Source organism: Streptomyces sp. NPDC038280, assembly GCF_055600045.1.
Window position 1 is genome coordinate 1 of sequence record NZ_JBVJYZ010000021.1, and the last position, 57,671, is coordinate 57,671.

Annotated in this window: 44 protein-coding genes; 13 read left to right on the forward strand and 31 right to left on the reverse strand. The window is 72.2% G+C overall.

Translation table 11 applies throughout. The annotated features are described in order from the left end of the window. Positions 1 to 581: 581 nt before the first annotated feature. Both ACZ7J0_RS29750 and ACZ7J0_RS29755 read right to left on the reverse strand, forming a co-directional pair. Positions 582 to 1,436 carry an SAM-dependent methyltransferase gene (locus ACZ7J0_RS29750; protein ID WP_470892508.1) on the reverse strand — a complete coding sequence of 285 codons (855 nt, stop codon included), beginning with the start codon at positions 1,434 to 1,436 and terminating at the stop codon, positions 582 to 584. Positions 1,437 to 1,497: 61 nt separating this feature from the next. Continuing rightward, complete coding sequence (locus ACZ7J0_RS29755; protein ID WP_470892510.1) at positions 1,498 to 2,409, reverse strand: helix-turn-helix domain-containing protein; 912 nt, start codon at positions 2,407 to 2,409, stop codon at positions 1,498 to 1,500. 76 nt (positions 2,410 to 2,485) lie between these two features. Between ACZ7J0_RS29755 and ACZ7J0_RS29760 the strand changes: the two genes are divergently transcribed. After that, complete coding sequence (locus ACZ7J0_RS29760) at positions 2,486 to 2,620, forward strand: hypothetical protein (RefSeq protein WP_470892512.1); 135 nt, start codon at positions 2,486 to 2,488, stop codon at positions 2,618 to 2,620. A 3-nt stretch (positions 2,621 to 2,623) separates the two neighbouring features. On the opposite strand, the gene ACZ7J0_RS29765 is transcribed toward ACZ7J0_RS29760, so the two are convergent. Then, the gene (locus ACZ7J0_RS29765) at positions 2,624 to 4,021 is read right to left on the reverse strand and encodes a cytochrome P450 (RefSeq protein WP_470892514.1); all 1,398 of its coding nucleotides are present in this window, start codon (positions 4,019 to 4,021) and stop codon (positions 2,624 to 2,626) included. A gap of 283 nt (positions 4,022 to 4,304) precedes the next feature. Between ACZ7J0_RS29765 and ACZ7J0_RS29770 the strand changes: the two genes are divergently transcribed. Then, positions 4,305 to 5,663 (forward strand): cytochrome P450, encoded by a 1,359-nt coding sequence (locus ACZ7J0_RS29770; protein ID WP_470892516.1) that lies wholly within the window; start codon positions 4,305 to 4,307, stop codon positions 5,661 to 5,663. A 199-nt stretch (positions 5,664 to 5,862) separates the two neighbouring features. Here ACZ7J0_RS29770 and ACZ7J0_RS29775 read toward each other — a convergent pair whose 3' ends face one another. The 7 genes from ACZ7J0_RS29775 to ACZ7J0_RS29805 form a co-directional block, all read right to left on the reverse strand. Beyond that, entirely contained in the window at positions 5,863 to 6,981 is a 1,119-nt protein-coding gene (locus tag ACZ7J0_RS29775) for a selina-4(15),7(11)-diene synthase (RefSeq protein WP_470892518.1), read from the reverse strand. Positions 6,982 to 7,292: 311 nt separating this feature from the next. Continuing rightward, positions 7,293 to 8,174 carry an aldo/keto reductase gene (locus ACZ7J0_RS29780; protein ID WP_470892520.1) on the reverse strand — a complete coding sequence of 294 codons (882 nt, stop codon included), beginning with the start codon at positions 8,172 to 8,174 and terminating at the stop codon, positions 7,293 to 7,295. Between the two features lie 199 nt (positions 8,175 to 8,373). Further along, positions 8,374 to 9,963, reverse strand: coding sequence for a hypothetical protein (locus ACZ7J0_RS29785; protein WP_470892522.1), 1,590 nt, complete (start codon positions 9,961 to 9,963; stop codon positions 8,374 to 8,376). 31 nt (positions 9,964 to 9,994) lie between these two features. Continuing rightward, complete coding sequence (locus ACZ7J0_RS29790) at positions 9,995 to 10,579, reverse strand: hypothetical protein (RefSeq protein ID WP_470892524.1); 585 nt, start codon at positions 10,577 to 10,579, stop codon at positions 9,995 to 9,997. Beyond that, positions 10,576 to 12,933, reverse strand: coding sequence for a hypothetical protein (locus ACZ7J0_RS29795; RefSeq protein ID WP_470892526.1), 2,358 nt, complete (start codon positions 12,931 to 12,933; stop codon positions 10,576 to 10,578). Before ACZ7J0_RS29795 ends, ACZ7J0_RS29790 begins: the two co-directional genes overlap by 4 nt. Positions 12,934 to 13,119: 186 nt before the next feature. Further along, positions 13,120 to 14,238, reverse strand: coding sequence for an alkene reductase (locus tag ACZ7J0_RS29800; protein WP_470892528.1), 1,119 nt, complete (start codon positions 14,236 to 14,238; stop codon positions 13,120 to 13,122). Positions 14,239 to 14,383: 145 nt separating this feature from the next. Further along, complete coding sequence (locus tag ACZ7J0_RS29805; protein ID WP_470892530.1) at positions 14,384 to 15,259, reverse strand: alpha/beta fold hydrolase; 876 nt, start codon at positions 15,257 to 15,259, stop codon at positions 14,384 to 14,386. A gap of 50 nt (positions 15,260 to 15,309) precedes the next feature. Between ACZ7J0_RS29805 and ACZ7J0_RS29810 the strand changes: the two genes are divergently transcribed. After that, on the forward strand, positions 15,310 to 15,924 hold the full coding sequence (locus ACZ7J0_RS29810) for a TetR/AcrR family transcriptional regulator (protein WP_470892532.1): 615 nt from the start codon (positions 15,310 to 15,312) through the stop codon (positions 15,922 to 15,924). A gap of 1 nt (position 15,925) precedes the next feature. Here ACZ7J0_RS29810 and ACZ7J0_RS29815 read toward each other — a convergent pair whose 3' ends face one another. Next, the gene (locus tag ACZ7J0_RS29815; protein ID WP_470892534.1) at positions 15,926 to 16,243 is read right to left on the reverse strand and encodes an ArsR/SmtB family transcription factor; all 318 of its coding nucleotides are present in this window, start codon (positions 16,241 to 16,243) and stop codon (positions 15,926 to 15,928) included. Between the two features lie 93 nt (positions 16,244 to 16,336). On the opposite strand from ACZ7J0_RS29815, the gene ACZ7J0_RS29820 reads away from it, so the two are divergent. The 5 genes from ACZ7J0_RS29820 (at position 16,337) to ACZ7J0_RS29840 (ending at position 22,752) form a co-directional block, all read left to right on the forward strand. Then, on the forward strand, positions 16,337 to 17,335 hold the full coding sequence (locus ACZ7J0_RS29820) for a zinc-dependent alcohol dehydrogenase family protein (RefSeq protein WP_470892536.1): 999 nt from the start codon (positions 16,337 to 16,339) through the stop codon (positions 17,333 to 17,335). A gap of 293 nt (positions 17,336 to 17,628) precedes the next feature. After that, complete coding sequence (locus ACZ7J0_RS29825) at positions 17,629 to 19,392, forward strand: S8 family peptidase (RefSeq protein ID WP_470892538.1); 1,764 nt, start codon at positions 17,629 to 17,631, stop codon at positions 19,390 to 19,392. Between the two features lie 252 nt (positions 19,393 to 19,644). Further along, a complete protein-coding gene (locus tag ACZ7J0_RS29830) occupies positions 19,645 to 21,009 on the forward strand; it encodes a cytochrome P450 (protein ID WP_470892684.1) in 1,365 nt (454 codons plus the stop codon). 153 nt (positions 21,010 to 21,162) lie between these two features. Further along, positions 21,163 to 21,648 carry a carboxymuconolactone decarboxylase family protein gene (locus ACZ7J0_RS29835; protein WP_470892540.1) on the forward strand — a complete coding sequence of 162 codons (486 nt, stop codon included), beginning with the start codon at positions 21,163 to 21,165 and terminating at the stop codon, positions 21,646 to 21,648. Positions 21,649 to 21,828: 180 nt separating this feature from the next. After that, positions 21,829 to 22,752 carry an RNA polymerase sigma-70 factor gene (locus tag ACZ7J0_RS29840; RefSeq protein ID WP_470892542.1) on the forward strand — a complete coding sequence of 308 codons (924 nt, stop codon included), beginning with the start codon at positions 21,829 to 21,831 and terminating at the stop codon, positions 22,750 to 22,752. Positions 22,753 to 22,924: 172 nt separating this feature from the next. On the opposite strand, the gene ACZ7J0_RS29845 is transcribed toward ACZ7J0_RS29840, so the two are convergent. The 3 genes from ACZ7J0_RS29845 to ACZ7J0_RS29855 all read right to left on the reverse strand — a co-directional run bounded on the left by ACZ7J0_RS29845 (position 22,925) and on the right by ACZ7J0_RS29855 (position 24,794). Continuing rightward, a complete protein-coding gene (locus tag ACZ7J0_RS29845; protein ID WP_470892544.1) occupies positions 22,925 to 23,857 on the reverse strand; it encodes a DUF6895 family protein in 933 nt (310 codons plus the stop codon). After that, a complete protein-coding gene (locus ACZ7J0_RS29850; RefSeq protein WP_470892546.1) occupies positions 23,854 to 24,090 on the reverse strand; it encodes a hypothetical protein in 237 nt (78 codons plus the stop codon). The genes ACZ7J0_RS29845 and ACZ7J0_RS29850 overlap by 4 nt, the downstream gene beginning before the upstream one ends. Positions 24,091 to 24,494: 404 nt before the next feature. Then, positions 24,495 to 24,794, reverse strand: a complete 300-nt coding sequence (locus tag ACZ7J0_RS29855) for a hypothetical protein (protein ID WP_470892548.1) — start codon at positions 24,792 to 24,794, stop codon at positions 24,495 to 24,497. Between the two features lie 348 nt (positions 24,795 to 25,142). On the opposite strand from ACZ7J0_RS29855, the gene ACZ7J0_RS29860 reads away from it, so the two are divergent. Then, positions 25,143 to 25,607 (forward strand): hypothetical protein, encoded by a 465-nt coding sequence (locus ACZ7J0_RS29860; protein ID WP_470892550.1) that lies wholly within the window; start codon positions 25,143 to 25,145, stop codon positions 25,605 to 25,607. A gap of 173 nt (positions 25,608 to 25,780) precedes the next feature. On the opposite strand, the gene ACZ7J0_RS29865 is transcribed toward ACZ7J0_RS29860, so the two are convergent. From ACZ7J0_RS29865 to ACZ7J0_RS29885, 5 genes are all read right to left on the reverse strand, one after another. Further along, on the reverse strand, positions 25,781 to 26,386 hold the full coding sequence (locus ACZ7J0_RS29865) for a GNAT family N-acetyltransferase (RefSeq protein ID WP_470892552.1): 606 nt from the start codon (positions 26,384 to 26,386) through the stop codon (positions 25,781 to 25,783). A 192-nt stretch (positions 26,387 to 26,578) separates the two neighbouring features. Continuing rightward, positions 26,579 to 26,974 carry a TOBE domain-containing protein gene (locus tag ACZ7J0_RS29870; protein ID WP_470892554.1) on the reverse strand — a complete coding sequence of 132 codons (396 nt, stop codon included), beginning with the start codon at positions 26,972 to 26,974 and terminating at the stop codon, positions 26,579 to 26,581. A gap of 23 nt (positions 26,975 to 26,997) precedes the next feature. After that, positions 26,998 to 27,768 (reverse strand): maleate cis-trans isomerase family protein, encoded by a 771-nt coding sequence (locus tag ACZ7J0_RS29875; RefSeq protein WP_470892556.1) that lies wholly within the window; start codon positions 27,766 to 27,768, stop codon positions 26,998 to 27,000. Between the two features lie 141 nt (positions 27,769 to 27,909). Beyond that, entirely contained in the window at positions 27,910 to 29,598 is a 1,689-nt protein-coding gene (locus tag ACZ7J0_RS29880; RefSeq protein ID WP_470892558.1) for a hypothetical protein, read from the reverse strand. 251 nt (positions 29,599 to 29,849) lie between these two features. Beyond that, the gene (locus tag ACZ7J0_RS29885; RefSeq protein WP_470892560.1) at positions 29,850 to 30,041 is read right to left on the reverse strand and encodes a hypothetical protein; all 192 of its coding nucleotides are present in this window, start codon (positions 30,039 to 30,041) and stop codon (positions 29,850 to 29,852) included. 308 nt (positions 30,042 to 30,349) lie between these two features. On the opposite strand from ACZ7J0_RS29885, the gene ACZ7J0_RS29890 reads away from it, so the two are divergent. Next, positions 30,350 to 31,429: an NAD(P)H-dependent amine dehydrogenase family protein gene (locus ACZ7J0_RS29890; RefSeq protein WP_470892562.1), complete on the forward strand. Its 1,080-nt coding sequence runs from the start codon at positions 30,350 to 30,352 to the stop codon at positions 31,427 to 31,429. Then, positions 31,426 to 31,905, forward strand: coding sequence for a carboxymuconolactone decarboxylase family protein (locus ACZ7J0_RS29895; RefSeq protein WP_470892564.1), 480 nt, complete (start codon positions 31,426 to 31,428; stop codon positions 31,903 to 31,905). The genes ACZ7J0_RS29890 and ACZ7J0_RS29895 overlap by 4 nt, the downstream gene beginning before the upstream one ends. A gap of 108 nt (positions 31,906 to 32,013) precedes the next feature. On the opposite strand, the gene ACZ7J0_RS29900 is transcribed toward ACZ7J0_RS29895, so the two are convergent. The 12 genes from ACZ7J0_RS29900 to ACZ7J0_RS29955 all read right to left on the reverse strand — a co-directional run bounded on the left by ACZ7J0_RS29900 (position 32,014) and on the right by ACZ7J0_RS29955 (position 55,105). Then, positions 32,014 to 33,657: a GMC oxidoreductase gene (locus tag ACZ7J0_RS29900; RefSeq protein WP_470892566.1), complete on the reverse strand. Its 1,644-nt coding sequence runs from the start codon at positions 33,655 to 33,657 to the stop codon at positions 32,014 to 32,016. Between the two features lie 72 nt (positions 33,658 to 33,729). After that, positions 33,730 to 34,095 carry a deoxyxylulose-5-phosphate synthase gene (locus tag ACZ7J0_RS29905; RefSeq protein ID WP_470892568.1) on the reverse strand — a complete coding sequence of 122 codons (366 nt, stop codon included), beginning with the start codon at positions 34,093 to 34,095 and terminating at the stop codon, positions 33,730 to 33,732. 142 nt (positions 34,096 to 34,237) lie between these two features. Beyond that, on the reverse strand, positions 34,238 to 35,281 hold the full coding sequence (locus tag ACZ7J0_RS29910) for a TolB family protein (RefSeq protein WP_470892570.1): 1,044 nt from the start codon (positions 35,279 to 35,281) through the stop codon (positions 34,238 to 34,240). After that, complete coding sequence (locus ACZ7J0_RS29915; protein ID WP_470892572.1) at positions 35,278 to 36,555, reverse strand: MFS transporter; 1,278 nt, start codon at positions 36,553 to 36,555, stop codon at positions 35,278 to 35,280. Before ACZ7J0_RS29915 ends, ACZ7J0_RS29910 begins: the two co-directional genes overlap by 4 nt. A gap of 33 nt (positions 36,556 to 36,588) precedes the next feature. After that, positions 36,589 to 37,722, reverse strand: a complete 1,134-nt coding sequence (locus ACZ7J0_RS29920; RefSeq protein ID WP_470892574.1) for an alkaline phosphatase family protein — start codon at positions 37,720 to 37,722, stop codon at positions 36,589 to 36,591. Positions 37,723 to 37,874: 152 nt separating this feature from the next. Further along, positions 37,875 to 38,780 carry a galactokinase gene (locus ACZ7J0_RS29925; RefSeq protein WP_470892576.1) on the reverse strand — a complete coding sequence of 302 codons (906 nt, stop codon included), beginning with the start codon at positions 38,778 to 38,780 and terminating at the stop codon, positions 37,875 to 37,877. A 4-nt stretch (positions 38,781 to 38,784) separates the two neighbouring features. Further along, a complete protein-coding gene (locus ACZ7J0_RS29930; RefSeq protein ID WP_470892578.1) occupies positions 38,785 to 40,656 on the reverse strand; it encodes a methyltransferase domain-containing protein in 1,872 nt (623 codons plus the stop codon). Further along, the gene (locus ACZ7J0_RS29935) at positions 40,653 to 41,831 is read right to left on the reverse strand and encodes a glycosyltransferase (RefSeq protein ID WP_470892580.1); all 1,179 of its coding nucleotides are present in this window, start codon (positions 41,829 to 41,831) and stop codon (positions 40,653 to 40,655) included. Before ACZ7J0_RS29935 ends, ACZ7J0_RS29930 begins: the two co-directional genes overlap by 4 nt. Next, positions 41,828 to 42,643, reverse strand: a complete 816-nt coding sequence (locus tag ACZ7J0_RS29940) for an alpha/beta fold hydrolase (protein ID WP_470892582.1) — start codon at positions 42,641 to 42,643, stop codon at positions 41,828 to 41,830. Before ACZ7J0_RS29940 ends, ACZ7J0_RS29935 begins: the two co-directional genes overlap by 4 nt. A gap of 7 nt (positions 42,644 to 42,650) precedes the next feature. Continuing rightward, positions 42,651 to 42,989, reverse strand: a complete 339-nt coding sequence (locus tag ACZ7J0_RS29945; RefSeq protein WP_470892584.1) for an acyl carrier protein — start codon at positions 42,987 to 42,989, stop codon at positions 42,651 to 42,653. Continuing rightward, positions 42,979 to 48,096 carry a beta-ketoacyl synthase N-terminal-like domain-containing protein gene (locus ACZ7J0_RS29950; protein ID WP_470892586.1) on the reverse strand — a complete coding sequence of 1,706 codons (5,118 nt, stop codon included), beginning with the start codon at positions 48,094 to 48,096 and terminating at the stop codon, positions 42,979 to 42,981. Before ACZ7J0_RS29950 ends, ACZ7J0_RS29945 begins: the two co-directional genes overlap by 11 nt. Continuing rightward, positions 48,089 to 55,105, reverse strand: coding sequence for an SDR family NAD(P)-dependent oxidoreductase (locus ACZ7J0_RS29955; RefSeq protein WP_470892588.1), 7,017 nt, complete (start codon positions 55,103 to 55,105; stop codon positions 48,089 to 48,091). Before ACZ7J0_RS29955 ends, ACZ7J0_RS29950 begins: the two co-directional genes overlap by 8 nt. 341 nt (positions 55,106 to 55,446) lie before the next feature. On the opposite strand from ACZ7J0_RS29955, the gene ACZ7J0_RS29960 reads away from it, so the two are divergent. Beyond that, a complete protein-coding gene (locus ACZ7J0_RS29960; protein ID WP_470892590.1) occupies positions 55,447 to 56,340 on the forward strand; it encodes a LysR family transcriptional regulator in 894 nt (297 codons plus the stop codon). A 97-nt stretch (positions 56,341 to 56,437) separates the two neighbouring features. After that, positions 56,438 to 57,646 (forward strand): putative Ig domain-containing protein, encoded by a 1,209-nt coding sequence (locus ACZ7J0_RS29965; protein ID WP_470892592.1) that lies wholly within the window; start codon positions 56,438 to 56,440, stop codon positions 57,644 to 57,646. Positions 57,647 to 57,671: the final 25 nt, after the last annotated feature.

A 57,671-nucleotide genomic window follows, 5' to 3' on the forward strand; every position in this document is an offset into this window, starting at 1 on the left:
CCGCGCCAAGGCGCGGGCAGGTACTGCGAACCACGACAGCTGGCAGCGACGCTACACGGAGAAACGGTCCACCACCAGAGAGCAATAAGCCCTGAACAGGGGGGCGATGTCTACTCTGACCACCATGAAGCAGACCAACATACGCGCCGGCGGTGCCATGAGCGGGTGGGAGGCCCTGGAGCGGCTGGTGGTGCCGCCGGCCGTGCCCGTGGACGCCCGCGGGGACTGGGCCGCCGCGGAAACCGCGCTCGGCACGGAGCTGCCCGACCTCCGCCGGAGCGGAGCTGCCGGCCTGGGAAGCGGCCATGGACGAGGACGAGTAGGCACCCGGCGGGCCGGGGCTGAGAGATTCGGGGGTGCCTCCGAGGGAGGAGGCACCCCCCGGACCGAGAGCTCGCCCCACGGAGGGCGAGACGAGCTGCCGCCGGGGGGGGGCGCGCCCCCGGGGCAAGGGGTGCTGTCCGGCGGACGCGTCGGTCCGCGACCGGTTGAACCGGGATGACAGAACGGTTCGACCGGAAGTCGTGCGGTCGGCCGCCTCGGGCCGGCGGCGGTCGGAGTTCGGCGGACGGATCGTGCACCTAGCGTTTGACGGCCACGCCGGCGTACTTCGAGTCCTCCAGATCGGTGATTCCACTGGAATCGCAGTACGGCATGGTCATCGCGCCGAACCTGCGGACGACGATGTCGGGCCGCCAGCGGTGGCACGTCGTCAGTCCGGGCTCGACGAGGTCGAGGCCGGTGAAGAAGCGCTCGATCTCGGCGCGGCCGCGCAGCCTCAGGGGCCCGGTTTCGTTCGGGGAGTTGTAGGCGACGACGACGTTGCTCATGTCGCGGAAGTCCGCTGTCGGGTGCGATATCGAGACGTGACTCCCCGGCGCGAGCGCGTCGACGAAGGTGGCCACGGCGTCATGGGGACGCGACGCGTCGTCGATGAAGCACAGCACGTTGTTCAGGGCCAGTCCGACCGGTCGCGTCATGTCGAGCGTCTCCGTCACCTCCGGGGAGGCCAGGACCGAGGACGGGTCGGTGAGATCCGCCTGGAGGAAGACGGTGCGTCCCCCTGGCGCCCCCTTCATCAGGGCCTCGGCGCGCCGCGCGACGATGGTGTCGGAGTCGACGCACACGACCCGCGCCTCCGGCACGATGCGCTGGACGATCTGCGGCAGGTCGGGATCGATGGACGCGCCGCAACCAAGGTCCAGGAACTGGGTGATGCCGCGCTGGGCCATGAAGGTGGCGCTGCGTTCCATGAAGTGGCGGGCCGCCCATGTGGAAGCGGTCGCGTTGGGATGGTTCCGCCGGATGTTCTCGGCGACCGCCTCGTCGACCGGGTAGTGGTCCTTGCCGCCGAGCAGCGCGTTGTAGACCCGTCCGGGGTGCGGACGGGTGGTGTCGATGTGGACGGGAGTGAAGGTGCCGTGCTCCCCGGTCATGTCCCGCTCTCCCTCGTGCTCTCTGTCATCTCGCGCGAGCTCCCCGCGGCCGCGTGTCCCATTACTCACTGATCCATAGTTCTTGCTCGATACCGCGCAGAATGGCCGGCGTCTCCCGTAGAGGGGCGGCGTAGCCCGCGCACATCGTGTCGAAGCCCTCCAGGTAGGCGCCCGTTCCCTTCTCCACGTACTGGCCGCCGTCCAGGCTGGTGCGGTAGACGATGTCGGGCAGCTCGGGGGCGGTGAAGCGGAAGAGGTGGAACGGTCCGCCCTCCATCCCCGGGTAGACGCCGTGGCGGTGGGGCACGATCTGGAGCTTGATCCGGGGCCTGCGCGCCATGGAGACGAGGTACTCGATCTGACGCCTCATCACCCCGGGTCCGCCCACACATCGGCGCACCGCCGTCTCGTCGAGAACCACCCACAGGGTCGGTCCACCGCTCTCGTCGGCGTCCGGCCCCGAGCGGCGACCGAACCCCTCGCCGAGACACTGCCTTTGCCGCTCGCCGACCAGTTCGAGGTGACGCTCGAGGAGACTCGCCCCGGCGCCGGGGAACTGGGCCCGCAACAGTGCGCGGGCGTATTCCTCCGTGCGCAGCAGCGTCGGCACGCTGTGCGGCTCGTAGGCCCGGATGAGACTCGCCTCGCTCTCCAGGCTGAGGAAGCGGTGCAGTACCCGGGGCAGCACGTCGACCGGATAGGCCGTCCACCACTGGCGTCGCTTCGCCTGTTCGGTGTCGGCGAGAAAGGCTGTGATCTCGGGGGCTGTTGCTCCGTACAGGCTCAGCAGTTTCTCGACCGTCGGAAGGCTCGGTTTGGCCTCGCCGAGCTCCCAGCGCCGCACGGAGTGGGGATGGACTCCCACGACACGAGCGGCTTCCACCCGGCTTCTTCCCGCTTGTTCTCGCAAGTCGGCGAGGCGCTTCGCCAGGACGGACTGGGCCGCCGTCGTCGTGGTGCGCGGTGTTGCCACGGTCTCCCCTTTCGTCGCGTCAAGAGCCTGCCGGGGCCGCCTTGTTGATCCCCAGGTGTAATTTACACATCGCTCGTTGCATCTCGCATCCCGCGCCTCGGATGGTGGGCACGCGACGCCCGGCGGACGGGACTTCATACGTGCGCTCCAGGTCGCGACCGCGGCGACCTGGGGCGTGCTGTCCGTGCTGTCCGTGCTGTCCGTGCTGTGACGGCTACCGGCGGCGCAGCCACCTCGGGAGCCACCCCGCGGGCTGGGCGGCCGGCGCGGGGGCGGCGGCGATGACCGGAGGGGTCGTGGGCCGGGCCGGAACGGCGGGGGCTCCGGCAGCCGCACGTACCCCGTCCTGGCTCTGAGGGGTGAAGCGTACGTGCAGGCTCGTCAGCCGACGTGACATCCATGAGCCCACCACGCGCAGGTCGGTCTCGTGGACGGCGAGCTCCAGGTCGGGGACGCGCGCCAGGAGCAGGTCGATCCCCGCGTCGGCGATGGCCCGGCCGATGTCCTGGCCGGGGCACTCGTGGGGCCCGGCGCCGAAGGCCAGGTGCGACCGGTTGCCGTGGACCGGCAGCGAGAGGTCGGGGCGGATGGCCGGGTCGACGTTGCCCGCGGCGAGGCCGAGCATCACCATGTCCCCCGCCCTGATCTGCTGACCACCGAGCTGGGTGTCGCCCAGGGCCCACCGGGTCGGGACCACCGCGAGGGGCGGGTGGTCCCACAGCACCTGCTCCAGCGCGTCGGGCAGGGTCATCTGGCCGCCGGACAGGCTGCCGCGGAAGCGGCGGTCGGTCAGGACCAGCCGGAGCGTGTTGGTGATGAGGTTGACCGTGGGCTCCAGCGAGGCGACGAGCGCCAGTCTCAGGTGCTCGCGGACCTCCTCGTCGGTCAGACCGGCCTCGTGGCTGATCAGCCAGCTGGCCAGGTCGTCGCCGGGCCGCTGCTTCTTGCGCTCCACCAGCTCGCGCATCACCTCGACGACGAGCCCGTTGCTCTCCAGAGCGGTTTCGCTGCCGCTGACCATGTCGGCGACCGCTCTGCCCAGGCCGAGCGCCTCCTCGTCGCGTATCCCGAACTGCTGGCAGATCACGAGGGCCGGAAGGGTCCGCGCGAATTCGGCCACGAGATCGGCCTCGCCCTTGGGCGCGAAGCCGTCGATGAGGCGGGTCGCGTAACGCGTGATGTAGCGGCGCAGCCCATGCCGGTTGAAGCGCTCCAGGCTCTCGGTGACCGCGCTGCGCAGACGGGCGTGCTCCGCGCCGTCGGTCAGCGCCACCAGCGGCTGCCAGGCGGTGATGGGCAGCAGGGGCGAGTCCGGGGAGAGTGAACCCTCCCGCACAGCACGCCAGTTGCGGGAGTCGGAGGAGAACCGCGGAGAACGCATGACCTCCAGGTTCTCCCGGTGGCCGAGGATCAGCCAGGCCGGCACGTCACCGTAGAGCAGAACCGGGGCGACGGCTCCGTGTTCCTTGCGGAGCTGCTCGTACAGGGCGTACGGCTGGGCCTCGGCCTCGGGGCCGTAGAGCCGGCGCAGACCACGGGTGTCCTGAGCGTGCGCTGGGCACCCCGGGGGCGGGGTGGTCGTGCCGGGCTGGTCTTGGTACGGGGTGGTCACGAGGCCTCCGGGACAGCGGCGTGGGAAGCGCTGGCGCCTCGACAGAGGGTGACGAGGTGACAGCGACGCGCCAGCATACTTCTGGCGTGCTCGGCGCCGACGAGTGGCCCGGACTCAACCGTGTGAACCCTGCTACTACTTGGGTACTGATGATCTTGCCCAGCGCCGGTGGCCACGGTGCCACCGCCACGCGCGCGCAGGCCCGACGGTGGCCTTGCGGCGCCGCGGCACGATCGGTGGCGCACCTCCAGGGGTGCGCACCACCCTGGAGAGAGGAACGAGAATGTCAGCTGGGTCGCGAACGGCCGGTCTCGGTGCCGTGCCCCGCCCGCCGGGTGCGGTACCGCTGCTCGGGCATGCCTGGAGGCTGTGGCGCGACCCGTTCGGCTTCCTGCTGTCGCTGCGGCGCCACGGCGACCTGGTGCGCGTGGACCTCGGCACGATGCCGATGTACGTGGTCACGTCGCCGGAACTCGTCCATGAGGTGACTGTCCGTCAGGTATCGAGCTTCGAGAAGGGGCGCCTCTTCGACCGTTTGAGACCGCTGGCGGGCAACGGCCTGGCGAACTCGGACGGCGAACTGCACCGCAAGCACCGGCGGATGGTCGCGCCGATGTTCTCCAAGGACCGAATAGCGGGCTACTCCGCCACCATGAGCCGCAACGCCCGGAACCTCGCCGATTCCTGGAAGCCGGGAGACGTCATCGACCTGGAGCCCGCGATGGCGCGGTTCGCCGTGGAGACGCTGGCGGCGACTCTCTTCTCGACGGACATCGGCCGGCCCGCCGTGGAGGCCGTCCGCAAGCATCTGCCGGTTCTCCTGACGAACCTGCTGATACGGGCCGCGTCCCCCAAGTTCCTCGACCGGGTCCCGATCCGGGCGAACCGCGACTTCGACGCCGCCGCCGCCCGCTTGCGCGAGGTCATCGACGAGGTGGTGGCCACAGCGCGCGCGGCCGGGCACACCGACCGCGACGACCTGCTGTCCTTGCTGCTGGCCGCCGAGGACTCGGAGAGCGGCACGTCCCTGACCGACGTCGAGGTGAGGGACGAGCTCAGCACGATCCTCTTCGCGGGCGCCGAGACCACGGCCGCGACCCTCGCCTGGACGTTCCACGAGCTCGCCGCCCGGCCCGACATCGAGCAGAGCATCGTGGAGGAGATCCGCAGGGTCGTCGGCGACGGCCCTGTCACCATCGAGCACGTCCCCCGGCTGGAGGGAATCCGGCGGGTGCTCGACGAAGTGATCCGGCTGCACGGGGTCACGCTGCTGATGCGCCGCACCACGAAGCCTGTCGAGCTGGCGGGCGTCACCCTTCCCACCGGGACCGAGGTGGCCTTCAGTCTGTACGCGATGCACCGCGACCCGGACCTGTACGAGCACGCCGACCGTTTCGACCCCGACAGGTGGCTTCCCGAACGGCAGCGGTCCGGGCCGGGACGCAAGGCCTACATCCCGTTCGGCGCGGGCAATCGCAAGTGCATCGGCGATCTGTTCGTGTGGACCGAGGCCACCGTCGCGATAGCGACCGTACTCGCCCGCTGGAAGCTGGTGCCGGAGCCCGGCCACACGCCCAAGGAGGTGGCCTCCGCGGTGGCCCATGCCGACCGCATTCCGATGACGGTCGTGCCGCGCCTCTGAGCTCGCAGGTCCTGGCGTGCGGCCTCCTTCCGCGGGGCCGCACGCCTCGGGGCTGCCGGCCAGGGCGCGGGTTGCCCGCCAGGAACCGGCGGCGCAGGCCATGGCGAGGGTTGCCCGCCAGGAACCGGCGGCGCAGGCCATGGCGAGGGTTGCCCGCCAGGAACCGGCGGCGCAGGCTCCGGCCCGCGCCGCCGGTTCCTCAAGCGGCTCTTGCCGGCCTCCGCCGAGCCGCTCGCGCCGTGCCCGCCCGGCGTCCGGGCGCATGTGGACGCTCCTCGGGCAGGACGTCCCACCACCACGCCACCGAGGCGATGTCCAGGGGCTCTTGGCTGTCGTCCGTCGGCGTGTCCCGGAAGATCGTGGGAAGGCGGGCGGGGTTGTCCGGAGTGGTGTAGCGAACGGAGCTGATGCCCCAGTCCTGCGACCCACGGATGAAGGAGGCGAGGCCCGTCATGTACTGCCGCAGCTGCGGACTGCCCCGGTCCGCCAGATGCGAGGCCAGGCGCATGAACAGGGTGAGGACCCGGTCCCGCTGGGCGATGGCCGTCGCGAGGGCTTCCTCGGGACCGGATCCCGTCTCCGCCTCCAGGACGCGCAGGACGTTGAGGTAATAGCCCGTCCCGGATCGCTCCTTGTGGTGGGAGAGGATGTCGTTGTCCCAGGTGATGACGAAGGAGGCCATCTCCTCGGCAGCACGCACAGCGGTGTGATCCCGCTCCTGGGGCTGGAGTTCGTAGCCGTGCGCCATCTCGAGCATCGGGAAGACGACGGAAGTCGCGCCGTCGTACAGCCTCATGAGCGTGTAGTCGGTGAGGGTGGGCACGGTTCCCGCGCTCCGGTGCCCCGCCTCCCAGACGACGGAGAAGAAGTACTCGCGCAGCGCGCCGATCCAGCGCGCCGCCTGACCGACAGTGCCGAATCGATTCACCCTTCTGCGCAGATCACGGAGTCCCTCGGCCAGCGGGTCGCCCGGGAGCAGCGGGGCCTCGGGGTTCTGCGCCACCCGCAGCAGCCGGTGAAGGGCTCCGGCGAGGTCCCCCGGGTGGTGCCCGAGGTCCCCTTCCTCACAGTGTCCGTCGTCGACACCGAACAACCAGAGGACGAAGTCCGCGAGCAGGCTCACCACTTCCTGCCGACCCTCGGGGAGGATGCGTGAGGAGAAGGTGCCGATGTCCTGTCTCACGAGCCGGCTGCGCAGTTCCTCCGAGCCGATGCGATGCGTTTCGGCCCAAGCGGCGGTCTGAACGTCAACTTCCGCGTGCCGGGGGTGAATCGCCGGGGGAATCGGCGAATAGAGCGGCGGTATCACGGGGCCCACAGTGGGTCTGCCTCCTCGATCGCGGATCACTACGGTTCTGCGCCGGCTCGACGCCTCACCGGCATCCCCCGTTCCTGCGCCTCAGTACGCGATCATGACGTATCCCTGTGACCTGATCCAGTAGGACAATCTGGCGGCATTCCGACGGAACGTTCACCAACGGCGGGCCGCGTCTCGGATACCGAGACCAACCCCTGCGGCACGGGACCGAACGTTCGCCGGCGCAACGTCATTGGTGCCCATGGAGGTTGACGGGACGGTCCGCATCGCGAGGGACCGGATGCCATGGGCATCCGTGTCCTCCGTCGTCGTCAGTCGCGCAGGCGAACCTGGCCCAGCCGGGTGACCATGGCCGGGTCCCGGTGGTCGAAGAACACCGAGGCACCGGTGTCCAGGGTGGCGATGGACGCCATCTGGTCGCCGGTGAGCTGGAAGTCGAAGACATCGAAGTTCTCCGCCATCCGTTCGGCGCGGACCGACTTGGGGATGACGACGACCTCGCGCTGGATGAGCCAGCGGAGCACGACCTGCGCCACGGATTTGCCGTGAGCCTCGGCGATCTTGCTCAGCAGCGGATGGGTGAAGAGGTTGTTCCTGCCCTCGGCGAACGGTCCCCATGACTCGATCTGCACACCGCGCTCGTGCATGAGGTGCTGTTCAGCGGTGCGCTGGAAGAACGGGTGGGTCTCGACCTGGTTCACCGCAGGGGTGATCTCGTTGTTGTCGATGAGGTCGACGAGCCGGTCGGGGTAGAAGTTGGAGACGCCGATCGCCTTGACCCGGCCCTCGCGGTACAGGTCCTGCATGGCGCGCCACTGGCTGTAGACATCGCCGAAGGGCTGGTGCATCAGATACAGGTCGACGTGGTCCAGGCCGAGCCTGTGCAGGGATTTCTCGCAGGCGCGCTTGGTGTTGTCCTCCCCGGGGTCCTGGATCCACAGCTTGGTGGTGACGAACAGTTCCTCGCGCGGGATGCCGGCGGCCCTGATCGCCCGGCCGACGGCTTCCTCGTTGCCGTAGGCCGCCGCGGTGTCGAGGAGCCGGTAGCCAATGGCCAGGGCGTCGGTGACGGCCTGTTCGGTCTGCTCCGGCGGGATCTGGTAGACACCGAAGCCGAGGATCGGCATCTCGACGCCGTTGTTCAGGGTGACGTTCCGCGAGGGACCGCCGTCGGCCGGCCTGCTGGGCTTCATGAGCCTTCTCCGTTCTTCGAGCGTCTTGTCGGTGATCACTGTGCGTCGGAGGTACGCGTCACTCACCCGCGACACACGGCGTGACCGGTCATGCCCCTCGAGCGGGCCGCGGCGGCAGGCCACCACCACCCTTGGTCAGCCCTCTCACACCCGGGACGCTCGGCACGCGGGCGGAGGCTCGTCACGCCGCCGCGGATCGTCACGCCGACGGCATGACCACCCGCAGTCCCCTCATCAGTACGGAGTTGACCCCGTCCCCGACACGCCCCGTGGAGAGGCTCGCGACGTAGCTCCGGTGAGTCGGCAACGGCGCCAGCCGCTCCCTGATGAAGTCGGCCCGCCGGCCGGTCTCCATCGGGGTGACGAGGCCCTCGGCCACGTACGCGAAGTTTCCGGCCCAGCAGTCGAAGACAAAGGTGTCGTAGCGGTTCAGCCTCATGACGACGCAGCCCCAGGCGAGGAGTTCCGGGACTCTCTTCCGCAGGATTTCCGGGTACTCGGTGAAATGGGCTCGCGGTTGCAGATGATGGATCAGGTGGTAGTTGTCGAAGAACGCCCAGTCGGTGCCCAGTACGGGAACCTGCACCGGCCGGCCGGCGTGAGCGTCCCCCGGACAGTCCGAAGGGTCCGGAGGGTCCCGAGGGTCCGGAGGGTCCGGCTGGACCTCTCCACCGGGCGCCCCGGGATCGTCGCCGTCCCATCCCGCCACCAGGTGTTCCTCGGGAAGCCACAGCACCGTGCCGGCCTTCGGGTGGCGGGGGTTGCGGGGGTCGCTCAGACCGTGCCAGACGTACTGCGCCTTGGCGGTGTTGATCCCCCGATAGAGCGCGGCGGCGATCAGCCAATAGCCCAGGAGCCGGTCCGTGACGACCAGGTACGCGACGGCGGACCAGTAGGTGGTGATGCCGGCGAGCAGTCCGTAGCGTCGCGGGCCGCGACAGCGGCGGTGGAGGAGCACCCCCCAGCCGGTCAGCAGGATGAAGCATGTCTTCAGGCCGAAGAAGCAGAATTCGACGAGGCGCGTCCGGTCGTACGGCAGCGGGGAGTGGATGTCCTCGGGGCCCGCGTTCTCCGGGTGGTGGATGACCAGGTGTTCGGTGCCGTAGAACCGGGGAAGTGAACCGATCATCGGCCCCATGACCCAGTCCGACAGGGCGCGCCAGACCGACGTCAGAAAGGGCCGGTCGCGGAGGTTGAGCACCTGGCAGTGCATGTCCCAGTGGAAGTAGGCCTCGAAGTCCACCCAGGCCGGCGCGAGGTACTTGGTCAGGAAGAGAACCCCGGCGAGGCAGCCCAGCGGCCCGGTCCACACTCCGGCAAGGAGTCCCGTGGCGATCAGCGGAACGCAGTGCAGCAGCTGCACCCGTGCCAGGTGCTGGAGGCGCCGGTCCGCCGGACGCACGGGGAGAGCGCCCAGCGGGGAGTGGTCCGCCGGGAGCACCCACGGTTCGAACGCGGCTATGTACGACTCGCGGTGCAGGCATACGGAGTAGATCTCGGCGAGGGCGAGCGCGCCCAGCAGCCAGGCGACGACGACCAGGCATCCGAGGACCGCCGCGCCGGCGGAACGGGCGGCGAGCAGGTCGACGGTCGGCGGAAAGACCGCGTAGAGCGGTATCAGCGGTGATAACCGGGCGGCGATCGCTCGGGGAAGGAGTTCTCTGATCCTTTCCGCGTGCCGCCCATAGGAGAACCGGTCGTAACGGCCTGTCAGTTCTATGAGGACGAGCAGGGGAAAGGAAAGCAGCACACCGGTGCTGAGTGCGGCGAGGCCGATCGGCTTCTTCACGTTCGCTCCCCTGGCCCGCGGCGCGCCTTCCTCAGCCTTCCAGCGGCACAGGCGCCGGCGGGGACACATGCGCCGACGCCGGCGCCGACTGCCAGCTCTGCCCTTCCTCGCGGACCGCCGTTATGCGACCGGCGAGGACGTGCGCCCCGGGGTCGGAGAACCAGCGCGCCTCCGTCGGGTCCCACCATCGATCGCCGACGCGCAGGATTTCGTGGTGGACCACGGCCTCCCCTATCCACGGCGCGTACAGCCCGGCGTCCGCCCAGGCCGCCTTCCAGTGCGCGGGGGCGAAGGGTGAGGGCGTGATCGCCGCCCGCCCGCGAGCGTGCGGGATCCCCGCGCGCGTCAGCAGTTCGGCGGCCAGGTCAGCATGGACACCACAGTCTCCGGTGAGCTCCTCCGGCTCGGCCAGTTCGCACCAGTGCAGAGGCCACCGTACGGGCCCCCAGTGCACGCGTACGGGTACGGCCGCGAGCCGTGAGCCGATGTCCGGCCAGCGCTCGAAGCCTGTCAGGACGAGGCGGCGTGCTTCGCGGCAGCACGTCGCCTCATGGTGGGAGATCCGGGAGAGCCCGATCGCATCCAGCCGGCGCCGGTCTTCGGGGCTGAAGGTCATGCGAACACCTCTCCCATGGCGCCTCGTCCGAAGGGGTAGGCCATGGCGAGGTCGTACGCTCCGCACATACCGAAGGCGAGAACATCCCCTTCGGCCAGCGAGCTCACGTCCACGCCCTCGGCGAGGACGTCGCCCTCCATACAGGAGCGTCCGAGTAGCCGGCCCCTTCCAGGGCCGACCGGTGTCCAGGCTTCTCCATCGAACCGGGAGACGGGGTGGGCTCGGTACCGGGCTTCGGGAATGTCGCCGAGCGCGGCGTCGACGACGACGTCCGCGCAGGCCCCGCGGCCCTTGACGAGAAGGACCCGGGTGAGGACGGCGGCGGCCGGCTGCGTCAGGAGCTTGCCCGGCTCCAGGACGAGCGTCGGAGACGTCGAACGGAGGCAGTGCGGTCCGTCCGTCAGTACCCGGTCGAGGGACGGGCGCACCACGGCCAGGTCGTCCACGTGCCAGCCACCACCGAGGTCGACGACCGCGGGCGGGGCGCCGAGCCGGTCGGCGAGGGGATCGGCGAAGCCGAGCGCCGCCGCCGCCTCGCGCTGCCAGCCTTCCGGCCCCACGACGCTTTCGGCGTGGTGGAAGTGGACACCCCAGTCGGCGCCGCCCAGCCTGGCGCGTAACTCGGCCACCAGCCCTGCCGCCTTCCGCAGATCACCGCTTCGTTCGAAGGTGACCCCGAAGCGGCTGGGCAGACCCGGTGGCGCGACGCGTATCCCCACGACGTCGGCGGCGAGCGTGAATCCCCGGTCCATGGAACGGAGCAGTTGTTCGAGTTCGTCGGTCGAGTCGGCGAAGAAGGCCCAGCAGCGCACTTCTTCACGTGGCGGCCACCACTTGGCGGGTCCGTTGAGGATGGACCGCGCGGGGTCGAAGCCGGCGGCGGTTGCCGTGTCCAGCTCGTCGAGCGTGATGGCCTCGGCGATCAGTCCGAGGCGCGCCGCACGGGCCAGCAGGTCCGGGTGGGGGCAGGTCTTGACGCTGTGTGCCAGGACGAGCTCGGGCAGTCCTCGCAGCTGTTCCTGCAGTGCCGTGGTCTGTTGGTCGACGAGTGTCGCGAGGATCTGGCGACGGGGCGTCGACCAGACGGGGGACGGCGTGGGGAGCAGGGCCTCGTAGGCGCGTGCCGCGTCCGCGATCTGCGGGGTGGAGCCGCGTGACGAGCCCTGGGAGATCCCCGAAGTCCCGGAGATAGCGGAGGTCCCTGGGACCTCTGAAGGCGCAGAGACCCCGGAGCTCCCGGGGGCGCCCCAGAACGGAACCCCCTTCGTCGTGGCGTCCTCCTCGGTACTGCCGGTCCTCCGCCCGAGACTGCGCATCCCCGACGGGTGCTTGGTGGCCGGAGCGATGCCGCCGGAGGGTCCCCAGGGGTATGAGGCCAGGCCGAGGCCGGGTGATACGGCGATCTCGTCGACCACTCTGGTGAATCCGCTGCTCAGTGAACGGTGCCTTGGGCGCGCGCGCTGAGTCACCAGCGCCGCGGGCAGGTTGGCGCCGCAGATGCTCGCGCCGTGGATCCATGCGGGGAACCGCGGATTGACCTCCATCATCGTGAACTCGCCGGTCCACGAGCGGATCAGCTCCAGTTCACCTCCGCCGGTCCACGCGACATCCGCCACGTGGTCGCGCAGGCTCTTCCACAGGCTGTCCGGTAACTCGGCGATCTCTCCCGACCATGTCTTGCCCTCCGCGGTGAGGACCGCCTTCGTCATCAGGACCGCGTCGAGAAGCTCGCCCTCGTAGGCGCTGAACGCGATCCCGCACTCCTGGCCCGGCACGTGCGCTTCCAGATGCCAGTCCCCTCCCCACTCCTCCCTGATGAACTCCCCGGCGGCGAGCGCCTCGTCCGCGGTCCGCGCGCGGAACGCCTCGTAATGCTGGCCCTTCACCCACACTCCGTGGGGCGAGTGGCGCACAAAGCGTTCCGTGTGGTCCCAGTCGGTGGCCGTGATGAAGCCCGGGACGGGAAGTCCGAGGGCTTCCGCGAGAGCGAGGGGTGGCTTCACCACATGCTCGATGGCTTCCTTGGCCGGCGCCAGGATGCGTTGGTGCCGTCCGAAGTTCTCTGCCAGGAGCCGGACCTCCAGGTCCAGGGTGGGGATGAGAAAGGTACCGGCGGCGGCCAGCAGTTCCGAGATCTGGTCGAGCCATGCGTTCAGATGTACTTCGTCCCAGCTGGGAAGGAGCACGACATCGTCGAGCACGGTGGCGTGCAGGCCCGAACTCGCCGCGGAGTAGTCGAGGCCGATGACGCGGAGGTCCGGGTCGGCCAGCTTCAGGGAGTGCGCGACGCCCAGACCGGGTGACGGGTTCGGCCCGCTGTGCATGCCGCTGACGACGATCGTGGTGGCCTGCATGTGTGTGGTCCCCCGAAGTCTTCGATGTGCGCGGGAGTTGTACGTCCCCGATGAGAATGCTGTCGAGTCTGTACGCCGGTGTCCGGCTTCAGCGCCGGTTCGGGTGGAAGTCGCACAACTGTGTACGGCGCACTGCGCACTTTGGATCGCACCGCGTACGCAAACCCGGCGGTACGCCGGGCCGCCCTACAGGGCGGCGGCGGGGGATGAACCCAGCGCGGGGTAGTCGGTGTAGCCCTCCGCCCCGCCCACGTACATCAGGTGCTTGTCGCGCACGGCGTTGAGCGGGGCGTCGACGCGGAGTCGTTCGACCAGGTCGGGGTTGGCGAGGAAGGCGCGGCCCAGGGAGATCAGGTCGGCGCCGGAGGACAGGAGCCGCTCGCCCGCCGCCTTGCCGCCGTCGGCCGGCAACGGCCCTCCCCAGCCCAGCACCGGGTTGGCGATCAGCGTGCCGGGCCATGCCTTACGGATCTCCTGGAAGAGGAGCTGGTCGGGGTCGGCGAAGACGACGTGGAGGTAGGCCGGTCCGATGTCGGCGAGCGCGGCGACGAGCGCCGGGTAGATGTCCTCGGTGTCGCCCTCGTCCATGCCGTTGACGGTGATTCCGGGGGCGATGCGCACACCCACCCGGTCGGGGCCGATCGCCTCGGCGACGGCCCGGACCACCTCCACGGTGAACCGGATGCGGTGCTGGACCGGGCCGCCGTAGGCGTCGGTGCGCCGGTTGGTGCCCTGCCCCAGGAACTGGTGGAGCAGGTAGCCGTTGGCCGAGTGCACCTCCACCCCCTCGAAGCCCGCCTCGACGGCCCGGCGGGCGGCGGCCGCGAAGTCCGCCACCGTGGACTGGATGTCCTCGACGGTCATCTCGCGCGGCACCACGGACGGCTGGTGCCCGCTGGGGGTGTGGACGGTGTCGGGGAGCGCGATCGGCGACGGGGCGACGGGCGTGAGTCCGCTGTTGTCGGGGTGGCCGACGCGGCCGCCGTGCTGCAGCTGGAGGAACATCCGTCCTCCTTCGGCGCGTACCGCGTCCGTGACGCGGCGCCAGCCCGCGGTGTGGGCGTCGGTGTAGAGGGCGGGGATGTTGGCGTAGGTCTGGCCCACGGCGTTGGGGGTGGCGGCCTCGGCGATGATCAGGCCGGCCGAGGCGCGCTGGGCGTAGTAGATGGCCATGACCGGCTGCGGGACGCCGTCGGCGCCGGCGCGGTTGCGGGTCATCGGTGCCATCACCAGGCGGTTGGGCAGTCGCAGGTCGCCGAGGCGGGCGGACTCGAAGAGGCGGGAGTTGTTCGCTGTGTTCGTCATGTTCCGACGGTAGAAGCTGACACCGGTGTCAGGTTCAAGTGGCGGTGGGCCGGCCGATCCCGGAAGGCCCGTCGCGGCTACCGCCACCGTCGCGAGCAGCAGCGCACGTGCCGGGTCGGTACGACGGCTCCCGGCGCCCCCGCGATCAGGCCGGGTTCTCCTTGATGAACCGGCGCAGTTCGTCGGCGAGTGCCGTCGGATTGTCGAGGGGCACCAGCGTTCCCGCGTCGGGAATCTCGATGTACCGCCCTTGTGGCAGCAGTTCGGCGAGCCGACGGCCCGTCGATGCCGGCATCATCCGGTCCCGCGCCCCCCAGGCCACCAGCGCCGGCCGGTCGAAACCGCGGAGCCGCTCGGCGGCCCGCACATAGGTGTCCTTCCGCGTGGAGCGAAGGAAGCGGGCGAGGTCGCGGCGGATCGCCCGGTCGGTGAGCAGCGGACGGTACCAGCGGCGGACCATCTCGTACGGGATGACGCGCGCGGTCATACCACCCAGTGAACTGCCCATCGCGGCCAGGAAGGGCACCCGGAAGGACTGGAGCAGGAGGAAGAGGCCTCCCGGGATCCGGCTCGCGGCCAGGAGGGTGCGGCCCTGGACGCCCGGCGGGTAGTTCTCGAGCGCCTCGCAGGAGGTCAGGACGAGCCGGGCCACGCGTTCGTCGCCCGCTCCCGCCAGCAGCTGCGCCGTGCCGGCGTCGTTCTGCACCAGGGTGACCCCGCGCAGGTCCAGTCGCTCCAGGAACTCGGCGACCAGGTCGGCCACGCCCTGGGCCGACAGATCCGCGTCGGGACGCATGGGACGGCGGTGGCTGCCGAGCGGCAGGACGGGGATCACCACGCGGAAGTCGTCGCGCAGCTCCGCCAGGACCCCGTCCCAGACGGTTTCGTCGAAGGCGAGCCCATGGAGGAGGACCACCGTTTCCCGCGTACGGCTCCGGTCGGCGGAGCCCGCGCCCGTTTGCGTGTCGGCTCGCGTGTCGATGAACTCGATGGTTCCGGCGTTCAGTTCGATCTCTGGCATGGCGTGACCCCCGGCTCTTGATAGACCGATCTAGTGAGAGACTACTCGGCATGAGGACCACGGGGGACACCAGACAGAGGATCGTGGCGGCGGCCACCGGGCTCTTTCGGCGGCAGGGCTACGCGGCCACGGGGATGAAGCAGATCGTCGCGGCGGCCGGGGCGCCGTACGGCTCGGCGTACCACTTCTTCCCCGGCGGCAAGGCGCAGCTCGGCGAAGAGGTCGTCCGTACGTCCGGTGCGGCCTATCTGGAGCTGATCGGCGCCCTGTTCGCCGACCCGTCGGCCGATCCGGTCGCCGCCACCGTCGCCGCTTTCGAGGGGGCCGCCGAGACGCTGCGGGAGCTGGACTTCACCGATCCGTGTCCGATCGCGACCGTGTCCCTGGAGGTCGCGAGTACGCATGAGGGGCTGCGCCGGGCCACGGCCGACGTCTTCTCCTCCTGGACGGCGGCCCTGGCCGCCTTCTACACCGCGACCGGCATCACGCCGAACACCGCACGGGACACGGCGACTTCGGTCATCGCCCTGCTGGAAGGCGCCTTCATGCTGGCCCGCGCGGCACACGACACGGGCCCGGTCCTCGCCACCGCCCGGGCCGCCGGCGCCATCGTCCGCGACGCCCTGCCGCCGCCGGGCACCCGCCGGACGGCTGCCGCCCGTTGAGTCAGCCCGCCGGAGGCCCGGGTGCGGTGAGGGCGTCGAGCAGTCCGGGGAACGCGTGGTCCATGTCGGCGCGGCGCAGCGTATTCATCCGCGAGGTGCCGACGTAGTACTGGCGGATCAGGCCCGCCTCGCGCAGCACCTTGAAGTGGTGGGTGGCGGTGGACTTGCTGACCGGCGTGTCGAAAGCCCCGCACTTGACGTCCTCGTCGGCGGCGGCGAGCTGCGTCACGATGCTCCGGCGTACCGGATCGACGAGGGCCTCCAGTACCTGCTGGAGGTCGAACTGCGACACGTCCGGGTGTGGCGGGGTACGTCCCATGGCCCCATAGTACGACACGCATCAAAGTTTGACGGCGATCGTACTTCTGCGTCACAGTGGCTCGGCGTTCAACGACGAGCCAAGGAGGCGGACATGGCGAGGACAGTGCGGTTCCACGAGACCGGCGGGGCCGAGGTGCTGCGGCTGGAGGAACTGGAGACGGGCGATCCGGGACCGGGCGAGGTGAGGATCCGGGTGGAGGCGATCGGGATCAACAGGGCCGAAGTGCTCTTCCGCAGTGGGCAGTACATCGAGCCGGTCAAGCGGTTACCCGCGGGGCTGGGAACGGAGGCCGCCGGTGTGATCGAGGCGATCGGTCCGGGAGTGACCGGGTTCGAGCAGGGGCAGCCGGTGAGCGTCGTGCCGAACTTCTCGCAGAACGACTACGGCGTGTACGCCGATCGGGCGATCGTGCCCGCGACCGCGCTCCTGGCCCGCCCGGACGGCGTGGACGCGGTGTCCGGCGCCGCGGTGTGGATGCCGTACCTCACCGCCTACGGCGCCATGGTGGAGGTGGGCGGCATGCGCCCCGGAGACGTGGCGGTGGTCAACGCGGCCTCCAGCAGCGTCGGTCTGGCCGCGATCCAGACAGCCCATCGCGTGGGTGCCACACCCGTCGCCATCACCCGCACCCGCGCCAAGAGGCAGCGGCTCGTCGAGGCGGGCGCCGCCGAGGTGATCGTCTCGGACGAGGAGGACGTGGCGGGCCGCGTGCTGGCGCTGACCGGCGGCAGAGGCGCCGAGTACGTCTTCGACGCCGTCGCCGGTCCGGGCGTCGTGGAGCTGGCCAGGGCCGTGGCCCCCGGTGGAACGCTCTTCCTCTGGGGCGCGCAGAGCGGGCAGCCGACGCCCTATCCCGGATTCGACCTGGGCATGCCCGCGCTCGCCATGCGCACGTACACGGTCCTCGAGATCACCAAGGATCCCGAGAGGCTGCGCCGGGGAGCGGCGTTCGTCGCCTCCGGCCTGCGTACCGGGGCGTTCCGGCCGGAGGTGGACCGCCTGTTCCCGCTGGAGGACATCGTGCGAGCACATCAGCACATGGAGTCCAACACCCAGTTCGGCAAGATCGTGGTCACTGTGGACCACTGACGCCGGGGGTGCGGGGCACGTCCGGCCACTGACGCTCCGTCACACGCGGACCGTGACGGTGGGCGGCGGCAGTGACGGACGGCCGCCCCCTCCCTCGACGGGGGCTCGGTCAGGCAGGGGGGCCGAAGGTGAGGCGGGCCATCAGCGGGTGCCCTTCGAACCCTTGCGCCTCGCCCCGGCCAAGACAAGGGATTCCCCTCTTCCTCCGTGGCTCACGTCTCTGACATCTTGCGTTCGCCCCCTACACATTCGGCCCCGGCGGCCCGACCGGCTGCCGGGACTCGGAGGACGCATTGATACGTCACAGATTCAACCGGTTCCGTGCCCCCGCGGTCGCCCTCGTCACCCTTGGCGCCACGCTGGCTCTCGGAACTCCCGCCGTCGCCGCCGCGACCGCACCACAGGCACCGGCGGCAGCCTGGGCCGCGGGGACCCGCGCCCACCTCGTGATCACCGCGCCCGCTGACACCGCCTCGGTGCGCGCCGCCGTGGCCGGCAACGGCGGTTCGGTCTTCGCCTCGTACGACGCGATCGGCGTGATCGTCGCGCACTCCGCCTCGGCCGGATTCGCCTCCGCCATGCGCGCCGTCCCCGGGGTACAGCAGGTCGGCGCGACGCGTACTTCGGACGTCCCGGCGGACGCGTACAACCCGGCGCTGCCGACGAACCCGACCCAGTCGGCGACGACGCTGACCGAGAGCCTGCGCTGGGACATGACCCAGATCAAGGCCGACCAGGCCTGGGCCGTGACCACCGGCTCCTCGTCGGTCAAGGTCGGCGTGCTCGACACGGGCGTGGACGACCAGCACCAGGACATCGCCCCGAACTTCAACGCCGCCGACTCCGTTTCCTGCGCCTACGGCAAGGCGGACACCCGCGCCGGCGCCTGGCGAGACGTCGGCACGCACGGCACGCACGTCGCCGGCACGATCGCGGCCGCCAAGAACGGCAAGGGCGTCGTCGGTGTCGCGCCGGGAGTCAAGCTCTCCTCGGTCCGCATCGCCGAGCCGGGCAGCAGCCTGTTCTTCGCGGAGAACACGATCTGCGGCTTCATGTGGGCCGGTGACCACGGGTTCAAGGTCACCAACAACAGCTACTACACCGACCCGTGGCAGTTCAACTGCCCCGACAACGCCGACCAGGCCGCCATCATCGAGGGTGTCAAGCGCGCCCAGGAGTACGCCGAGAGCCACGGTTCGCTCCAGGTGGCCGCCGCCGGAAACTCCAACCTCGACCTGGCGAACAAGACGGTCGACACGGAGAGCCCGAACGACTCCACACCGGTCACCCGCACGATCACCAACGCCTGCCTCGACATCCCCACCGAACTGCCGGGCGTCGTGACCGTCGCGGCGATGGGCAAGGGCAATGTGAAGGCGTCGTACTCCAACTACGGCAACGGCGTCATCGACATCGCCGCGCCGGGCGGCGACGGCACCTCCGGTGTCTACTCGACGCTGCCGGGCGGCAAGTACGGCAACATGAACGGCACGTCGATGGCCTCCCCGCACGTCACGGGCGTCGCCGCGCTGCTGGCGAGCGCCAACCCGACCGCCACCCCGGCCGACCTCCGCTCGAAGCTGGGCGTCCAGGCCACCGACACGGCCTGCCCGTCCGACAGCCGGTGCACGGGCACGACCTCCAAGAACGGCTTCTTCGGTGAGGGTCAGACCGACGCCCTGAAGGCCGTCGGCGGGACGACTCCTCCCTCCGGCCCGTACTTCGAGACCACCACGGACGCCACGATCGCGGACAACGCGACCGTCGACAGCCCGCTCACCGTCTCCGGCGTGGCCGGCAACGCCCCGGCCACCCTCAAGGTGGGCGTGGACATCAAGCACACCTACCGCGGTGACCTGGTCGTCTCCCTGGTCGCCCCGGACGGCACGGTGTACCTCCTGGAGGACTTCACCGACAACGACGGCACGGACAACGTGGTCAAGACCTACACGGTCAACGCGTCCGCCGAAGTCGCCAACGGCACCTGGAAGCTCCGCGTCCGCGACATCGCGTCGCAGGACACCGGCAGGATCGACGCCTGGAACCTGACCTTCTGACCGCCACCCCCCCACACCGTTGCGCGTCCCGCAGTCCGGGGCGCGCAACGGTGCTTTTTCATCTCCGCACGGCGCGCACGCCGACCGCTCCGACCCCGGCCGATCCCCCAGGGGCAACCCTTTCGGGGGACGCGGAGGCTAGGCGTCGTACGCAGGGGGGAGCTTCACCTCGATGAGGGCCTGCCCAGCGGGCCCGTTCGACCAGCACCGCGATCGTCGAGGCCGGGAGCCGCTGTGTCCGTATCCGTGTCCATGTCCTCCGTCCCACTGCGTCCGGTCCCGGGGCCGCGCGGTCTGCCGCTCCTCGGGAACCTGCCCGCGTTCGGCAAGGATCCCCTGGCGTTCCTGACGCGACTGCGCGACGACTTCGGTGACGCCGTGACGTGGTCCCTGGGCCCGAGGCGCAGCATGTTCCTCTCCCATCCCCAGCACATCGCCGAGTTCCTGGCGGCCCGCGAACGGACCTTCGACATCCTGGAGATCGGCTGGGCCTTCCGGCAGATCACCGGGAACAGCGTCATCCTCAGCAAGGGCGCCGACTGGCGACGCAAGCGGTCCCTGGTCCAGCCCACCGTCCGCCCGCGTCAGGTCCGCGCCTACGCCTCCACCATGGTCGACTGCGCGACGGCGGCCGCGCAGGAGTGGCGGGACGGCGAGCGGGTCGACGTGCACGAACAGATGGCGCTCATCACCCAGCGAATCGTCCTGCGGACGCTGTTCGGGAACGACCTGGGCGACCAGACGCGCGCACTGGCCGACGCGATGGCCGTGGGGGGCCATACGATCGGCGCCGAACTGCGGGGCATCTCCCTCTTCCTGCCCGGTTGGGTGCGCACCCCCGAGCGTCTTCGCCTCCTGAGGGCGGTGGCCACGATCGACAGCGAGGTGCACCGGCTCATCGCCGAGCGGCAGGGGTCCACCGACGACGGCGAGGAGCGCGACGACCTGTTGAGCAGGCTCCTCGCGGCACGCGACGAGGACGGGCGGCCCCTGACGGCCCGGGAGGTCCGCGACGAGGCGGTGACGCTGTGGGCCGCCGGCCATGAGACGACCTCGACCGCCCTGACGTGGACGTGGTACCTGCTGTCCGCGTCGCCCGGGGCTCGGGCGCGGCTCGACCTCGAACTCGACCGGGTCCTGGGCGGCCGCGCGCCGACCATCGACGACTACGACGACCTGGTCTGGACTCAACAGGTGGTCAAAGAGGCCATGAGGCTCTTCCCGCCCGCCTGGCTCATCGGGGCGTCGGCCCGGCAGGGCGCCACTCTCGCCGGCACCCCCGTCCCCGCCGGGACCATCGTCTGGTGCAGCCCGTTCACCACGCACCGCGACCCTCGCTGGTTCCCCTCCCCCGGCGACTTCCGTCCGGAACGCTGGGACGCCGACGCGCCCGACGCCGTACCCGACCATGCCTGGTACCCCTTCGGTGGAGGCCAGCGCACGTGCCTTGGCGCCCGGTTCGCACAGGTCGAAGCCGCCCTGCTGCTCGCCACGCTCGCCCAGCGCAACCACCTCGACATCCCCGGCACGGCGACGCCTCCCCGGGTCGGCCTCCTCCTGCAACCCGCCATGCCTCTGGCGGCCACCGTGCGGCGACGGCCGTCGGCACCTCGCTGAACGGGCGGCGCTCGCATACGCGCCGTGCGCACCCTCTGCGCGTGACGCGCGGCCGGCAACGGGGAGACGCAGGTCACATCCGTCCATGTCACAGGGCGTCGGGCTACCCCGTCTCAAGGGGTGTAGGCACTGACGACCACGAAGGAGCACACCATGGACGCGCGACTGAACTACTTCACCGGTCAGACCGCCGACCAGACCGCCGGCAAGATCATCAAGCACTTCATGGCGGCGGGCAAGGCGCTGAGGGACTCAGCGCTGCCGGCCGCGACGCAGGAGCTGGTGGCGCTGCGCGTGAGCCAGATCAACGGCTGCGCCGTCTGCATCGACATGCACACCAAGGACGCTGCCGCCGCCGGCGAGAGCTCGGTACGACTGAACCTGGTGGCGGCGTGGCGGGAGGCCACGGTCTACACCGAGGCCGAGCGTGCCGCACTGGAGCTGGCCGAGCAGGGGACCCGGATCGCGGACGGTGCAGGCGGGGTCGGTGACGAGGTGTGGGCGCGTGCCGCCAAGTACTACGACGAGGAGCAGCTCACCGCCCTGGTGTCCCTGATCGCCGTCATCAACGCCTTCAACCGGATGAACGTCATCACCCAGCAGCCGGCCGGCGACTACGAGCCCGGGCAGTTCCACTGAGCTCCACCCGCCGGGGTCGGGCACGGGCAACTCGCCCGAGCCCGTGCCCTGCTTGGGCCAACGGGCCCCGGGTCGGGAGCAAATACTCTGAGCTACCGGTGGTCCCGGCTGATCACAAGAAGCTGCCTGCGCCGGCGATTACGGCCAGGTGACAGGCGTTCCAGGGGGAGGAGAGTCGGCGTGAGCAAGGTTGAGGACTTCGAGGAGCTGCGGCCGCTGCTGTTTTCGATCGCCTACCGCATTCTGGGCAGCGTGAGTGAGGCCGAGGACGCGGTGCAGGAGACGTGGCTGCGCTTTGACGGCTCGGCGACCAGGCCCACGTCGACCAAGGCCTTTCTGTCGGCGACCGTCACACGGATCTCGATCGATGTGTTGCGTTCCGCGCGGGTGCGACGGGAGGAGTATGTCGGGCCGTGGTTCCCCGAGCCGCTGCTGAGCGATCCGTACCAGGATCCGGCACGCGCGGCCGAGTTGGCCGACTCGGTGTCGATGGCGGCGCTGCTGCTCCTGGAGCGGCTCAGTCCGCTGGAGAGGTCGGTGTTCGTGCTACGGGACGTGTTCGCCTTCGGTTTCGACGACGTCGCCGCGGCGGTGGGGCGTTCGGAGGCGGCATGCCGGCAGCTGCTGGTGCGGGCGCGGCGGCACATGGAAGCCGGTCGGCCGCGGTTCGAGGCGGACCGCCACGAGCGGCAGGAGCTGGCGACGCGGTTCTTCGAGGCGCTGAAGAACGGCGATGTGGGCGGGCTGCGGAATCTGTTGTCCGCCGACGTGCAGCTGGTCGGTGACGGCGGCGGCAGGGCCCCGCAGCTGGCCAAGGCCGTCATGGGCGCGGAGAACGTGGCGCGGGTGCTGGGCTCGGTCATCCCCTGGCTGATCCGGATCGACGTCACGTTCGAGCCGCAGGAGGTCAATGGCCGGCCCGGCGCGCTCTTCCGCGACCGGGACGGCAAGATCCTGCACACCATGGTCCTCGAGGTGCTCGACGGGCAGATCCAGACCATCCGCGCGGTCAACAATCCCGACAAGCTCGGCCACCTCGGACCGGTCGCGGACGCCTGGGCGGTCGATCGCGAGATGAAGCGGGCCCGCCGGCAGCCGAACTGACCTCCACGGTGGTGCGGGCCGGCTCGTTCACCGGCAGGTCATGGCTCTGCGGGGACGCCCCCGGCGGGAGCGCTGTGACACGGCCCGCACCAGGTCCTTCGCCGTCGACGCGGGCCCTGACGACCGTGGCGCCCGCGGGACCGCCCGTACGACCTCACCCGGGCGGGTGCGGTCATACCGCCACGGGAGACGAACCGAGCATCCGGGACAGCATGACCGTGCCCGCGACGACGGCTACCACGGCCGCGTGCGCGTGGTCCGTGAACGCCTGCGCCACGTCGTCCGTGACCGGCTCGCTGTCCCGGGGGGTCAGCCCGTCCGCGTGCTGGGCGGCCGCGAGATGGTTCCAGGCGTCGGCGCCGCAGACGGGGTCGCCGATCGACGCGTCCACGATCAGCAGTTCGCCGACGAGGTCCAGCTGACCGGCCTCCAGCCAGATGTCCACCCACGCCGGCAGCCAGTCGCACAGATAGTCCCGCATCGGCTCCGGTACGTCCTGGGGCCGGGCGCCCCAGTCGGTCAGGTGGAACACCGTGTGGGTGATGTCGTATCCCGTACTCCAGTCGACGGCCCACGGCTCCGGCGTGGCGCCGAGCCAGGTGCCCGCGGCGAGCGCGGCCCAGTCCGGCTCGGGGCCGAGGCCGGCCACCCTGCGGGCGTTGGCCACCGCGAGTCTGCGGTTGGGGATCAGCTCCACGGCGTGCGGGGTCCGCAGGGCGCTGTACGAGTCGAGCAGGTCGTCCAGGGGGCGGTGGCGGTATCCGGCGCGGGCGAAGTGGGCGTACATCTCGAGCGGATCGGTGAGCATCATGTACCGCAGTTGCCGCTCGTACAGCAGGTTGCCGTCGTGCAGTTGGTGCCAGCAGAAGTCGATCAGCGCGCGGGCCGCCTCGATGTCGCTCGATCCGGCGACGCCGTCGCGCAGGACCAGGGAGGCGGCGAGTGCGGTCTCGCCGAGCGGCTTGAAGGAGCTGTTCGGATCCGCGAGGTCGACGGTGACATCCGGCGGGAGGCGGCCGTGGCCCTGTTCGTGCAGGGTGTGCAACCAGTGCAGGGCGCGTGAGGACCACCGCTGGGCAGTCGCCAGAAGTGCGGTGTCGGTCATCGGGTCTCCTTCGCCAGCAGCCGTGGGGCCGGTTCCGGTGGGGCGAGCCCGGCCATGTGCGGCGAGCACTGCCGCCGCCCGCCGGTGGGTGGCCGTCCTGCGGGCGGCGCCGTGGGAGCGAGGCCGGCCCGCGCCGCGAGCTGCCCGGTGGCGCCGCCGCGCCGGGCGGCCACCCCGGCGTGGTCCGCGATGCGCGGGAACGCGCCGTACGCCTCGGTCACCAGCCGTTCCATGACGGGATCGATCGGCCCGGGACGCAAGAGCCGCCGCGCGAAGGGACCAAGCACACGGGCGCCTCTTCGGTCGGCGACGCGAGAGGCACTGCGGTCGGGTTCACCTGGGTGGGCATCGGATCTCCTCGCCGAGGGCGGCGCCGCGTAAACAGGCTTACGAATGCCGATGAATCGTTGCATTCAGAACATCTCGGGTGAGGCATCGACCGGCACGACGCGCCGGTCGACCCGCCGCGCGGGGGACGCGGCGGGTCGACCGGAGAGGGGAGAACCGGACAGGAGACAGACAGAAGGGCGCGCCGGGCGTGGCGTGAGGCCGACCGGTGGTCGTCGCCCGGCGGCGCGAGAGGAGGGGCCCGAACAGGACCGGGCTCACGTCGGAACGGGAATGCGGCGACCGCCCGTTATCCGCCGGACCTCAGGGCCGCCAGGCCCGTACCCAGTTCCTCCCGGTTCATGACCGGCGTATAGATGACCTTGGCGCCGAGTTCCAGGAAGAACGGTTCGGAGACGGCCGGCATCCGCGATGTTTCCTCCAGATCGAAGAAGATGTACGCGGTACGGCAGCCCTCCTCGGTGGTGAAGTAGGCAGCCTCGGGGCGCAGGGCCTCAAGGGCGGACTCCATCGTCTTCTGCAGCGTGCCGTTCTTGATGGCCTGGTTGGACGTTGGCGTGTCGAACTGCACCTTCAGCAACATCCGCATGGGTCACCCCTTCCCCACCGGGCGGGCGCACCTCTTCCGGCGCGCCGGTCACGCCCGGCCGCCTGTACCACCAGGGTCCCGCTGTTCCAGGGTCGGGGCAAGGCGTGGCGTGGGGGGGAAGCGCGGCGGAGCTGTCAGCCGCCGCAGGCCCACTGAGTCGGGGGACTCGGGCTCGCGGGACGGCCCGCTGCGCGGGAAGCCGGGATGGCGACCCCACCGTGCACCTGGTACATGACATCGGCTGTACGGCGCCGCCGCGAGGACCCCGGTCCGCAGCCCACGACGCGGCCGGCGATCGGAACCTCAGGCCCCGCTGCCCATGGAACGCGCCCGGACTACCGTGCTCCCATGGACCCCGAAGCGACGACGTTTCCGCCCCACCCCCTCAGAGGAGTCCGGGCGGTGTTCGTCCGTCAGGCGGGGTGCCCTTCCGACTTCGCGGACGTCACTGTGGACTTCGAGCCCTGGGAGGAAGGGGTCTCGTTCGAGATCGCCGAGACGGCGGGCGTCCGGGGCTACTCTTCCGAGGAGCTGGCCGAGCTGCACGCGGCGGTGGAGGCGGGGGTGCGCGAGGAGCTGGCCGAGCTGGGCGACCGTACCAACGTCGCTGTGGCCGTCGTCCTGCGGAGCGTCCGCATTCACGAAGTCGACTCGCACCCGCGCGCGTTCCGCAGGGCAGGGCGCGTGGCGGTCCGCAACGCCCTCGCCAAGGTCCACGGACCGCCACCTGCGGCGGAACGGTTCCGGACTGGGGGCGCGGCGAGCGCCCGAGAGGAGCGCGCTCCGGGAGCCGGGCAGGGCGTGGCCCCATGACGGGTGGGAGAAACCAGCTCTTGCGAGCCGCTGCGGCGGGCTGGACGTTGCCGGGAACGGCCGGATGTCCGACCCGCGGCACCGACGACCGCGCGGTCCGGGAGGGCGTGAGCCGCCACACCGCTCTGCCGGGGCAGGCGCCGCTCGTCGCGTGTCAGTGCCGGCAGTCAGCGTCAGAGGTCCCAGGACCGCGGGCGTTCCAGCGCCTCCCACTCGTCCCGGAGCAGGGACAGCACCGCGACGTCGTGGCGGCGCCCCCGGTGGAGGCAGGCTGAGCGGCGTATCCCCTCGTGCACGAATCCCGCTTTGGTGAGAACCGTGAGTGCGGCCGTGTTGCTGGTGTGGGTGACCGCCTGGAGGCGGTGCAGGGGGAGTTCGCCGAAGGCGAGGTCGGCCAGGGCGTCGACGGCGTCCGTGCCGTACCCGTGGCCGCGGTGGCGGGGGTCCAGGAGGAGGAGGACCTCGGCCGTGCCGTCGACTATGTCCTGGTCGAAGAGGGCGGTGTGGCCGATCGGGGTGCCGTCGGCGAGCAGGACGAGGAAGTCGTCGCGGTCCTGATCGTCCCTGTCGCGCTCCATCCGCTCCCGGACGGACGAGAGGGAACGCGGCCAGAAGCCGACCTCGTGAGCGGCCACCGGGTCGGAGCGCCAGCCGTGGATCAGGGCGGCGTCTTCGGCGTCGAGCGGCGCGAGAGCGATCTTCCTTCCACGCCAACACGGCTCTCTGCCCGTCTCCGTGTCCGCCGCCGCGGCGTGGTCGTCTGTCGCGTTCTCCGTCATGGGGCCGGATGTTACGGGCGCGCGAGCAGACCGGACCAGCGAATTCCGGGGACGGCCGACGGGCGCGGTGGCTGCCGCAGGTGCCGCGGGCGGAGCAGTTCCGGCACCCGGCGGGCCGTCCACGGCGCCGACGGCCACGGGGCAGGGCGGGTTCCGTGGGGGCCGGCCGGGGCGGTGAGAAAGGGGGCCGCCTCAGGAAAGGTCGACATGTACGTTGGTCGACTTCACCCGGGCCGTGACGGTCACGCCGACCTCGATCCCCAGCTCCTCGACGGACTCCCGCGTCACGACCGACACGATCCGATGCGGCCCGGACTGCACCTCGACCTGTGCGACCACGTCGTCGACCGTCACCCGCGTGACGATGCCGGTGAACGCGTTCCGCACCGAGGTGACGGCCTCGTCGGGGACGGTATGCAGACCTTCGGCGCGCTCCTTCGCGAAGGCCGCGAGGCTCGCCCCGTCGATGGCCCGGTTCCCGGAGCCGTCCCGCTCCATCCGCAGCCGTCCGGCATCGGCCCATCGACGGACGGTCTCCGAACTCACGCCCAGCAGCCCCGCTGCCTGCCCAATGCTGTACGACGGCACACCGGCACTCTAGGCCACGGCGCTCACGGAGTCGCGAAGAGGCGGCCGTAGCCGGTGATGTCGTCGGCGGTGGTGCGGGTCGCGCGCAGAGCCGCCCAGAGGAGGGTCTGGTTGGCCGTGAGGACGGGGCGGCCGAGGACGGCCTCGAGCCGGTCGATGACGCCGACGGCCCGGAAGCCGTTGCCGCCGATGACGACCGCGTCGGCCTCGTCCGGGATGTGGGCGGACACCCAGTCGTACAGCCCGTCGGGAGTGATGAGCTTCTGGTCGCTCGGGAGACCGCAGGGAGCGGCGAAGGGGACGTCGAATCCGGCGTCCTCGTAATACGCCCGCCCGAGGTCGTTGAGTGTGCTGTCGAACCACGGCGGGTCGACGAGACAGGGGCGGCCGACGCCGAGGGCGCGCAGAGCCTCGACCGTCGCCGCGCAGGTGGCGACCACCGGCAGGCCGTGGGCCCGTTCCGCGAGACGCGCGAGCATCGACGTCTCACCGCGCGCGCCGATGACGTACGCGGAACTGGTGAAGGCGTAGGCGATCGCGGCCACGGGCGCGGCCGCGAGGTGTTCGGTGGCCTCGTCGACGTGCGGCGGCTCGGCGAACGCCCCCACGGGGCCGAGGGCGATCGTGGGGTCCATGACGCCGCCCTGCCGCATCGCGCTGAAGGGCACCCGGGCGGCGTGCAGGCCGATGTCGGGCGGGGCCATCGCGCGCAGCTCCGACTCGGGGCCGACGTCGGCCTGGGGGGTGAGGATGCCCAGTCGGACACGTACGTCCCAACCGTCGGGTCGCCACATCGGTCTCGCTCCTCTCCGGCAGCAGGGGCCCCACTTTTCCACCGGGTGACCGCCGGGGCGGCGAGCCGCGCCGGGCACGGGCGATACTTGGAACCAGCGCCTCGTCGTCCCTTCCTTCACGGTGATGGAGGAAGGGACGACCTAGGAGCCGAACCGGCTGATCACGTCATTCATGTTGTAGCTGTACAGCTCACGCTTGCACGCTCCGCACGAGCTGCTCGGGGCGTGTTCGCTCAGGGACCAGAGCTGCGGGGCGAAATTGTCACCGCGCCCATGCGCCACATAGAGGTCTTCGGGACCGAAGGACGTCTGGAGCGCCTTCGCGTTGCCGACGAGCTGCGTGGAGCCGTCGACCGAGGTCGCGGTGGCCTGGAGGAGCCGGCCGTTGTCATAGCCGTTGCTGCGGTGGAAATACCACTTTCCCTCGTACCGTGTGACGCCCTGGATCTTGTGCCACAGCGCCTCGCCGTTGAAGGTCGCGCCGGTGGGCAGGCCGTAGGCCAGGTCCGCGTTGGCCGCCGTGCCCGCCGCGCCTTCGGTCGCGGCCGTCAGCGCGCTCATGGGATAGGTGCCGACCCTGCCGGGGCTGCTGCCGCCGTTGTTGGTGTTGCAGTACTCGCCGAGGACCAGGTGGTCGGTGTCCGTCCGGTCCAGGGAGATGTACGAGGCCTTGGGGCGGCCAGTGGCGTAGCACTGGTTCCCGCTGGTCTCCCCGCCGTTCTTCGCCGTGGTGAACTTCAGCGTGGCGACCTGCGGCATGACGTACCGGTAGCCGTAGCCGTACCAGACGTTGCTCTGGCGCCCGATCCGCTTCTTGTCCAGGACATCGCTGACCAGGCCGTCGGGCGTCGGGTCATTGACGTCGGCGTTGTTGTCCGGGTTGAGGTCCATGATCTTGCGCAGGTCGAAGACGCGCAGGCCGTTGGCGGTGTCGGCGACATACAGGTAGTTGCCGTACCAGACCATGCCCCCGGCATGGATGCCGTTCTGGGCCTTGCAGCTCGCCGTCACGGAGGAGCCGCACGTGCCCTCGCGCGCGTGCAGCGCGTCGAAGGAGATGTGGTCCTTGGAGTTCACGAACGGCCACACCAGGAGGACATGGCGATACATCTGGGTGGCCTGGTTGAAGAAGCTGACCCGGATGCCCTTCTCGTTGCAGGCGTCGGAGGCCTCGGTCTGGACGCAGTTGTCGCTGCCGGCGGCGTAGTCGCTGCGGCCCGGGTTGTCCGCGTCGTAGGCGCCGATGGCCACGGGCTCGGCGTTCGAGTCGCCCCAGTCCTCGTCCTCCTGCGCGTCCGAGACTCCGGAGATGGCCTGCGGGATCCACTCGGAGGACGTGGCGTCGTCGCTCTTCCAGCAGACGCGGTGATTCACCGCCAGGTCGGGGCCGTAGATGCCGGTGGCACCGCAGGCGCCCTCCCAGCCGGCCGGCCGGTTGGCCTGCTCCATGAGCTCGGTGAGGCCCTGCTTGGGGAGCGCCGCGTCCAGTCGGTCCACGAGGCCGCGGAGGGAGGATCCCGCCACCAGCTGGAAGTCCCCGGCGCGACCGGGGACCGGGGCCGCCTGCGCCTCGGGGCTGCTCGGGAGGACGGAGGGTGTGCCGGTTCCCGCGAAGTCGTCCTGCTCGCCCTCGGGTTCGTCGGCGAAGCCGTCGTCCGGCATACCGTCGTTCCCGGGCACGGGATCGGTGGCGGCCGCTTGGGCGGCCGCTCCCCGCTCGGGCCCGGCCGGGGTGGCGTACGCGCCGGCGGCGGGGACGAGCGCGCACAGCATCGCCCCGGCCAGTGCCGCGCCGGCGGCATGGCGTATTCGGTGGGAGGGTCGCCTCATTGAAGGCCTCTCGTGAGTAAACATGCAGATCACGGCGCCAATGACGACTCGTCAGTCACGCCGGAAACTCACGTTAACAAGGCAACTTCGGGGCCCCTACAAACATTTGAACGACGGACACCAGACCCACACGAACCCACGGTCCGGGGGGCCGGACGGGACACGCCTCTCGGACGTCAAGAAACCCGCCGGCGTCGAGGACGTCGGCGGGCGAGAAGGCGGCGGGCCGGCCGCGGCGGCCGGCACCGGGCTCAGGGGCGGCCTTCGGTGTCGGGGTGGGTCCTGCCGTCGGGCGACGCGCCCTCGGACTCGGACGGCTGCGAGGGCTCAGCGGCCTTGTCGGGGCCGGACGGGGACTTCCGCTCCGTCTTCCGGCGGGCCCTGCGCTTCTCCTCCTCGAGCTCCTTGCGGACTTCTTCGGGCTTCTCTCCGAGCTGGTTCACGACTGGCTCCGTCTCCTGGTCGAACGTCGCGGTCGCCGCCAGATTCACACAGCCCGTCCCCTCCCGCACTCCGGGTGGCGCGGGGCCGGCGAGGACGCTCGTCGATCTCGGCGAGGAGCAGATGGGGGGTCGCGCGTCGTCATGCACGCCGCGCACGACGAAGACCCAAGAACATGACGCACTGTCAGTTCTGGTTCGGCGGCTCTCGGGGTGTCCATGGATCGCCCGCGTGGGCCGCGCCCGGATGGAGGCAATCTTTTCCCGGCACGGCCCTATGAACCGATAGGTCCCCTCGCTACCCTCCGCGCATGATTTCCACGGTTGTCTGGGGCACCGGCAACGTCGGCCGCTTGGCCATCCGCGCCGTAGAGGCCCATCCGGCGCTCGTACTCTCTTCCGTCATCGTGCACAACCCCGACAAGGTCGGCCGCGACGCGGGCGCGCTCGGCGGGCTCGACCGTGACCTGGGCGTCGCGGCGACCGACGACATCGAGGCCGTGCTGGCCGGCGGCCCCCGCGCCGTGGTGTACGCGGCTTCCGGTGACATCCGGCCCGACGAGGCCCTCGCCGACATCACCCGCGCGATCCGGGCCGGAGCGGTGGTCGTCACGCCCTCGATGTACGCGCTCTACGACCACCGGAGCGCCCCGCCGGAGTTCCGGGAGCCGGTGCTGGCCGCCATCGCGGAGGGCGGCGGCTCGCTGTTCGTCTCCGGCGTCGACCCCGGCTGGGGCAACGACGTGCTGCCATTGCTGATCAGCGGGCTCGGCTCCCGGGTGGACGCGATCCGCTGCCAGGAGATCTTCGACTACTCCACGTACGACCAGGAGGAAGCGGTTCGCGACCTGGTCGGCATGGGCCGCCCGATGGACTTCGAGCCGCTGATGCTCGCGCCGTCCGTCCCCACCATGGTGTGGGGCGGGCAGATACGTCTGATGGCCAGGGCGCTGGGCGTCGAACTCGACGAGATCCGGGAGACCATGGAGCGGCGCGCGCTCGACGCCACCGTGAGCACGCGGACGATGGGTGAGTTCCGGGCCGGAACCCAGGGCGCGGTGCGGTTCGAGGTGCAGGGGATCGTCGAGGGGGAACCCCGTCTCGTCATCGAGCACGTCACCCGCGTCCACTCCTCCTGCGCCCCCGACTGGCCCACGCCGCCCGACGGTGACGGGGCCCACAGGGTGATCATCGAGGGTCGCCCGCGCATCGTGGTCACGGTGGAGGCCACCGACGAGGGCGAGAACCGCTCGGCCGGCGGCAACGCCACGGCCGTGGGCCGCCTGGTGAGCGCGGTCGACTGGCTCGTCGACGCGAAGCCCGGCCTCTATGACGCGCTGGATGTCCCGCTGCGTCCCGCAGTCGGCAAACTCGGAAGGAAGCAGCCATGAAGATCGACATCCCCGAGGGGGAGGACGCGATCCCGTATGTGTGGGGCGACATGGTGCCCGGCATCGGGATGGCCGCCGCGAACTTCTCGCTGGCGGTGTACGCCCATACCACCCTGGGACTCCGTGAGTTCGAGGCCGCGAGGCTCCGGATCGCGCAGATCAACGGGTGTACGTTCTGTCTCGACTGGCGGACCGAGCGGGACGGGGAGAAGGTCGAGGAGGAGTTCGCCGACGCGGTGACCGAGTGGCGCACCACAGACGCGTTCGACGACCGGACCCGGCTGGCGGCGGAGTACGCGGAACGGTACGCCCTGGACCACCACGGGCTCGACGACGAGTTCTGGACCAGGATGACGGCGCACTACAGCCAGGTGCAGATCGTGGAACTGAGTATGAGCATCGGTTCATGGCTGGCGTTCGGGCGGCTCAACCATGTGCTGGGCCTCGACACCGTGTGCGTACTGCCGGGGCGCTGAGGCGGTCCGGGGCCGCCGCCGGTGCGTTCGGCCGGCCCCGGGTGTCGGGCTCGCCCTGCGGGAGACGAGGTGGTCCGGTCTCCTCGTGGCGGGCCGTGCCGGCCCTCGCTAGAGGTCGGTGGCGATGATCTTCTCGATGTTGCGCTCGGCGAGCGCCGTGATGGTGACGAACGGGTTGACGCTGGTGTTGCCGGGGATCAGTGAGCCGTCGATGACGTAGAGGCCCGGGTGGCCTTGGAGGCGGCCGTAGTTGTCCGTGGCCTTGCCGAGGACCGCTCCGCCGAGGGGGTGGTACGTGAGGTGGTCGCCCCAGATCTTGTTGGTGCCGAAGAGGTCGGTCCGGTAGATCGTCCCTTCCTTGGCGTTGATCTTGTCGAAGATGGTCTTGGCCATGTCGATGGACGGCTGCTTCCACGCCGTCTGCCAGTTCAGGTCGACCCTGCCCGCGGCGGCGTTCCAGGAGAACGCGGCGCGATGGGGGTTCTTGGTGATCGACAGATAGAACGAGGCGTAGGTCTCGATCCCGGTGGGCAGCGGTGCGACCTCGGCGAAGGCGCCGCCGGCGACCCAGTTGTCGATGCCACCGCAGGGGATGGAGGCCTGGACCTTGCCGGTCGGGTCCCACATGTGGTTGGCGCGGCCGCACATGACGTTGCCGTTGTCACCCCAGCCCTGGCCGATCTCGTCGTTGAGCTGGGGCAGCGCGCCGGTGGCCTTGAGTCTCACCAGGAGTTTGCTGGTGCCGACGCTGCCGGCCGCGAAGAACACCCTGTCCGCGGTCACCGTCTTGGTGGCCGTGACGCCGCCGGTGGTGTTGATCTGCTCGATGAGGACCGTGTAGCCGCCGCCGACCGCCGGGGAGACCGAAGTGACCTTGTGCAGGGGCGAGATGGTGACCCTGCCGGTGGCCTTCGCCTGAGCGAGGTAGGTCTTCTGCAGGGACTTCTTGCCGTAGTTGTTGCCGTAGAGGATCTCACCGGCGACCGCCGACTTCGGGACCGTTCCGGCAGCCTCCTGCTTCATGTAGTCCCAGTCGTACACGTCCGGTACGAAGACGAACGGGAACCCGGAGCGCTGGGCGTGCTTGCGGCCGACGCGGGCGAACTGGTAGCAGTCCACGGTGTCGAACCACGCCGGGTCGATGAGCCCGACCCCCAGTCCGCTGTTGGCGCGCGGATAGTAGGTGCTGTACATCTCGTCGGCGTTGACCGACGGGAGGATGGCGCCGAAGTTCTCCCGGCGCGGGGTGACGGCCATACCGCCGTTCACCAGAGAGCCGCCACCGACGCCGCGGCCCTGGTAGACGATGATGCCGCCCATCTCCTCGGCGTCCAGGATCCCGGTGTAGCGGGGAATGTCCTTGTCGATCGGGAAGCCGAGGAAGTTGCTGAGGGGCTGTTTGGTCCTGGTGCGGAGCCAGTAGGACCGCTGGTCCGGTTTGGTGGTGTTGGCGAAGATCTTGCCGTCCGCGCCCGGGGTGTCCCAGGCCATGCCCATCTCGATCATGTGCACATCGACGCCGGCCTGCGCGAGACGCAGGGCGGCGACGGAGCCGCCGTATCCGGTGCCGATCACGAGGGCGGTGACATGGGCCCCCGGGGCGATGGAGCCGGTCGCCGTGACGGCCCTGGCGTGGGCTGCGGCGGTGTGGCCCGCGAGGACCGCGACCCCAATAATAGAACTTGTTCCTGTGATGAACCCACGACGTGAGACGCCCTTGGATTCGTTTTCTCTCCTGGGAGTTGCATCCATGTGACCTTCCTCACTCTTGACGGAGTGAGAACTGGTTCTACTGTTGCTTGCTTGTTAAGTCACTAGATACCTCTAGGTAACTTGAGGCTGACGCCCACGGGCCCGCACGGGCGGCACCTCGCGGCGCACGAGCGCCCGGGCGAAGGGCTCCCCCGACCTGCGCGCGTACGTCATCCGCTCGCGCACCTCGTGCAGGGTGCGCGGTCGGTATCCCGGCCCGCCGCAGCAGCTCTTGTGGAAGCGCACACCCGCGTTCAGCAGCACGGACAGGGTCCGCCAGGCGGCGGTGTCCCGGCGCCGGGGTGCGGCGAAGGCCGATCCCACATGGATGAGCGGCTTCGCGCAGCGGGGGCAGATCCGGTCGTGGTCTCCGGCGTAGGGCTGCTTGTAGGAAGCACGGCACGGCAGGCAGACGTAGGAGGTTTTCGCGGGGGGCATGCCCTCAGCGTAGGTTCCAACGGCCGGGATCTCGAAGGGAATTTCCTCGGCGGGGGTGGACCGCGGGCCGGGGAGAAGCGCATGGCTCCAGGCGGTACGGCTTGCGGCCGGCAGGGAGCTCCGGTGCGGGACCGGCTGCGTGTCAGGTGATCAGGGCCGGAGAGGTCGCGGACGTGACGGCCTTCCGTGGAGCGCCGCCGCCGTCCGCCGGGACCGACCAGAGGTCGGCGCCGAAGTCGCCGGGCAGGGCGTAGAGGACGGTGTCGCCGGTCAGCCACAGGAGCTGGTCGTCCACGCTTCGCCGCTCGGCGAGCGGGGTCTCCCGGCCTGTGCGCAGGTCCAGGACGTGCAGGCGCCAGGGCGCTGCGTCGGAGGCCCCGGCGACGCGCTTCTTGAAGGCGACGCGGGTGCCGTCCGGGGACAGGGACGGGCACTCCACATTGTCACGCAGGACGCGCAGGGTGCGCCGGGCCACGTCGCCCTGGACGAGGTGGGTGCGGCCTCCGGTCGCGAGGGTCGCGTAGAAGCGGTTGTCGTCGGCGGCGAAGGTGACGCCCCAGATGTTGTGGTCGGCTGAGTCGTGGCGGCGGCCGTCCTTGAGGACGGTGAAGCGTTCGAGGTCGGGGTGGAGCGTGCCGGTGCGCGTGTCGTAGAGGGCGGTACGGGTGGAGAACGCGCCACCGGCGTAGGTGTCCCCGCTGACGAAGACCGTCCACGCGACCAGTCGGCCACTGGGCGAGACCCGGGCGCGGGTGGGCGTCCCCGGCACCGGGAAGGCGCGCAGCGGCTGGAGCCGGGCGTCCAGGAGGACGGCTTCGTGGCCGGGGACCACTCCCCCGGTGGCCCGCAGGCAGATGGCCGTGCCCGCCGCGGCGTGGAAGCGCAGACAGCGCTGGGGCGCGGACGTGCGGGGCGCCTCCGGACCGGTCGGCGGGATCGCGGACGGGATCGAGGAGAGGTGATCGCGCTGGGCTCCCCAGGCGAGATTGCGGAAGAGCAGGCGCCCGTGCTGGTGCAGTGTCACCGCGCCGGGTCGCGCGACCGGTTCGCCGGGCCTCGCCCGCTCGCCCTGCGCGGCACGGTCCGCGGCCCGTCCGATGGCGACGGCGGCGACCGCGGCGAGCAGCGCGGTGACGACGGCGAGAACGAGCAGCCTGGTGCGGGGCCGCGGGTCACGGGGGGTCATGGGCGGCTCCGTCCATGGAGGGCGGCGGCCACCGGCAGGGCGAGGCCCAGGCCGACGGCGGCGGCGGTCAGGGCGCCGTGGGGCCCGAGGTACATCCAGCCGGCGCCGAAGAGCAGGGAGCCCAGGAGGCGGGCGAGTGCCCCGGCCGTCTGCACCAGCCCCAGGCCGGTGGCCTTGAGGCGCGGGGGCAGCAGCGGACCCGCGGCGGCCATCAGGACGCCGTCGGTCGCAGCGTAGAACGCGCCGAGGAGGACCAGTACGCACACGGTGACCGCCGCTGCGGCGCCCCCGGGGACGAGGAGGGCGCCGTACGCGGCGAGGAGGGCGCCGTGCCCGGCGAGGAAGACCCGGCGCCGGCCGATTCTGTCGGACAGCCGGCCGAGCGGCACGGCCAGCAGCAGGAAGCCGGTGGCGGCTCCGACCGGCAGGAGCGGGAAGTAGACGGCGGGCAGGTCCAGTCGGCGCTGGAGCAGCAGATACAGGAACGAGTCGCTCACGGTCACCAGGCCGAGGAGCGCGGCGATCAGGCACAGGCGGGGCAGTCCCGGCGTGCGGGCGAGGGTGCGCAGCGCGCCGGGGCGCCGACGCTCCCGCCGGCGCTCGACCGGCTCGGGGCGGGGATCGCGTACGAAGAGGACGAGCACCAGGACGCCGAGCGCCGCGGCGCAGAAGCCGACCACGAACACGGCGTCGTAGCCGTCGCGCGCGGCCCACAGCACGGCGAAGGCGGCGAGCGGGCCGAGGAGGGCCCCCGCGGTGTCCATCGCCCGGTGCACACCGAAGGCCCGGCCCTGTTCCCCGGGCGGGCAGGACAGCGAGATGAGCGCGTCGCGCGGAGCGGTCCGCAGCCCTTTGCCGGTCCGGTCGGCGGCGAGGACGGCGCCGATCGACCAGGGGGCCGTGGCCGCGAGCAGGGCCAGTTTGCATCCGGCGGACAGCGCGTAGCCGGCGCCCGCGACGAGCTTGCGGCGCTGGGCGCGGTCGGCGAGGTGGCCGCCGGCCAGCCGGGAAAGGACGGTGGCACCCTGGTAGAGGCCGTCGAGCGCGCCGAAGGCGAGTGGGGACATGCCGAGACCGACGACGAGGTAGAGCGGCAGGACGGCGGTGACCATCTCGGCGGAGACGTCGGTGAAGAGACTGACCGCGCCGAGCGCGAGGACATTGCCGGCGATCGCGCGGCGGCTCCTGCCGTGAGGGGCGCCGCGCGGCGGGCGTGGCCGGGTGCGGCGCACGCCCGCCGTGGTGTCGGCGGCCCGGCTTGCCGACAAGTACACGGGCTCTCCCTTCCGTTGGCCGCGCGGGGCCGGTCAGAACCAGTTGATGGTGAGGGGGAAGGTGGTGCTGGCGGTGGCTCCGGTGGAGTCTGTGGCCGTCGCGGTGATCTGGAGGGTTCCGGTCTGCCAGGGCTTGCCGGTGATCTTTCCGGTGGCGCTGTCGATGGAGAGGCCGAAGGGAAGGCCGGTGGCGCTGTACTTGAGGGGAGCCTTGCCGCCGGTCGCGGTGAGCTGGATCGTGCAGCTCTGGTTGAACTTGCACGTCTGGCCGCCGGGGTTGGTCAGGCTGAGGTCACCACCCGGTGGAGTGGTGCCGTCCCCGAACACCTCGCCGATGGGAGCGGCGCTCGCCGCGTTGCCCGCGTGGCCGGTGCCGAAGAGGTCCTCGAAGGTGCGCAGCAGGTTGTAGTGGTTGTACGCCGAGGTGTACTTGCCCTGCTTGACCTTGGCCCCGGAGAACACGGTCGCGATCTGGTTGGAGCCGAGGAAGTTGTCCTCGTCCCAGGTGAGTACGAGCAGGCTGTTGTTGGCCTTGGCCCACTGCGCGTAGGCGTCGAGGTTGTTCCTGGTCCAGGTGTCGCCGGTGTTGACCGAGCACGAGTGCATGTCGTTGCACTGGTTCGGGACGACGAACGAAAGGTGCGGCAGCTGGCTGAAGTCGCTCTTGGGGAACTGCGTCCACGTCTTGCCGGTGGTGAGGGGCACGTTCTTGAACGCGAACCAGGGGTTGTGCTTCTGCGCGTACTGGCCGTTGGTACAGGCGGTGGAACCCTCGCTCGGCAGGTCCTCGTTGTACGTGGCGAAGGTCTTTCCGGCGGCGATGAGTTCCTGTCCGAGGTTGGCCGCGCTCATCGACTGCGGGGTGTAGCAGCCGTCTCCGGTGATGCCCTGGGTGGCTCCGGAGAAGAGGTTGAAGTAGTTCGGCTGGCTGGGGTGGGTCAGCGCCTTCATGCCGGTCAGGCTCGCGCCGGCGTTCGCCAGCTGGTTGATGTAGGGCGCGTTGGCGCTGCCGATGATCTCGCCGTACTGCTTGTTCTCGAAGACGACGACCACCACGTGGTCATAGGTGGGCAGCGCGAGGGGCGAGGGTGCCTGGGCGGCGGCCTGGGAGTCGGCCGCGCCCATGGTGGCGACCAGGCAGAGCGTGCTGAAGATGCCGGCTGCCATGGCCCGTCGGCGCCTGCCGCGACCGGCGTTCGCGGCAGGGCCCGTGCGGCGGCCACCAAGACGATCCCGTAGGCGGCTCGCGGTGCGCTCCGGAAGGCGGACCGGTGTCCGGTCCGGTAGGGCTCTGGGTGTCATGCGTTGTTCCCTCCTTGTCATTCCTCGCGGCGGGCCGCGCCCGCCACGGTGATGTTCACGAGGCGCGGTACGAGCCGCCCGCCGCCGCGGAACTCCTCCGCGAGGGCTGTCCGTACGGTCGCCGGACGGTCGTGCGGCAGCAGCACCAGGGCGCTGCGCTCCGGCTGCCGCCCGGGCCACCAGGCGGCCGTCGCCCCCGCGCGTCTGGAGATGTCCACCGCGCGCCGGATGTCGCCGGGGCCGGTCTGTGCGCCCCGGGTGACCAGCAGCATCAGCCGGGCGCCGTACTCGGCCGGGTCGAAGCGGATGCGGCGTGGGGCGCCGTCGCCCACCACCAGCGCCTGGCCGGGGCGGGCGAACAGGGCGGCCTGGCGCAGCGCTTCGTCCCCGGTGGGCGCGGCGGCCCGGGCGAGGGCGAGCAGCCTGCCGCGCGGCGGACGGGCCCTGGCCCGCCGGGTGGGCGAGGGGGCCCGGCCACCGCCGCCGGCGTGCAGGTCGGCGACCGCGAGTGCCACGGCGCACTCCAGCGGCTCCGCGCTCGACAGCCCGGCGGCGTCGGTCAGCGTGGAGTGGATGTGCAGGTCGATTCCGCCGCGTCCGTATCCGGTACGGGCCAGGGTCCGCAGCAGGGCGTACGTGCGTGCGGCCCAGGCGGGGTGAGGTGGTGGAGGCCCGGTGAGCGGGAGTTCACAGCTCTGGGCGGGGTGGGCGAGGGAGCTCAGGCGGACGAGACCGTCGTCGCGCGGCGCGGCGGCCGCGGCCACGGGCCAGTCCGCGGCGGCGACCAGATGCGGGGATCCGAGGTGGAAGGCGTGGGGGGCGCTCCACACCGTGGTCGGGGGGCGGTCGTGGGCCGACTCGAGCGCGTAGGCGACGAGCCGGAAGAGCGGGTCGGCGGTGTGGCGGCGGGCGATGTCGAGCATGTGCTCACCCCGTTTCCGTGCCGAGGGGTGTACGGCGAGCCAGTACGCGGTAGGCGTTGCCGCCGTCGGTGGCGCGTGCCACCGCCGAGCGCAGGGCGTCGAGGGCGGCCGCGACGCCCAGGCACGGAAGCGCTGCGGTGCGCACGGCGGCGCGTGCCGCGCGCCGGGGCAGACCGGCGGTGCCGGGGCCCCAGGGGGCGTACGGGTCGGGGGCGAGACGGTTGGCGGTGAGGATGACCGCGCCGGTGAAGTCGCAGGGCTGGTGGGCTGCGCCGTGCTCCTCGGCCAGGACGGTGAAGCCCCGCTCGGTCAGCGCCTGCCGGAGGTTGCCGATCGGGATGAGGTGCTGGTGCTGGGGCTGGAACCAGGGCAGCCAGTGCGGCCCGAGGACATGGGCCAGGCGGGACGCGGGGTCGGGCAGCTCGATGAGCAGGTGTCCGCCGGGCGGCAGTACCTTGGCGGCCGCGTCGAGCTCGGCGAGCGGGTCCCGGGTGTGCTCCAGGTAGTGGTACATGCTGATGGTGTCGTAACGGTGGACCAGCCCGGCGGCGAGGTCGGGGAACTGGCCGTGGTGGGCGGTGTCGACCCAGCCGCGCGCCTCCGCCCCGCGCACGGCGGAGGCCATGTCCAGCCCGTCGAAGCGGGTGGCGGGCCAGACGTCGCGCGCGCTGTCGCAGAAGTGGCCGTGCCCGGTGCCCACGTCGAGCCAGCGGGCGGGTGTGCCGAAGGGCTTGAGCATCGTCGCGCGGGCGCGGTACGAGCGGCCCATGCCACCGAACACCTGGGCGGCGCCGCCGACGCCGAGGCCCTCGTAGAAATCCCGGTAGTAGAAGTCCAGGCCGTCGAGGGAGAGGCGGGGGTTCTGGAAGACGTGCCCGCAGCCGCCGCACTGTTCGAGGGTGAAGCGGCCCGGCTTGCCCTGGAGCAGATCGGGGACACGGACGCGGACGGAGAGATCGGCGGAGCCGCACCAGGGGCAGTCGGGGCGGCGCGGCTCGAAGAACCGCTCGGTGCCTTCCTTGAGTTCGGCCGCATAGGACGGCCTGAGCGCTTCGAGTTCGGGCGAGGGCGCACTCCCGGCGGGGCGGACGCTCAGGGCGGTGCGCAGCGCGGTTCCCGCGGAGTGGAGAGGGCGGACCACGGCGGCGCGGGACAGGTCGGCCGGGCGCAGCGGGCTCTTCGGTCCGCCGAGGACCAGGGCGGGCTGGAGGCAGTAGAGGGCGAGCGCCGCGACGCCCCAACGCCGGTCGACGGCGGCGGACCGCAGGAGCAGTGCCAGCCCCGCGAGTTGGGCGGCGGTCACGAGACCCGGGGGAAGTCCCCGGGCCCGGAGTTCCGCCGTCCGCGAGGTGGGGTCCGCGGCCGGGGCGGCCAGTTCGGGAGCGATGGCGAGGCCGGTCGCGTCGGGGGCGTACTCCTTCAGGCGCCTCAGGAGGGCGAGCAGTTCGGCCGGGTCCGGGGCGGAGGGGGCGCCCTCCAGGCCCGCGCGACGCAGGACGTCTTCGTCGACGAGGACGGCGTGTCCCGCGCCGTGGCCCGGGCTGGTACGGGCGAAGGGCGAGGCGGGGACGTCGAGGACGCGCAGCAGACCCAGCGCGTGTTCGGTGTCGAGGGCGGCCGGGAGCAGGTCGAGGATCCGCAGACCGGTGCGTTCGGCGTGGGCGACGGCGGCGCGCAGGGTGGCCTCGTCGACGTCGACTCCCCGGGCGCTGATCAGGTGCCACAGCCCCTGCGACGGCTCGCTCTCGGGTGCGGCCCGCTCCAGTACGGGAAGGGCGGCCAGCCGGCGACGGGCACGCACGGTGCCCGCGGTGAGGCCGGCCAGGGACACGGCAGCGGCCCAGGGGACGCGCGTACGGTGAGGGTGCTGTGTCATATCAGCTTCTCCAACCTGTCTGCCGCGGTCGCCGCGCCGCCGGCCGCGGCGAAGGAGGCCTGGAGGCGGCGGGCGGCCTGTCGGTGGGTGGGGTCGTCCAGGACGGCGGTGAGGGCGTCCCCCACTTCGGCCGCCCGGGGCCGTCCGAAGCGGACGCGGACACCGGCGCCGGCCTGGGTGACCTGCTGGGCGACGATCGGCTGGTCGTCGCGGATCGGGGCGACGACCAGGGGCAGGCCGTGGGCGAGCGCCTCGCAGACGGTGTTGTGACCGCCGTGACAGACCACGGCGTCGAGGTGGGGCAGCAGCCGCAGCTGCGGGACGTACTCCTGGAGGAGGACGTGGTCGGGGACGCCGCCGACCAGGTCGGCGGGCGCGGCCAGGATCACCTGGACGCTCTCGGCGAGTTCCTCCGCTGCCCTCAGGACCGTCGTGTAGAAGCGGCTCCCCGCCTCGCGGTTGAGCGTACCGAGGGAGACCAGAACCCGGCGCCGCAGGGGATCGAGGCGCCGCCAGGGGAACGACGCCCCGCTCGGACGGGGGCTCAGCGCCGGCCCGACGAACGCGTGGTGCGCGCGGCGGCCGGGGCCGACCGCGTCCGCGCCGACCAGTTCCGGGGTGGAGAAGATGAGGACCAGTCGGTCCGAGAAGCGCGGGTCCCAGCCGCCGGGCGCGCCACAGGCGGTGAGCAGCCCGGCGATCCGCTCGTCCACCCACTCCCCCACGCGCGGGAAGCCGGCGAACGGTCGGGTGAACTCGGCGGTGGTCGTCGCGGAGGTCACCCAGGGCAGCCCGTGCCGCTCGGCGGCGACGGCCCCCGCCAGGGCCTGCTGGTCCACGATCAGCACGTCGGGGGCATAGGCGGCGATGGCCGCTTCGACGCCGGGCAGCATCGCGTGGGCGAGGGGGATGAGAGCCTCCTCCCACAGGAAGCGGAGGGCCGCGACACCGCGCAGGTCGCGCCAGTGCGCGTGCAGCGCGGCATATCCTCCGCGTTCCTCCCCCGGCGAGTCTCCGGCGGGCAGGATGTGCGCGCCGTCGGGGAGCAGCCGGGGAAGGACTTCGGCGGGGCCGGTCCAGGCACACCGGTGGCCGCGTGCGGTGAGTTCGGCGGCGACGGCGATGGTGGGGTTGACGTGGCCGGCGAGCGGCGGGACGACGAACAGCGCCTTCACGCCCTCACCGCCTCGGGCCGGGGCCGGGCCGCGGCTTCCGCCAGCCGGTCCAGTACCGCTCTGCGCAGTTCCTCGGTGCCGCCCTTCAGTACGTCATGGCCGAGGCCGGGCAGGATCCGCACGGTGCAGTCCGGTGCGTGGCGGGCCAGTTCCCTGGCGCCGGGGACCAGTTCGGAGTGCTCGCCGCAGACGGCCAGTACGGGGCAGTGGACCTGGGCGAAGTCCGCCGGGGTGAAGGGCCGGCTCGCCGCGATGTCCTCGATCAGGGTGGTGCGGTTGAGGAGCTCGTCGGCCGCGGCGGCCAGCCGGGCGGCCTTGCGCGCGCCGAGCGAGGCGAGTTCGCGCGGCACCTGGCTGCCCTCCAGGTCGAGGGCGGCGACGGAGAGCGTGTCGAGCATGTTGTCGATCCAGGGGCCGTTCAGCGGCGCTTCGAGCAGGACGAGCCCGGCGACGAGGTCGGGGCGGGCCAGCGCCGTGTGCAGGGCGAGGGTGCCGCCGTAGCTGTTTCCGACGAGGTGGACGGGGCGTTCGTCGAGGCCGAGGGCGGCGAGCAGGGCGACGAGGTCCCGGACGGCGGTGTCGGTGTCGTAGCCGGTGGGCGGGCGCTCGGTGCGGCCGTGACCGCGCAGGTCGTAGAGGACGATGTCGTGGCCGGCCTGGGCGGCGGGGACGGCGAGCGTGGCGTAGAAACTGGAGAGGTTGTCGACGACCATGCCGTGCAGGAAGACGACGGTGGTGGCGCCGGTGCCCGCACCCGTGCCGGGGATCCGGTGGACGTGGAAGCGTACGGAGTTGGCGAGGATGTCGGCCATGGCGGGCTCAGGCGGCCGGGGCCGGTGCGGGCGTGGGGGCCGAGGGGGTGGCGGGCGCCGGGGCGGTGGTTTCGGCGATGTGGAACACGAGGTCGCCGACCGTCATGGCCAGGATCTCCTCCATGTCCTTCTCGGCCAGGAAGGCGATCAGGTCCACCCGCGCCCCGTACCGCTCCTGGAGCAGTTCCGCGAGGGCCACGAACTCGATGCTCTCCAGCGCCAGATCCTCGTTGAACGTGGTCTTCATGCCGACGTCCTCCATGAGGAGGAACTCGTCGCCGACGGTCGCGACGAGCATGGCGGTGATCTCGGCGAGTATCCGTTCGGCCGTGGGGTCAGATGCCATGGCGGGCCTCCGTCGGGGTCGAGTGGGGGTGCGGCTTCGGACGGGCTTCGGTGCTGGGCAGGGTCCAGGCCACGACGTGGGGCGCGGCCGCGTCATGGACGGTGCTGGTACGGACGGTGTGCGCGTGGCCCTCGGGCGTGGTCACCCGGAGCCCCGCGGGCCCCTCGGTGACCGTCCACTGCCGCAGGCGTCCGCCGAGGCCCGTGCCCTCCGCCTTGGCCGCGGCCTCCTTGGCGCACCACAGCGTGGTGAGCGCCTGCGCCAGACCGGTCCTCTCCCGTACGGCGAGTTCCTCGGCGAGCTGCCGTTCCCCCGCCGTGAGCGCGATACGGCTCAATGCGTCCGGGTCGTCGGGGACCGACTCGATGTCGATGCCCACGGGCGCGGTGGGGTGGGCGTAGGCGACCGCCAGCCGGTCCTTGTGGGCCAGGGAGAGCCGGAGTCCGGCCGTGAGCGGTCCTTCGGGACGGGGGCGGCCCAGGTCGTCGTTGCCGACCGGCACCTCCACGGGGAAGAGGGGGCCCGCCCCCGCGTCCCAGAGGAGGTGACGCAGTGCGTCCTTCGCGGCGATCCTGCCGAGCAGCCAGGGCGCGCGGGCGCGGGGCGGCTTCAGCTCGTACGCCGCCCGCTCGGCGGCGTCCAGATAACGCCGCATGACCAGTTCCTGCGAGGCGGGGTCGGTCCAGCGGCGGCGGGCCAGGTACCAGCCTCCGGGCTGGGGTTCGCCGATGCCGCAGACCTCGGGGGTGAACTTCATCGGCCACACCCGCTCGTCGGCGGCGAAGCGCCGGTAGGTCCAGCCTTCGAGGCGGGCCCAGACACTCCCGTCGGCGGCGAGGAGTTCCACGTCTCCCACGACGGACCCGGGCCGCACGGCGCGGATGCGGGCGGTGGCGCGCAGCGGAGAGCCGTCCGGTGGGGCGGGTGCGTGGATGCGGACCCGCTCCAGGGACGCGGGGAACACCAAGCGGTCGGCCGGAAGCCGCAACTGCATCCAGTGGCCCAGGAGTTGACCGGCGGCGTCGAGCAGCGCGCCCGGAGCGGGCAGCGCGCGCAGGACGCCGCGGATGCCGTCGTCGCCGACGGCGGTCACTTCCTGGACCCCGGCGAAGGCCGGCCCGTGGAACATCCACCGGTCGCGGTAGAGGGCCTCGGCGCTGACGGGAGGCGTCCCTTCGCGGGTCAGCGGCGAGGTGTCGGGGTCGGGACGGGCGGGATGGCGGGCGGGGCCCGCGCCGGCGGGGTCGGGAGTGGCGAGGAGTACGGTGACGGCCGCGTACTCGCCGATCGTCACCCGTACCCGGCTGCCGTCGTCGGCGGGAGTCACCTCGAACTCCACCTCCACGGGCGGCGCCACGGGCAGCCAGCGCAGGGCCCGTACCTCGTCGTAGCCGGCCACCACACGTCCGGGCACCGCCTGGCGCGCGGCGTCGGCAGCCAACTCCAACAGCGTGGTCATGGGCACGACGGGGAAGCGGTCGGAGGGGTCGGGCCAGTCGTCGGGCTGGAGATAGACGCAGTGGTCGACGACGTACGGCATGGTCTCCAGGGAGAGTCGGCGCCGGAAGCGACGGGATCGTGGTGGGGGCGGGGGCTCGTACGAGGCGGGCGGCGCCGTCACACCGGCGGGGCGCCGCGCCTCCTGGTCCGCCGCGACGCGCCACGCCTCGGCGACACTGCGCACCGCCGTTTCGGTCTCGTCGAGCACGGCGTCCAGCGCCGCGACCAGTGCCGGTGTGCGGGGGCCGGCGTCGGGGTCGGCCCCGGCCCCGGCCCCGGGGGACCGTCGGGGCGAACCACTCACACGGAGGGTGGACGCGGCCTCGCCCAGGCGCACGAGCGGGGAGCCGAGATCGAGGCGCAGGGGGTTCGGGGCGGGCCCTTTGAGGGGGCGGGGGGCGGTGGGACCGGGCAGGTGGGCCGGCTCGGGGGGCCTTGCCGGGTGGGCCGCCCGCGAGGCCCGCGGGGCGGCCTCGGCGCGCTGCCGTGTCAGCCGTTCCCAGCGCGGGTTCAGGCCCTCCGTCCACAGACCGGCCAGCAGCCGCCGAAGTTGCTCCAGGCCGCTGCCCGCCGGGCCCGCGCCCGCCGCGGTGGCCAGGTGGTCGCGTCCGTGGAGGGTGTCCGTGATGAAGCCGGGCAGGCTGCCCGCGCCCATCTGCACGAAGCTCCGCACGCCCTCCCCGTACAGCCCGGCCGTCAGCTCACGGAAGCGCACCGGCTCCAGCAGATGGCGCACCACCACGTCGCGGACTTCGGACTCCGTCGTCGGGTAGGCGGCGCCCGTGGTCGCGGACCAGACGGGGACGGCCGGAGCGCGCAGGGGAAGCCGGGCGAAGGCGGCGCGGACCTGCTCCAGGTACGGCGCCCACATGGGGGTGTGGAAGCCCGAGCGGAAGGGCAGCTCCTGGGCGAGCACGCCCTGCGCGGCCAGGCGGGTGAGCGCCTCCGCCACCTCGGCCGGTTCACCGCACAGGACCGACTGGTGGGGGCAGTTGTCGTGGCTGACGGTGACCCGGTCCAGGCCGTCCACGGCGTTCGCGGCCTGGCGCGCCCCGCAGCCGACGGCCGCGTACACGAGGTCCGGGACGTCGAGGTCGCCGGGCCGCAGCGCGTCGAGGAAGGTGTCGACGGCCCGCCGGGGATACATGCCGGCGACGACCATGGCGGTCCACTCGCCGAGGCTGTGCCCGGCCAACAGGTCCGGCTCGACGCCCAGTTCGGTCAGGACGCGGGCGAAGAACCGGCCGGCGGCGATCGCGTCGACCGCTCGCTCCACCAGCGTGTCGCCCCCCGTCAGGGCGGGCCGCGGCAGGCCGAAGTGGTCGGCGACGGCGTCGACGCGGGGTGCGGGTTCCGGCTCAAGGCCCGGGAAGACGAACGCGAGCCGGGCGCCGTGCGCGAGCAGCGGGCGCGGGGTGAACCACACATCGCCACGACCGCGCCAGGGAGCACCCCGGTCGACGACCTTGGCCGCCAGGACCAGGCGCTTGGGCGACGGCCCCACGACGGCGAGACGGCAGGGTCCGGGCCCGGGTGTCGGTGCGGCAGCTGCGCCGGAGGCCCGCACGGCGTCGAGGAGCAGGGCGAGCTCCTCCCGCGTGTCGGCGGCCAGCAGGAGCACGTCGCCGTGGAGGCCCCCGTCGCCTCCACCACCCGCCGGCGACGGCGACGGGCCGTCCGGCACGGAAGCGGTGGTGGGGGCAGCGGCCCCGGGCCGCGCCGCCGAGGCGACTCGTGAAGGCATGCCCCCGTCGCCCCCGCCAGCCGCCGGCGACGGCGACGAGCCGTCCGGCACGGAAGCCGTGGTGGGGGCGGCAGCGGCCCCGGCCCCCGCCGCCGAGGCGACTCGTGAAGGCATGCCCCCGTCGCCCCCGCCAGCCGCCGGCGACGGCGACGAGCCGTCCGGCACGGAAGCGGTGGCCGCGTCCTTGGTCCGCGGCTCCTCCGGAGTCGCGGAGGCGTGGAAACACTGCCCCTCCCCGGAATCCGGTGGCCGCTCCCCGGCGGCGAACGCCGGCTGGACCGCTCGGACATCGAGCCCGCTCCGGCGCTCCACGCGGCCGCTGTCCGCAGCGGCCCCGGCCCCCGCGCCCCCCGGCGCCGGGGCCGGGAGACTCGGCGCCTCCCTCCGCAGGACCCCCACGGGTCCCGCCGTCCCTGTTGTGGCGCCCGCCGCCGGGGCCTCCTCCAGGACCACGTGCGCGTTGATGCCGCCGAAGCCGAAGGCGTTCACGCCCGCCCGCCGTGGCGCCCGGCCCCGGGCCCATGGCTCGGCCGACGTCACCGGACGCATGCGCGTCCTGGCGAAGTCCTCGTGGGGCTCGTCCAGGTGAAGGGTCGGAGGGAGGACGCCGTCGTGCACGGCGAGGGCGGCCTTGATCAGGCCGGCCATGCCGGAGGCCTGCATCGTGTGGCCCAGCATGGACTTCACCGAGCCCATGGCGACCGGTTCGGCGTACGCGGAGCGGGGGCCGAACACATCGGTCAGGGTGGCGAGTTCTGTCCGGTCCCCGACGGGTGTCCCCGTGCCGTGCGCTTCCAGCAGCCCGAGCGCGTCGGGTGCTGCCGGGTCGAGGCCGGCCTGACCCCATGCCCGGCTCAGGGCGCGGACCTGGCCGTCCACGAGCGGGCTCATCAGGCTCGCGGCCCGGCCGTCCCCGGCCACCCCGACGCCGCGGACGACGGCGTACACGCGGTCGCCGTCGCGCTCGGCGTCGGCGAGGCGTTTGAGCAGGACGACTCCCGTGCCTTCGGAAAGCAGAGTGCCGTCGGCGCGGCGGTCGAAGGGGCGGATGGACTGGCTCGGACTGAGCGCACGCAGCTGGGTGAAGACGCTCCACAGGGTGGCGATGTGGCAGTGGTGGACGGCTCCCGCGACCACCACGTCGCAGCTGCCGCTCGCCAGCAAGCCGACGGCCTGGTCGACGGCGAGCAGGGAGGAGGCGCAGGCGGCGTCGAGGGTGTAGGCGGGGCCCCGGAAGTCGAGGCGGTTCGCGGTCCTGGCGGCAGTGAAGCTCGGCACGAGGCCGATGGACGCCTCCGGCTGTTCGGGGCCGAGGCTCTCCTGGAAGGCTTCGCGTACGGCGCCGATCCGGTCCTCGCCCAGTTCGGGGGCGAGTTCGCGCAGGGTCAGGGCGAGTTGGTGGGCGGTGCGGACGCGTTGGTCGAGGCGGGCCGTGGCGACGCCCATGAAGCCGCCACGGCCCAGGATGACGCCGATGCGGGAGCGGTCGGCGGGCAGCCGCTCCTCTCCTCCGGCATCGGCGACGGCCTCCGCGATGACGCGCAGGGCGAGCAGTTGGTCGGGCTCCGCCCCGGCGACGGCGGCGGGCATGATGCCGAAGCGCGTGGGGTCGAAGGCGGTGAGGCCGTCGATGAAGCCGCCGCGCCGGCAGTAGAAGCGGTCGCTGCGGGCGGGCCCGGCGTGGCCGTCCGGGTCGTAGTAGACGCCGGGGTCCCAGCGGTCGGGCGGTACGTCGCCGATGGCGTCGGCGCCCGAGACGAGGTTGGCGCGGTAGGTGTCGAGATCGGGGGCGCCGGGAAAGACGGCGCCCATGCCGACGACGGCCGCGTCGGTGGGTCGGGGGCCGTGGCGCCGGTCAGCCATGGGTGGCCTCCTGCGCCGGGGTGCCCTCCGCGAGGAGGACGACCTGGCCCTCCGTGCCGTGTGCCAGCTCGGCGAGGAACGCGGCGGTGCCCGCCTGCGGATCCAGGAGCGGGATGCCCCGGCTCTCGTACACGCGCTCCAGTTCGGGAGTCACCATGCCGCCGGCCTCGGCCGCCCAGGGTCCCCAGTCGACGGCCAGGACCCGGCCGGGGAAGCGGCGGGCCCAGGCGGGCGTGGAGGCGAGGGTGTCCAGGGCGTCGTTGGCGGCGGCGTAGTCGGCCTGACCCCGGTTGCCGAAGACTCCCGCGACGCTGCCGAAGACGGCGAGGAAGGCGGGGGCCGGTGTGCCGGCGTGGTCCGCGACGGCCTCGGCGAGGTGGCGGGCGCCGTCGACCTTGGTGGCGTACACCCGCTGGAAGGAGGCGGGGTCCTTGTCGCAGAGCAGCTTGTCCTGGATGGTTCCGGCCCCGTGGACGATGCCGTCGATCCGGCCGTGCCGGGCGCGTATGTCGGCGACGACGGCGCGTACGGCGTGAGGGTCGGTGACGTCCGCGGCGTGGTAGCGCACGGACGCGGCGACGCCGGAGAGCGAGCGGAGGGTGGTGCGGATCACGCGTGCGACGAGGATCCGCGACGCTGCCGCCTCGATCTCGGCGGGATTGCGCAGACCCTGGCCGACGAGGGCCGCGCGCAGGGTGACCCGGTCGTGGGCGTGCGCGACGGCGGGGTCCTCGGCACCGTCCGGGTAGGGCGTGCGGCCGATGAGTTCGATGTGGCAGCCGGTGGCCTCGGCGAGGGACAGACCCGTGCGGGCGGTGATCCCCCGGGCGCCTCCGGTGAGGAGGACCACCGCGTCGCGGCCGATCGGAAGCGTCGGCGCGGGGTCGGTGGTGGGGAGGGGTGCGTCGACGGTGCGCAGGACGTTGCGGGTGCCGTTGGTGTAGCCGACGGCCACCGGTTCGCCGGGGGCGCACAGTTCGGCGATGAGGTGGGCGGCGATCCGCTCGGGCGGGTCCTTGGGGTCGACGTCCACGGCGCGAACGGCGGTCCCGGGGTACTCGATCGCGGCGGTGCGGGCGAATCCGTACAGCCCGGCGCCGGGGATCGGGTCGACCGCGTCCGATCGGGACGACGAGGGTGTGCCTCGGCCGAACGCTCCGCCGCAGCCGGTGACGAGCAGCAGCCGGCGCGCACCGCTGACCAGCACCTCGCGCAGGGCCGCGAAGGCGTCCGGCAGCACGGGGTGGGGGGCGGGGCGCAGTGCGCCCAGGTAGAGGACGCCGTCCGCTCCGGCCGATTCCGCCAGGCGGTCCTGGTGGAGGGTGCGGACCTCGGCGCCGTGGGACTCGAGTGCGGCGGCGAGGGCGACGGCCACGCCGAGGCCGTCGTCGACGACGGCGAACCGGCGGCCGGCCAGGACCTCGGCGGGGTCGCTGGGCGCGGGCGGCCCCACGGGGGTGACCTCGACGAGGAGCCGGGCGGCTGCCCGGCCGGCGGCCCGGGCACCCTCGTCCGCCTGCACGAGCGGCCGGGCGGCGGGCCCGCAGGCTGCCCGCCGGGCATTTCCGTCCGCTTCGACGAGCGCCCTCGCGTCGCGGCCGACCCCGGCGGGCGCGGCGCCTCCGTCCGCCTCGACGAGCGGCCTCGCGGCGCCGCCGCCCCAGGAGAGCGATGCGCCCTCGTCCGCCTGCACGAGCTCCCTCGCGTCGCGGCCGCCCGAGGCGCCCTCGTCCGCGCTCGTGCCCGGGCCCGCCGGTGTGCCGGGGGACGGCTCCCCCGTCGGGCCGTGCGCGACGATCCAGTCGACGATGCCGTTGACGGTCTTCAGCCGGGACAGCTCCTCGACGGATGATTCGGCCGGTCCGTCCGAGCCGCGTGGCAGCCCGATCCGGTCGGCGAGCGCACCGATGATCTCCACGCGCTTGATGGAGTCCACCGACAGATCGGCCTCCAGGTCCAGCGCGGGGTCGAGCATGTCCTTCGGGTAGCCGGTGCGCGTGTGGACGATCTCCAGGACCACGTCGGTGAGTTGGCCGGGCGTCAGCGGCCGGCTGTCGGCCTCCTCGGGCGCGGGACGTGCCGCGGGCGCCTCGCCCGGGTACGTCCTCTCCGCCGGCGGCGCCACCACGGGCGCCGCCAGTGAAGCCGCCGGGGCGGGCTGCGCCCCCAAGTAGCCCAGCAGGACGTCACGCTGGGCCGCGACGAGTTCACGCGCGCCGCGCAGGTACTCCAGTACAGCGTCCTCGCGCCGGTCCGTCGCCGCGGCGGGGTGGGGCGCCGTCACGCGCCTGGCCGGGACCAGCCCGCCCGCGACGGGCTCGCCGTCGGCGGTACGGACGAGGTGACCGTCCACGAGCCATCCGGGGCGCCGGGGCGCCGCTTCGGGCAGGGGGGAGGTACGGCCCTCGAAGAGGGGTCCGGGGTCGATCGGGACGCCCGCCGCGGCGAGTTCGGCCAGCGCGGTGACCAGGCGGGTCAGACCGTGCTCGCCCGGGACGTCGAGGGGTACGGCGGTGTGCGGCCGGTCCCCGAGGATGCGGCCGACGAGACCTGTGAGGACCCGTCCGGAGCCTGCCTCCACGAAGGTGCGCACCCCGGCCGCGTACATGGCCTCGATCTGTTCCACGAAACGCACCGGTTCGGCGAGCTGGTGGGCGAGCAGGTCGCGCACGGCGGTCGGCTCGCAGGGGTACTGCCGCCCGGTGGTGTTGGACCAGGCCGGGACGGAGGGCTCGGACACCGCCGTCCCGGCCAGCTCTGCGGCGAGCGCGTCGACGGCGCCGGCGACGACCTCGCTGTGGAACGCGCAGGCGACCGGGAGGCGTTCGGCCGCGATGCCCGCCTCGCGCAGGGCGGCGACGGCGGCATCGACGGCCGGGGTGGGGCCGGAGATCACGTTCTGGGCGGGGCCGTTGTGGTTGGCGAGGACACACCCGGGTGGAAGTGCGGGAAGGTCCTGCGGGGCGGCGGACACGGCGGCCATCGCGCCGGGATCGTCGCCGGCCGCGGCGAGGATGGCCTCGGCCCGGCAGTGGCTGAGCCTGAGGAGGGTCGGCGTGTCGTAGACGCCGGCCGCCCAGAGGGCGACGAGTTCGCCGTAGGAGTGTCCGGCCGTGCTGTCGGGGCGCACGCCGAGGGAGGTGAGGAGGAGGTGTGCGGCGGCACCGGTGAGGCCGAGGGCGGGCTGGGCGGTCCGTGTGTCGGTGACGGCGGCGCGCTGGGCGGCACGATCCTCGGCGGTGAAGGCGGCGGCCGGGAACATCGCGGCGACGTCCCGGGGATCCGCCTCGTCGAGGAGGGTGCGCAGCCGGGGGAAGGCGATGAAGAGGTCGCCCAGCATGCCGGGGCGCTGGCTGCCCTGTCCGGGGAAGAGGAAGGCGACCTGGCCGGGCCCGGTGCCGCCCCGGACGTGGACGCCGGCGCCGGGCGTGACGTCGCGGGCCCGGCGCAGCCGTGCGGCCAGGTCGTCGAGGTCGGTCGCGACCACCGCGACCTGGATCGTGTCCTCCCGGTCCCTGGTGCCGACCGCGGAGGGCCTGGCGGCGGACGTCTCGGCGGCGAGGTCACGCAGCGCCCACGGCCGCCCTGCCGCGTCGTTCTGTTCCAGTCGGGCGGCGAGGCGGTCCATCGCGCTCAGCGCCGCCGCGCGGTCGGCGCCCCGGAAGCAGAACAGCTCGGCGGGCCAGGCCTCCAGGCCGTGCGCGGGCTCGGCCGCGTCCCCGTAACCGGCGAGAACGGCATGGTAGTTGGTTCCGCCGAAGCCGAAGGCGCTGACAGCGGCGTGGCGCTGCCCGGCGGGGGTGGCCCACGGCCTCGCCTCGGTGTCGAAGAAGAAGGGACTGGTGTCCGGCCGCCACTGCGGGTTGGGGGCGTTCATGTGCAGCGTCGGCGGGCGTACGCCACCGTGCAGGGCGCGCGCCGCTTTGATGAGTCCGGCCAGGCCCGCCGCGCACTTGGTGTGCCCGAGCTGCGACTTGACCGAGCCGAGCGAGCAGGACGAGGAGTCCGCGTCGGCGAACACCTCGGTCAGTACGGCCAGTTCGGTGCTGTCTCCGACGACCGTTCCGGTGCCGTGCGCCTCCACCAGGCCGATCTCGGCCGGTGCGACGCCGGACCTGCGGTAGGCACGCTCCAGGGCGCGTCGCTGCCCCTCGGGGCGGGGAGCGGTGAGGCCGAGGGAGCGGCCGTCGCTGGAGGCGCCGACGGCCTTGACGACGGCGTAGATCCGGTCGCCGTCGCGTTCGGCGTCCTCGAGGCGCTTGAGGACGAGGCAGGCGACGCCTTCGCCGAGGGCGATGCCGTCGGCGTCGGCGTCGAAGGGGCGGCACCGGCCCGTGGGCGACAGGGCGCGCACGGAGGCGAACATCAGGTAGTCGTTGATGCCGTTGTGCACGTCGGCGCCGCCGCACAGCACCATGTCGCTGTCCCGGTCGCGCAGTTGGCGGCAGGCCAGATCGAGGGCGGCGAGCGAGGAGGCGCAGGCGGCGTCGATCGTGCAGTTCGCGCCGCCGAGGTCGAGGCGGTTGGCGACGCGTCCGGCGATGACGTTGGCGAGCACTCCTGGGAAGGAGTCCTCGGTCAGCCGGGGCAGTTGCGCGTCGAGTTCGGGCGGCAGCTCGCCGAGGTAGCCGGGGTGCAGGGCCCGGAAGCCGTAGGCCCCGGCGAGGTCGGTGCCCGCCTCGGCGCCGAAGACGACGGAGGTCCGGGAGCGGTCGAAGAGGCGCTCCCCCGCGTATCCGGCGTCGGCCAGCGCGCGGGCGGCGATGTCGAGGGCGAGCAGTTGCACCGGTTCGATGCTGCCGAGGGAGGCCGGCGCGATGCCGTGGGCCAGGGCGTCGAAGGGGGCCGGTGTCAGGAAGCCGCCCCAGCGTGACGGGGTCCGCTCCCCCGCTCGTGCCGGGTCCGTGTCGTGGTGTACGGCCGGGTCCCAGCGGTCGGCCGGCACTTCGGTGACGGAGTCGGCTCCCGCGACGATGTTCGCCCAGTACTCCGCGAGGTCCCGCGCGCCGGGGTAGCGGCAGGCCATGCCGACCACGGCGATGTCGAGCGGGGCCTCCTCGTCGGGGACGGCGGGGGGCACGAGGCGCCGCAACTCCTCGGCACGTTCGGCGAGCAGGGCCGTCGCGCCCTCGGTGACCTGGGCGTGCAGGGCGGCGACGGTGGTGGTGGCGGTGCGTGCGGTGGCGCTCTGGCCGAGCATGTAGAGGCCCTCGTCGCGCTGTTCCTCCTCGCTCACGGGCGTCCTCCCGGCGGCGGTGTGCCGCAGGCCCTTGCTGGCGATCCGCAGTCGCCCGAGGTTGAGCTTCTCCAACTCCTCCCAGACCTCCGCGGGGCTCGCGCCGTCCTCACTCAGCCGCCGCGCGGTGGCGGCGAAGGTGTCGGCGTACGGAGTGGGGGCGCAGCGTGTGGCGTGGCCGGGTGCGGTACGGAGAAGGGTGGTGGCGTCACAGTCGAGCGCCGCGCGCTGGAAGCCCGGCAGCACTGCCCCGGCGGTGACGGCCTCCTCGGTGAAGAGGTAGGCGGTGCCCATGAGGATGCCGGTGCGGGCGCCGCGTCCGGCGAGCGTTCCGGCGGCGGCCGCCGCCATCGCGGCGGAGCGCTCGTCGTGGATGCCTCCGGCGAGGAGCACGTCGAGTTCGGCGGTGTACGGGGAGGAGAGCAGGCGCTCGATCTGTTCCTCCCAGAGCGGGAAGGAGGCGCGGGGGCCGATGTGGCCGCCGCACTCGAGGCCTTCGAAGACGAACCGCCGCGCGCCCTCGGCGAGGAACTGTTCGAGCAGTCCCGGCGAGGGGACGTGCAGATAGGTCCTGGTTCCGGCGGCTTCGAGCGGGGCGGCCTGGGCGGGACGGCCACCGGCGATGATCGCGTAGGGCGGGCGGGCCTCGGCCACTGCGGCGAGCTGTTCGCGGCGCAGCTCCTCGGGGGCGAAGCCGAGCAGTCCGACTCCCCAGGGTCGTCCGGCCAGGCGTTCGGCGGTCTCGGTGAGCAGGTCGCGCACCTCCGGGCCGTCCATGACGGCGAGGGCGACGAAGGGCAGTCCGCCCGCGTCGGCCACCGCGGCGGCGAAGGCGGGCCGGTCACTGACGCGGGTCATGGGGCCCTGGGCCACGGGCAGCGGCTCCCCGTCGGGGCGGGGCGCGAGGGGCCGGGCCCGTTCGGCGGCTTCGATGTGGCTCGTGATGGCCTCGCGTACGGCCTGGACGACGGAGCCGGTGGTGCGGTGGCGCGCGGCGAGGCGGGCGGCCGTCGCCCCCTCCTGCCCGATGGGCAGCGGCTGGGTGGCCAGTCCCCGGGCGCCGAGCCGCTCGGCGATGCCCTCCTCGAGGGGGGCGAGGTCGGGGCGGGTGTAGACGCGGTGGCCCTCGACGACCGTGGTTTCGCTGCCGTCCATGGCCCGGACGGCGGACGCCACATCGGAGGGGAGTTGGGCGAGGCCCTCCGTGGTGAGAGCCAGTTGGGCGTCGAGGACGACGCCGGCGGCGCCGCCCGCGATCGCGGCGGCGGCCGTGTGGGGGCCGATTCCTCCCGCCGCGAAGACGGGGACGGTGATGTCCGGGTCGGCGAGCAGGCGTTGCAGGAGGACGAAGGTGGTCAGCTCGCCGACCCGGCCACCCGCTTCGTGTCCTCGGGCGACGAGTCCGGCCGCTCCTGCGGCGACGGCTGCCAGGGCCTCGTCGGGGCTGACGACCTCCGCCCACACTCGCCGCCGGCCCTCGGCGGTCCACGGCCGCACCCCGGCCCGCCACACCCGCTCGGCGAGCAGGACGGTGTCGACGGTGGCGGGCAGTTCGTCCGGGGCCAGCGGGCAGCCGTCCGCCACCCGCACTCCGTACGGCCCGCGGAGTCCGGCCAGGGCTGTGCGCGCCCGGTCGCGGTCCCTGCCGAGGTCGAGCAGACCGAGCGCGCCGGCTCGCCGCGCGGCCGTCACCATCGGGGGGTTGGGTTCCTCGAAGGGGCTGACCACGACGACGAGGTCCCGACGGAAGGACCGGGTGGACTGAGAGATCACGGGCACTCCTTTTACTTCCGGCAGCACCGGGCGAGGGAGCGGGAGCGGTGTGCGTTGGCCGCGGGACTCCGGCGGGCGCCCCTGTCGTGGCTGGTCGGGCCACGGCGGCCGGCCCGGCGGGATCCGTGCCACCGGCGCCTCCATGAGGTGACTGCCCGGTAACACCGCCGTGCCGCGTTGCATCGTGGGGCGGCCGACCGGTGGAGTCAACGCTCATTTCCGGCCCATGCAGACGCGGTATGGAGTGCTGCCTATCCGGTGCACCACCCCGTTGAACGTTCGATCATTTGCGCGCTCGAATGCCCCTTACACCCTCAGGGCGCAGCGGCTACCGTCCGCTCATGTCCCCCACACTGCAGCAGCTGCGCCACCTCGTCGCCGTCGCGGACTGCCGCTCCATCACGGCCGCGGCGTCCTCCGTCTACATCGCCCAGCCCGCCCTGTCCCGGTCCATCCAGGCGCTGGAGAGGGATCTCGGCGTGGAGCTCCTGGACCGCAGGGGCCGGGGCTCGACCCTCACCCCCGAGGGCGCCCGTGTCGTACGCCTGGCCCGTACGGTCCTCGACGCGGTGGAGAAGATCGAGGACATCGGCGCGGCGCACGTGGGTAGTTCGCGCACGGCTCTGACGGTGGCCGTCACTCCCACGCTGTCGCTCGATCTGGCGGCCGAGCTCGTGCCGGCCTTCACCGAACGCCACCCCGGTACCGAGGTGCGTCTGTTGCAGCACGACAGCCGCGAAGCGCTCGTGCGGGCCCTGACCGACGGGGCCGCGGAGCTGGGTCTTGTGGATCTGCCGGTGGACAAGGAACTGTCCGCCCACCATCTCCAGGACCGTGAGGTCGTCCTGATCTCCCCGCACGGCTCCGGGCTGCCGGACCCGCTGCCGTACCGGCATCTGAGCGGCCTGCCCATGGTGCTGCCGAACCCGGGGACCGGCCGACGCACCGAGCTGGAGGCGATGTTCGGGCGGCTCGGCGTGCGCCCGGTGGCTGCCGTGGAGGTGAACGAACGTCTGGCCTGGGTGACCAGCGTGTCGGAGGGACGCGGTTCGCTGATCTGGTACCGGGACATGGTGTTACGCGTCTTCGGCCACCGGGTCGAGGTCCGCTCCTTCACGCCGCCGCTGCTGCGCTCCGTCGGCATCGTGCACCGGCGCCGCCCGCTCAGCCGCGCGGCGCGGGCCTTCCTCTCGCATGCTCAGCACAACGCCCCCGTGTGGGAGTCCGTCCGGTGACACGGCCGGGCCGTCATACCGTGCGGGCATCGGGTGATGCCCAGAAGGTGTGCGGTGCACGCTTGGTCCTTCGCGCGCGCACCGTCACATTGTGCGCATGTCTCGATTCCTGATCCGAGGGCCCGGCGCCCGGGCCGTACGCCGCGAAGCCCGTACGGCTACGGCCGCGGCGGCCCTGACCGCCGTGCTGACGGCCATCGTTCTGACGGTGGCGCCGGCGACTGCCCTGGAGAGTCCGTCGGCGGCGTCGGCCGAGCGCGCCTGCACCCTGCCGTCCGGTCTGGCCGAGCTGAGCGGCCTGGCCATGAGCACCAAGCACACCGGTGTCCTCTACGCCGTCAACGACAGCGGGAACACCAATCAGGTGTTCGCCGTCGACTGCAACGGCGCCACCGGCGTGCTCAAGGCGACGTTCACCCTCAGCGGGGCCACGAACACCGACTGGGAGGGGCTGACCCTCGGCAGGGACGGGCAGGGCCGGTCCGTGATCCAGGTCGGTGACATCGGCGACAACTTCAGCGGCCGCGCCGAACTCACCGTCTACGGCTTCCCCGAGCCCGACCAGCTCGTGAGCGCGTCGGTCACGCCCTCCTCCACACGCTTCGCCTACTCCGACGGACGGCACGACGCCGAGTCCCTCCTCGCGGACCCGAAGACGGGCCAGCTGTACGTCGCCAGCAAGCTGATCGGCGCGGCCGGGCAGCTCTACAGGGCGCCGGCCCAGCCCCAGCCCGGCCAGGTGAACACCCTCACCCCCGTCCGTCCGGGACCGGTCTTCGCCACCGACGGCGCCTTCTCGCCCACCGGCGCGTCCTACGCGCTGCGCAGCGGCGGCCCGCTCGGCGCCAACACCGCCTACGTGTACGACACGGCGGGCACGAAACTCGCCGAGGTGCCGCTGCCGTCCCAGCCCCAGGGCGAGACCCTCACGTACGCCAACTGCTCGACGCTGCTCGTGGGTTCGGAGAACGACACACAGCTGTGGCGCGTGCCGCTGCCGCCGGAGGCGGCCCCGGGCTGCGGGACGACCCCACCGCCGGGCGGGGACCTGAAGGTGACCAACCCCGGCGGCCAGACGTGCAAGTTCAACCAGAGCTGCACGATCCAGCTCACCGCGACCGGCGGCAAGGCTCCCCTCAAGTACAGCGCCACCGGCCTTCCCTTCGGCCTCTCCATCGACAGCGCCACCGGAAAGATCACCGGCAAGCCCTGGCAGACCGGAACCCTCCAGATCACCGCGACGGCCACAGACTCCACCGGAGCCACCGCCAGCACCACCTTCCCCCTCACCATCAACTGGTTCTGACGGGGCTGGCCTCGGCCCCGGCGCC

Coding starts and splice junctions, on each gene's coding strand:
- ACZ7J0_RS29750 (WP_470892508.1), bottom strand. CDS start 1,436: ATGACCGGGGAGCACGGCACCTTCACTCCCGTCCACATCGACACCACC.
- ACZ7J0_RS29770 (WP_470892516.1), top strand. CDS start 4,305: ATGTCAGCTGGGTCGCGAACGGCCGGTCTCGGTGCCGTGCCCCGCCCG.
- ACZ7J0_RS29780 (WP_470892520.1), bottom strand. CDS start 8,174: ATGAAGCCCAGCAGGCCGGCCGACGGCGGTCCCTCGCGGAACGTCACC.
- ACZ7J0_RS29790 (WP_470892524.1), bottom strand. CDS start 10,579: ATGACCTTCAGCCCCGAAGACCGGCGCCGGCTGGATGCGATCGGGCTC.
- ACZ7J0_RS29795 (WP_470892526.1), bottom strand. CDS start 12,933: ATGCAGGCCACCACGATCGTCGTCAGCGGCATGCACAGCGGGCCGAAC.
- ACZ7J0_RS29800 (WP_470892528.1), bottom strand. CDS start 14,238: ATGACGAACACAGCGAACAACTCCCGCCTCTTCGAGTCCGCCCGCCTC.
- ACZ7J0_RS29805 (WP_470892530.1), bottom strand. CDS start 15,259: ATGCCAGAGATCGAACTGAACGCCGGAACCATCGAGTTCATCGACACG.
- ACZ7J0_RS29810 (WP_470892532.1), top strand. CDS start 15,310: ATGAGGACCACGGGGGACACCAGACAGAGGATCGTGGCGGCGGCCACC.
- ACZ7J0_RS29815 (WP_470892534.1), bottom strand. CDS start 16,243: ATGGGACGTACCCCGCCACACCCGGACGTGTCGCAGTTCGACCTCCAG.
- ACZ7J0_RS29820 (WP_470892536.1), top strand. CDS start 16,337: ATGGCGAGGACAGTGCGGTTCCACGAGACCGGCGGGGCCGAGGTGCTG.
- ACZ7J0_RS29830 (WP_470892684.1), top strand. CDS start 19,645: ATGTCCTCCGTCCCACTGCGTCCGGTCCCGGGGCCGCGCGGTCTGCCG.
- ACZ7J0_RS29835 (WP_470892540.1), top strand. CDS start 21,163: ATGGACGCGCGACTGAACTACTTCACCGGTCAGACCGCCGACCAGACC.
- ACZ7J0_RS29845 (WP_470892544.1), bottom strand. CDS start 23,857: ATGACCGACACCGCACTTCTGGCGACTGCCCAGCGGTGGTCCTCACGC.
- ACZ7J0_RS29850 (WP_470892546.1), bottom strand. CDS start 24,090: ATGGAACGGCTGGTGACCGAGGCGTACGGCGCGTTCCCGCGCATCGCG.
- ACZ7J0_RS29855 (WP_470892548.1), bottom strand. CDS start 24,794: ATGCGGATGTTGCTGAAGGTGCAGTTCGACACGCCAACGTCCAACCAG.
- ACZ7J0_RS29860 (WP_470892550.1), top strand. CDS start 25,143: ATGGACCCCGAAGCGACGACGTTTCCGCCCCACCCCCTCAGAGGAGTC.
- ACZ7J0_RS29865 (WP_470892552.1), bottom strand. CDS start 26,386: ATGACGGAGAACGCGACAGACGACCACGCCGCGGCGGCGGACACGGAG.
- ACZ7J0_RS29875 (WP_470892556.1), bottom strand. CDS start 27,768: ATGTGGCGACCCGACGGTTGGGACGTACGTGTCCGACTGGGCATCCTC.
- ACZ7J0_RS29880 (WP_470892558.1), bottom strand. CDS start 29,598: ATGAGGCGACCCTCCCACCGAATACGCCATGCCGCCGGCGCGGCACTG.
- ACZ7J0_RS29890 (WP_470892562.1), top strand. CDS start 30,350: ATGATTTCCACGGTTGTCTGGGGCACCGGCAACGTCGGCCGCTTGGCC.
- ACZ7J0_RS29895 (WP_470892564.1), top strand. CDS start 31,426: ATGAAGATCGACATCCCCGAGGGGGAGGACGCGATCCCGTATGTGTGG.
- ACZ7J0_RS29900 (WP_470892566.1), bottom strand. CDS start 33,657: ATGGATGCAACTCCCAGGAGAGAAAACGAATCCAAGGGCGTCTCACGT.
- ACZ7J0_RS29905 (WP_470892568.1), bottom strand. CDS start 34,095: ATGCCCCCCGCGAAAACCTCCTACGTCTGCCTGCCGTGCCGTGCTTCC.
- ACZ7J0_RS29910 (WP_470892570.1), bottom strand. CDS start 35,281: ATGACCCCCCGTGACCCGCGGCCCCGCACCAGGCTGCTCGTTCTCGCC.
- ACZ7J0_RS29920 (WP_470892574.1), bottom strand. CDS start 37,722: ATGGCAGCCGGCATCTTCAGCACGCTCTGCCTGGTCGCCACCATGGGC.
- ACZ7J0_RS29925 (WP_470892576.1), bottom strand. CDS start 38,780: ATGCTCGACATCGCCCGCCGCCACACCGCCGACCCGCTCTTCCGGCTC.
- ACZ7J0_RS29930 (WP_470892578.1), bottom strand. CDS start 40,656: ATGACACAGCACCCTCACCGTACGCGCGTCCCCTGGGCCGCTGCCGTG.
- ACZ7J0_RS29940 (WP_470892582.1), bottom strand. CDS start 42,643: ATGGCCGACATCCTCGCCAACTCCGTACGCTTCCACGTCCACCGGATC.
- ACZ7J0_RS29945 (WP_470892584.1), bottom strand. CDS start 42,989: ATGGCATCTGACCCCACGGCCGAACGGATACTCGCCGAGATCACCGCC.
- ACZ7J0_RS29950 (WP_470892586.1), bottom strand. CDS start 48,096: ATGGCTGACCGGCGCCACGGCCCCCGACCCACCGACGCGGCCGTCGTC.
- ACZ7J0_RS29960 (WP_470892590.1), top strand. CDS start 55,447: ATGTCCCCCACACTGCAGCAGCTGCGCCACCTCGTCGCCGTCGCGGAC.
- ACZ7J0_RS29965 (WP_470892592.1), top strand. CDS start 56,438: ATGTCTCGATTCCTGATCCGAGGGCCCGGCGCCCGGGCCGTACGCCGC.